At 73.1% G+C, this 44,334-nt stretch carries 33 protein-coding genes and 1 pseudogene; 17 read left to right on the forward strand and 17 right to left on the reverse strand.

The features are described 5' to 3' along the window. Window positions 1-35: 35 nt before the first annotated feature. The 7 genes from ACG2DA_RS06460 to ACG2DA_RS06490 all read right to left on the reverse strand — a co-directional run bounded on the left by ACG2DA_RS06460 (window position 36) and on the right by ACG2DA_RS06490 (window position 9,362). Window positions 36-1,580 carry a S10 family peptidase gene (locus ACG2DA_RS06460; protein ID WP_395254669.1) on the reverse strand — a complete coding sequence of 515 codons (1,545 nt, stop codon included), beginning with the start codon at window positions 1,578-1,580 and terminating at the stop codon, window positions 36-38. A gap of 86 nt (window positions 1,581-1,666) precedes the next feature. Continuing rightward, on the reverse strand, window positions 1,667-2,032 hold the full coding sequence (locus ACG2DA_RS06465) for a PilZ domain-containing protein (protein WP_395254670.1): 366 nt from the start codon (window positions 2,030-2,032) through the stop codon (window positions 1,667-1,669). A 91-nt stretch (window positions 2,033-2,123) separates the two neighbouring features. After that, a complete protein-coding gene (locus tag ACG2DA_RS06470; protein ID WP_395254671.1) occupies window positions 2,124-4,559 on the reverse strand; it encodes a DUF3488 and DUF4129 domain-containing transglutaminase family protein in 2,436 nt (811 codons plus the stop codon). Beyond that, window positions 4,556-6,226 carry a DUF58 domain-containing protein gene (locus ACG2DA_RS06475; protein WP_395254672.1) on the reverse strand — a complete coding sequence of 557 codons (1,671 nt, stop codon included), beginning with the start codon at window positions 6,224-6,226 and terminating at the stop codon, window positions 4,556-4,558. The genes ACG2DA_RS06470 and ACG2DA_RS06475 overlap by 4 nt, the downstream gene beginning before the upstream one ends. 58 nt (window positions 6,227-6,284) lie before the next feature. Continuing rightward, a complete protein-coding gene (locus ACG2DA_RS06480; protein ID WP_395254674.1) occupies window positions 6,285-6,827 on the reverse strand; it encodes a peptide chain release factor family protein in 543 nt (180 codons plus the stop codon). Then, window positions 6,824-8,248 (reverse strand): sulfatase, encoded by a 1,425-nt coding sequence (locus ACG2DA_RS06485; protein ID WP_395254675.1) that lies wholly within the window; start codon window positions 8,246-8,248, stop codon window positions 6,824-6,826. Before ACG2DA_RS06485 ends, ACG2DA_RS06480 begins: the two co-directional genes overlap by 4 nt. A 133-nt stretch (window positions 8,249-8,381) precedes the next feature. Beyond that, window positions 8,382-9,362 carry a hydroxypyruvate isomerase family protein gene (locus ACG2DA_RS06490; RefSeq protein WP_395254676.1) on the reverse strand — a complete coding sequence of 327 codons (981 nt, stop codon included), beginning with the start codon at window positions 9,360-9,362 and terminating at the stop codon, window positions 8,382-8,384. 143 nt (window positions 9,363-9,505) lie between these two features. Here ACG2DA_RS06490 and ACG2DA_RS06495 point away from each other — a divergent pair, with 143 nt between their 5' ends. Together ACG2DA_RS06495 and ACG2DA_RS06500 are read left to right on the forward strand one after the other, a co-directional pair. Continuing rightward, window positions 9,506-10,918, forward strand: a complete 1,413-nt coding sequence (locus tag ACG2DA_RS06495) for a TIGR01777 family oxidoreductase (RefSeq protein ID WP_395254677.1) — start codon at window positions 9,506-9,508, stop codon at window positions 10,916-10,918. 58 nt (window positions 10,919-10,976) lie between these two features. Continuing rightward, window positions 10,977-11,447: a hypothetical protein gene (locus ACG2DA_RS06500; RefSeq protein WP_395254678.1), complete on the forward strand. Its 471-nt coding sequence runs from the start codon at window positions 10,977-10,979 to the stop codon at window positions 11,445-11,447. Between the two features lie 76 nt (window positions 11,448-11,523). Here ACG2DA_RS06500 and ACG2DA_RS06505 read toward each other — a convergent pair whose 3' ends face one another. Further along, window positions 11,524-12,318, reverse strand: a complete 795-nt coding sequence (locus tag ACG2DA_RS06505; protein WP_395254679.1) for a DUF1080 domain-containing protein — start codon at window positions 12,316-12,318, stop codon at window positions 11,524-11,526. A 172-nt stretch (window positions 12,319-12,490) separates the two neighbouring features. Here ACG2DA_RS06505 and ACG2DA_RS06510 point away from each other — a divergent pair, with 172 nt between their 5' ends. The 10 genes from ACG2DA_RS06510 to ACG2DA_RS06555 all read left to right on the forward strand — a co-directional run bounded on the left by ACG2DA_RS06510 (window position 12,491) and on the right by ACG2DA_RS06555 (window position 27,606). Then, window positions 12,491-14,098, forward strand: a complete 1,608-nt coding sequence (locus tag ACG2DA_RS06510; RefSeq protein WP_395254680.1) for a diguanylate cyclase domain-containing protein — start codon at window positions 12,491-12,493, stop codon at window positions 14,096-14,098. 137 nt (window positions 14,099-14,235) lie between these two features. Further along, on the forward strand, window positions 14,236-14,499 hold the full coding sequence (locus ACG2DA_RS06515) for a MazG nucleotide pyrophosphohydrolase domain-containing protein (protein WP_395254706.1): 264 nt from the start codon (window positions 14,236-14,238) through the stop codon (window positions 14,497-14,499). A gap of 209 nt (window positions 14,500-14,708) precedes the next feature. Next, the gene (locus tag ACG2DA_RS06520; protein WP_395254681.1) at window positions 14,709-16,556 is read left to right on the forward strand and encodes a HEAT repeat domain-containing protein; all 1,848 of its coding nucleotides are present in this window, start codon (window positions 14,709-14,711) and stop codon (window positions 16,554-16,556) included. Further along, on the forward strand, window positions 16,553-17,482 hold the full coding sequence (locus ACG2DA_RS06525) for a hypothetical protein (protein ID WP_395254683.1): 930 nt from the start codon (window positions 16,553-16,555) through the stop codon (window positions 17,480-17,482). Before ACG2DA_RS06520 ends, ACG2DA_RS06525 begins: the two co-directional genes overlap by 4 nt. A 67-nt stretch (window positions 17,483-17,549) precedes the next feature. Further along, complete coding sequence (locus ACG2DA_RS06530) at window positions 17,550-18,200, forward strand: MotA/TolQ/ExbB proton channel family protein (RefSeq protein WP_395254684.1); 651 nt, start codon at window positions 17,550-17,552, stop codon at window positions 18,198-18,200. Further along, window positions 18,197-18,697 carry an ExbD/TolR family protein gene (locus ACG2DA_RS06535; RefSeq protein WP_395254685.1) on the forward strand — a complete coding sequence of 167 codons (501 nt, stop codon included), beginning with the start codon at window positions 18,197-18,199 and terminating at the stop codon, window positions 18,695-18,697. The genes ACG2DA_RS06530 and ACG2DA_RS06535 overlap by 4 nt, the downstream gene beginning before the upstream one ends. A 3-nt stretch (window positions 18,698-18,700) precedes the next feature. Next, window positions 18,701-19,342: a biopolymer transporter ExbD gene (locus tag ACG2DA_RS06540; RefSeq protein ID WP_395254686.1), complete on the forward strand. Its 642-nt coding sequence runs from the start codon at window positions 18,701-18,703 to the stop codon at window positions 19,340-19,342. Window positions 19,343-19,406: 64 nt separating this feature from the next. Continuing rightward, window positions 19,407-23,183, forward strand: a complete 3,777-nt coding sequence (locus tag ACG2DA_RS06545) for a PQQ-binding-like beta-propeller repeat protein (RefSeq protein WP_395254687.1) — start codon at window positions 19,407-19,409, stop codon at window positions 23,181-23,183. Continuing rightward, entirely contained in the window at window positions 23,180-25,927 is a 2,748-nt protein-coding gene (locus tag ACG2DA_RS06550; RefSeq protein WP_395254688.1) for an ABC transporter substrate-binding protein, read from the forward strand. The genes ACG2DA_RS06545 and ACG2DA_RS06550 overlap by 4 nt, the downstream gene beginning before the upstream one ends. Beyond that, a complete protein-coding gene (locus tag ACG2DA_RS06555; protein WP_395254689.1) occupies window positions 25,924-27,606 on the forward strand; it encodes a hypothetical protein in 1,683 nt (560 codons plus the stop codon). Before ACG2DA_RS06550 ends, ACG2DA_RS06555 begins: the two co-directional genes overlap by 4 nt. Window positions 27,607-27,695: 89 nt before the next feature. Here ACG2DA_RS06555 and ACG2DA_RS06560 read toward each other — a convergent pair whose 3' ends face one another. From ACG2DA_RS06560 to ACG2DA_RS06570, 3 genes are all read right to left on the reverse strand, one after another. Then, window positions 27,696-28,367 carry a phosphoribosylanthranilate isomerase gene (locus tag ACG2DA_RS06560; protein WP_395254691.1) on the reverse strand — a complete coding sequence of 224 codons (672 nt, stop codon included), beginning with the start codon at window positions 28,365-28,367 and terminating at the stop codon, window positions 27,696-27,698. A 96-nt stretch (window positions 28,368-28,463) separates the two neighbouring features. Continuing rightward, window positions 28,464-29,264, reverse strand: coding sequence for a zinc-dependent peptidase (locus ACG2DA_RS06565; RefSeq protein ID WP_395254693.1), 801 nt, complete (start codon window positions 29,262-29,264; stop codon window positions 28,464-28,466). Between the two features lie 3 nt (window positions 29,265-29,267). Continuing rightward, window positions 29,268-30,935, reverse strand: a complete 1,668-nt coding sequence (locus ACG2DA_RS06570) for a sulfatase (protein WP_395254694.1) — start codon at window positions 30,933-30,935, stop codon at window positions 29,268-29,270. Between the two features lie 162 nt (window positions 30,936-31,097). Here ACG2DA_RS06570 and ACG2DA_RS06575 point away from each other — a divergent pair, with 162 nt between their 5' ends. Then, window positions 31,098-32,366 carry a hypothetical protein gene (locus tag ACG2DA_RS06575; protein ID WP_395254695.1) on the forward strand — a complete coding sequence of 423 codons (1,269 nt, stop codon included), beginning with the start codon at window positions 31,098-31,100 and terminating at the stop codon, window positions 32,364-32,366. 70 nt (window positions 32,367-32,436) lie between these two features. On the opposite strand, the gene ACG2DA_RS06580 is transcribed toward ACG2DA_RS06575, so the two are convergent. Genes ACG2DA_RS06580 through ACG2DA_RS06590 form a run of 3 tightly spaced genes read right to left on the reverse strand, consistent with a single transcriptional unit; the run spans window position 32,437 to window position 35,223 of the window. After that, entirely contained in the window at window positions 32,437-33,627 is a 1,191-nt protein-coding gene (locus ACG2DA_RS06580; RefSeq protein ID WP_395254696.1) for a hypothetical protein, read from the reverse strand. Between the two features lie 49 nt (window positions 33,628-33,676). Then, the gene (locus ACG2DA_RS06585; RefSeq protein WP_395254697.1) at window positions 33,677-34,513 is read right to left on the reverse strand and encodes a hypothetical protein; all 837 of its coding nucleotides are present in this window, start codon (window positions 34,511-34,513) and stop codon (window positions 33,677-33,679) included. Beyond that, window positions 34,510-35,223 (reverse strand): hypothetical protein, encoded by a 714-nt coding sequence (locus ACG2DA_RS06590; protein ID WP_395254699.1) that lies wholly within the window; start codon window positions 35,221-35,223, stop codon window positions 34,510-34,512. Before ACG2DA_RS06590 ends, ACG2DA_RS06585 begins: the two co-directional genes overlap by 4 nt. Before the next feature lie 223 nt (window positions 35,224-35,446). On the opposite strand from ACG2DA_RS06590, the gene recJ reads away from it, so the two are divergent. The 3 genes from recJ to ACG2DA_RS06605 all read left to right on the forward strand — a co-directional run bounded on the left by recJ (window position 35,447) and on the right by ACG2DA_RS06605 (window position 40,366). Next, on the forward strand, window positions 35,447-37,183 hold the full coding sequence (gene recJ, locus ACG2DA_RS06595; RefSeq protein WP_395254700.1) for a single-stranded-DNA-specific exonuclease RecJ: 1,737 nt from the start codon (window positions 35,447-35,449) through the stop codon (window positions 37,181-37,183). A gap of 132 nt (window positions 37,184-37,315) precedes the next feature. After that, window positions 37,316-39,211, forward strand: a complete 1,896-nt coding sequence (locus tag ACG2DA_RS06600) for a mechanosensitive ion channel domain-containing protein (protein WP_395254701.1) — start codon at window positions 37,316-37,318, stop codon at window positions 39,209-39,211. Between the two features lie 75 nt (window positions 39,212-39,286). After that, window positions 39,287-40,366 carry an undecaprenyl phosphate translocase family protein gene (locus ACG2DA_RS06605; protein WP_395254702.1) on the forward strand — a complete coding sequence of 360 codons (1,080 nt, stop codon included), beginning with the start codon at window positions 39,287-39,289 and terminating at the stop codon, window positions 40,364-40,366. Between the two features lie 10 nt (window positions 40,367-40,376). Here ACG2DA_RS06605 and ACG2DA_RS06610 read toward each other — a convergent pair whose 3' ends face one another. From ACG2DA_RS06610 to clpX, 3 genes are all read right to left on the reverse strand, one after another. Beyond that, window positions 40,377-40,736, reverse strand: a complete 360-nt coding sequence (locus tag ACG2DA_RS06610; RefSeq protein WP_395254703.1) for a hypothetical protein — start codon at window positions 40,734-40,736, stop codon at window positions 40,377-40,379. Continuing rightward, window positions 40,733-41,662 (reverse strand): FHA domain-containing protein, encoded by a 930-nt coding sequence (locus ACG2DA_RS06615; RefSeq protein ID WP_395254704.1) that lies wholly within the window; start codon window positions 41,660-41,662, stop codon window positions 40,733-40,735. Before ACG2DA_RS06615 ends, ACG2DA_RS06610 begins: the two co-directional genes overlap by 4 nt. A 183-nt stretch (window positions 41,663-41,845) precedes the next feature. Further along, window positions 41,846-43,129: an ATP-dependent Clp protease ATP-binding subunit ClpX gene (gene clpX, locus ACG2DA_RS06620; RefSeq protein ID WP_395254705.1), complete on the reverse strand. Its 1,284-nt coding sequence runs from the start codon at window positions 43,127-43,129 to the stop codon at window positions 41,846-41,848. 701 nt (window positions 43,130-43,830) lie between these two features. On the opposite strand from clpX, the pseudogene ACG2DA_RS06625 reads away from it, so the two are divergent. Next, a pseudogene (locus tag ACG2DA_RS06625) lies at window positions 43,831-44,334 on the forward strand (hypothetical protein); the annotation flags it as partial.

The following is a 44,334-nucleotide window of genomic DNA, read 5'->3' on the forward strand; positions in this document are numbered from 1 at the left end:
GGACCCTCCGAGGGTCCGGGACGCTGCGTCGTCGACTACTTCCCGAGGGCGTCCTCGTAGAACGCCACGAGGTCTTTACGGAGCTGTTCCAGGCTCGGCCCGTGGACGTACATCATGTGACCGCCGGGGTAGAACTTGGCGGTGATCCGCTCGTCGGCGCCGCCGGTGAGGGTCAGGCGGTTCACGGTGTACTCCGCGGCCGCCGGCGGGGTGGCGAGGTCGTAGTGGCCCAGGGCGAAGAACAGGTGCAGGGCGGGGTTCGTCAGCAGCGCCTCGGCGAGCGTGTCGTCGCTGCGGACGTAGGCGTTGGTGAAGTTTCCGTAGTCCCAGGGGTGCACCTTGCCGGTGAGAATTTCGTACGGCGTGCCGCGTTCGACCTTCAGGTTCTCCCGCAGGTGCCGGTAGAGGGCGCTGGTGAAGGGGGCGAACAGGGCGGCGCCGCTGGCGTCGAAGTCGCCGCGATCGCCGGCGGCCTCGCGGGCCGGGGCGGTGTAGCGGCTGTCGAACCGGCCGACCGTTTTGTTCTCCTCCCGCAGCAGTTCCTTACCGAACCGTTGCATGCCGACGCGGAGGTTGCTGTCCACGACGAACTCCGCGCTCAGCCCGGTGAGTTCGGCGAACCGCGCCGCGATCGCCCGGCCTTCTTCGGACTCCGGCTTCACCCCCTTCAGCAGGGCGGTGGCGTAGTCGCCGAGGGCGAACTGCTTGGCGGCGTCGTAGACGGCCTGCACGTCCTGGTTCTGCCACTCCTCGGAGAGTTGCCCGTGGTAGTGGGCCGTGGCGGCGAGGGTCGGCAGGAACAGGACGTAGGGCAGATCGTTGTTGCTGTCCTCCAGCAGCGTGGCGAAGTCCAGTACGCTGCTGACGAACACGATCCCGTTCAGGGCCATGTTGTAGCGGTCCATCAGCCGCCCGGCCAAACCGGCGGCTCGCAGCGTGCCGTAGCTTTCGCCCAGCAGGAACTTCGGCGAGCCCCAGCGGCCGTTCTCGGTGACGTAGCGGTGGATGAACTCCGCGACGGAGTTCAGGTCCTTCTCGTACCCGCTGAATTCCGACTGCCGGCTCCGCTCGTCGTCGTCCTTCGCCGGCCGGCTGTAGCCGGTGCCGACCGGATCGATGAACACGAGGTCGGTCACGTCCAGCAGGCTGTTCGCATTGTCCTCCAGACCGTAGGGCGGAGCGGGGAAGGAGGCGTCGTCCGGGATCGGCACGATCTTCGGCCCCAGCATCCCCATGTGCAGCCAGACGCTGCTGCTGCCCGGCCCGCCGTTAAAGCAGAACGTCAGCGGCCGGACCTCGCCCTCCTTCGGCTTGACGGTGTAGGCCACGTAGAAGACCTGGGCGTCGGCCTCCGGGTCTTCGTCCTCGCCGACCAGCGGCAGGGTGCCGGCGGTCGCGGTGTAGGCGACCTCCGCCCCGGCGATCGTGACGGCGTGCTCCGTCGTGACCGGGGCGATGGCCGTGGGGGAGGTCTTCTCCTCCCCGCCCTTTTTCGCCGCGTCGTCGTCCTGAGCGAACAGGGACGAACCGGCCGACGACGGGCCGAGCAGCAGCAGGGACAGGAGGAACGCGGTCTTCAACGACGCAATCGATCGCACGGGGAGCTCCGGGAAAGGACGAAAGGTTTCCCCAGACTACCCACGCGACGGCGGCCGAACAGGCGCCGTTACGCGCCGGCGTCCGGCAGCACGTCCGTGACGAAGCGTCCGCCGGAGAGCCACAGGCCGGTCTCGGTGGGGCGGCACCATTCGATCTCGACCCGGTAATCGAACTCCCGCGTCTCGCTGGACATCTTCACGCGGCAGTAGCCGACGTTCAGTCGCCCGCTGGTCAGCAGCCCCAGCCCGCCGCGGCTGATCTCGCGGGTCATCGCCGGCACGGTGTTGCCGCGGAGCGTCTTCACCTCCGCGGGCACGCACAGTTCCAACCGGGGTACCGCCCGCTGATCGGCGGCGGGCGGGTCTTTTTCGATGCTCTCGAGCACTTCGTGCAGGTCAGAGAGCGTCGGGCGGCTCCAAACGTCGGCGGGCATCGCGGCGGCTTCGCGGAACAGGGGCGGGAGCCGAAGCCTAGGTCACGAATCGCGGGGGCGCGGCGTCTCGGCGCCGGCCGGGGGCGGGCCGTCACTCGCGGGTTCGCGATCGTTCCTCCAACCGATCCAGCGCCGCGGCGAGCTGGGCGACGCGGTCCGCCGGAAGGGCCGCGGCGCCGAAGCGGACGGCGTAAAAGTCCGCGGCGGCGGAGGCGGGCAGCCCGGCGAGGTCGCCGTCCAGCCACTCGGCCCACGCGGCGGTCGCCCGGGCGGCGAACTCCGAGGGCGTCTCCGCCCGGTCCTGCACCACGCCTCGCCGGGCCGCCAACCGCACGAACCGACGCCAGAACCGCACGGCGCTCTCCCGGGCCCGCCGCTCCCGTCGCACCCGCCAGCGGCGGGCGAACAGACCGCGGCCCGCCCAGCCCAGTCCGGCGAGCGCCAGCAGAACCGCCGCGGCGACCGCCCCCGCCCGGCCGTCGAACCGCGGCCCGCCCCCCTCGTCGGAGCCCCCCAGGATCCACCCCTCCGCGGCCTTTCGGAATCGGTTCCAGGCGTTTGCGAGCGGCTGGCCGAACGCCGTCCGCTGGCGGTCCAGGCTCATCCGGACGACGTACTCCGCCCAGACCGCCTCCACGCCGTTGACCACCGCCGCCAGCCGCGCGAAGCGGGGGCCGCTGGCGGCGACGCTCTCCTGCCGGGCGGCCGCCGGCGTGGGATCGAACGTGGTCCAGCGGCCGTCCACGTAGCCTTCCACCCAGGCGTGGGCGTGCCGCTGTTGCACTTCGAACCGCCGCGTGGCGCCGTTGAGGTCGCCCCCTTTGAAGCCGGTCACGATTCGGCTGGGGATGCCGCGGTCGCGGAGCATCAGGGCCAGGGCGGTGGCGAAGTACTCGCAGTGGCCGACCCGCTTGTTGGCGAGGAAGTCCTCCACCGCGTCGATCGTTGGGTCCTGCACCGAGAGGTCCAGCGAGTACCCGAACCGGCCGGAGTCCCGCAGGAAGCTCGTCAGGCGTTCGGCGGTCCGCAGGCGGTTCAAATCGTCGGCGTCGGCGCCGGCGAGCGCGGCCTCCGCGGCGGCGGTGACGGCCGGCAGGTCCCCCGGCCTCTGCAGGTAGGCCTCGCGGAACGGCCCCCGCAGCCGCGTCTGCGGCCCGGACCGCTCCGCCCGTCGCACCTCCGCCGGGGGCGGCGGCGCGTCCCGGGTCCCCCGGCGGGGCCGCACGTTCCGCCCGCGACCCTGGCGTCGCGTCGCCTCCGTCCGATCCGGCGACGGCTCCGCCGCAAAGACCACGTACTCCACTTCGGCAGAGTTCGACAGCGACCGCGGGCGGAGCAGCAGACCGTCGAGCGACCGCCGCTGCGCCCGATCCTCCAGGCGCTCCGGGAAGACCACCGCCGCGGCCGCGCCGACGTGGATCAGCACCTCGTCGCCGAGCGGTCGCAGTCGGTACCGCTCGACGGCGGTCACCGTCGCCGACGCCGGCGGCTGCCGCGGGACCGGCTCCCAGTTCGTCCGGGCGCCGAGGCTGTCGGACCACCGGCCGTTGACGTAGCGGTCCAGCGCCCGCCCGCGAAACAGCGGCTCCTCGGCGCCGAATACCGCCTCCACGTCGTTCGTCTCCAGCGAAAGACCCTTCCGCGGACGTTCGACCTCCACCTCGAAGGCCAGTTCGCGACTTTCGAGGATCTCCCCGAGCGCTCCCAGCCGCACCTCCCCGGAGAAGCCGGTGTAGGCCGCGGAGATCCCCGCGCTGCGGGAGGGATCCATTGGGGGGCGACGGCTCAGCCACATCCGGGGCATCAGCAGGAACGCCGCCAGCCCCACGGCCAGCGCAACGGCGCCCACCGCCGCCACCGTCCGCCCGGACCCGCCGACGGAGTCGGCGCCGACGCGGCCCGCCCGCACCACCGACGCCGTCCGCGGACGCGGCGGGGTGCGGCCGGAGGCCCTCAGCCGGTCGGCGTCCGGCCAGCGGGCGGAAAGGTTCGCCAACGCCCACAGCGTCAGGGCGAGGAAGACGACGAGGCCGAGCCCAAACTGCACCCCCGCCGTCAGCACGGACGCCACCGCGACCTGCAACACGGCCAGCGCCACCAGTGACCAGCAGACCTTAAACGTCTTCCTCTGCAGCGAGATGATCCAGGTGAGATAGACCAGCAGGTGCGCCCCGAACAGCAGGCGGGCTTCGATCTCCCCGCTCGTCAGCTCGGTCACCGCAAGCGCCGCGGCGGCGAGGCCGAGCAGGTTGGCGATCAGCCCCGGCAGGTGGAACGCCCGGACGCGGTCCACGAGCACGTGGGCGGCCAGCACGAACGGCGGGGTGAGGGCCGCCGGCCACAGGCTCCCCTCGCCCAACGCCAGCATCATCCCCGCGGCGGCCGCGACCGCCACCGGCCCGATCGCCGCCGCCGCGGGCGCCACCGGCGTCCGCTGCCCGGCGCCCAGCAACCAGACCCGCCAACGGGCCGGCGGAGCCGCGGGCGCGGCGGCGGAGGACGGAATCGCGGCGGCGGGCGCGCTCATCGGCGCTCTCCCTCGAACGGGGCGCCGTCGGCGGACGCGTTCTCGAACCGCGGCGGGGTGAAGAACGGCTCGTACTGGCCCGGCCGGGCGCTGACGATCTCCCAACCGCCGGCCGGCCCGCGGCGGGCGCCGAGGCCGGCGGCGACGAACGCCGGATCGTCAACGGCCCGAGTGGTCACCAGCGCCCGCCGCGCCGCCGGACCCGCCGCCGCCGCCGCCGCGGCCGCCGCCCGCCCGAGATCGACCGCCGAACCCGCCTCCGCCAGCGCCAACTCCGACAGCGGCCCGGTCAGGTCCCCGCCGGCCCGGCCGAGGTACATCCGCTGCGTCGCCCCCGCGGTCCGCAGGCTCAACGTGGCCCCGCCGTGCCGCCGCAGGTGCTCCGCGACGATCGTCGCGGCGAGGCTCGCCGCCCGCTCCTCGGTGTTCTCCGTTTCCAGCCCCGGCGGGCCGTCGGCGTAGAGGTCGAGCAGCACGACGAGGTCGCGGTCGCGGCTCTCGTGGTGCTCCCGCACCATCAACTCCCCCGCCTTCGCGCTGCTCCGCCAGTGGATCGCCCGCGACCCGTCGCCGGGTCGGTACTCGCGGAGCTGGTAGAACTCGTCCTCGAACAGCCCCTTCCGCGGCCGGGCGTGGTGGGCCAGTTCGTCCGCGTGGGCGCCGCGGCGGTCCCAGGCCGGCGTCATCGTCCCCAGCGGGGGGAGGACCAGCATTTCCGCCTCGTCCCGCTCCAAAATCTCCCGCCGCACCAGGCCTATCGGGAAGGCGGTGGAGAGGGTGATCGGCCCCAGGGCGTGCGGGCCGCGAACGCGGGGTTCGAGTCGGTACACGCCGGTCTGCCGCTCGCCGGGCGGCGCCTGCGCGAAAGAGACGGCGGCGGCGAGGTCCTCCCGACGGTTGCGGACGCGGTCCTCCGCGGTGACCTGCACCGCGGGCAGCCAGCGGCCGCGGTAGTGCAGGGCCAGTTCGATCAGCGCGACCTCCCCCGCCGCGGCGACCGCCGGGGCGGTGCGTCGCACCTCGCAGCGGCGGAGACAACCGGCGGCGAACCAGGCGTCCGCCGCCACCGGACCGACGACCAGGCAGCAGACCAACAGCAGCATGTTGCTCGGCCCGAGGAACGCCCCAAGCAGCAGCACCCCGGCGATGCCCAGCGAGATCCACCCCGGCAGGGTCAGCCGGGTGCGCTCCTCCCGCCGCCTCGACCGGGCCGCGCCCGGCCGGGCGAGCCACGCCCGCCAGGCGGCGCCGGAGAGGCACCACACGCCGACCGCCGCGGCTCCCAACGGCAGGAACCCGTACAACCCCGTCCAGGGCGTGAGCCGTGCGAGGACCGTCGCGAGCAGCAGGCTCCCCGCGCCGATCCACCCCCGCCGGCGCACCGGCCGCGGGTGCCCGAACCGGTCCGGCCGCAGCCGGGCGTCGGCCCGGGCGAGCAAGTCCGCCGCGACCCAGATCAGCAGCGCGCCCGTCGCCGCGGACAGCAGCAGCGGAACCGCGGGATCGATCCGGTCCAGCAGATCCCAGGACAGGAAGAGCCCCAGCGCCACGGCCGCGGACCCGAGCAGGGCGGCCGCCCGGGTCAGCAGGAACGACGCCGGCATGCCGCGTTCGGCCGGGGGGGGACCGGCGGGCGCCGCGTCGGAGAGCGTCGGCGCCTCGGTCATGCGGCGGGCGGGGGCGTCGTGGAGGAACCCGGCGGGGGAACCGACCGGCCGGGGGCCGTCAGCGTAACGGACGGAGGCCGCGGTCGGCCCGCTCGCGGTTGAGCAGTGTGTGGGCGCGGGGCTCGGTCTTCAAGACCCGCACCACGCGGCTGGGCGAGACGCCCAACCGCTGGGCCGCCGCCTTCACGTCCCACCGCTCCAGGGCGCACTCGTCCAGCACCGCCGCCAGGACGGCGGGCCAGTCGACGTGCTGATCGCTGACCTTCAACCCGTTCCCGGCCCGGGCTTCGATCAGTTCTCGGGCCCGCGGGTCGGCGAGTCCGTCGCCGCGGAGGCTCAGCGCCAGGTTGACCCGCAACCGCTGCACGGCGGCGGCGTGGTTCCGCTTCTGGCTGCGGCTCTCCGAACCCTCGCCGATCGCCCCGGTCGGCGTGTGCGTGATCACCACGCGGGTCTCCACTTTGTTGCGGTGCTGCCCGCCCGGTCCGCCGGCCCGCCCGGTCGTGACTTCGCACTGTTCGAGCAGAACCTCCGGCCACAGCGTCGCCGGGTGCCGGCGGAAGGGCTCCGGCTCGCCGAGGGGGATCGTCGGCTCGCTCATTCGCCGGAGGGGCTCTCAGCGTCCGCCTCGGGGAACGGCCCGGCCGGCGGGGCGGTGAAGGGCACGGCCCCGTCGCGGCGGCGGCGGTCCTGCAACAGCTTCGCGAGTTCCCGGGCCTTGTCTTTCCGCTCCTCAAAAAGGTCGCGCTCCTCGTACGGGTCTTCCGCGAGGTGGAAGAGCTGGAGCGGGTCGTACGGCCGGTTCTGCACGAGCTTCCAACCGTCCTTCACCACCGCGTCGCCGGCCTTGCCGCCCCAGATCAGCGGGCGGCCCTCCAACCGCGTCCAGTGCATGACCTCCCGCAACGGCGGTTGGTCCTCGCCCCGCAGCGTGGGGACCAGCGAGACGGCGTCCACCCCCTCCGGCGGCTCGGCTCCGGCGACGTCCAACAGCGTGGCGAACCAGTCCATCGTCATGGCCGTCACGTCGGTCTGCGAACCCGGTTCAATCACGCCGGGCCAGCGGGCGCCGCAGGCGACGCGGTGGCCGCCCTCGTACAGGTCTTCCTTCCCGCCGCGCCAGGGACCGTTGTTCGCCCCGGGGCCGAGGTGTCCGCCGTTGTCGGAGGTGAACACAACCAGCGTGTTCTCCGCCTGGCCGCTCTCTTCCAACGCCGCCAGCACGCGGCCGACGCCGGCGTCCATGTGCTCGATCAGAGCGACGAGGTTCGCCCGCCGGTCCGAGATCCCGGGCTCGCGGTCCTTCACCTTCTCGACCCACTCCGCCGGCGGCTGGATCGGCGTGTGCGGGGCGTTGTAGGCGAGGTACAGGAAGAAGGGCGTGTCCCGCGAAGCCGGGTCCTGAATGCCGGCGGCGGCCCAGTCGCTGAACAGGTCGGTCGCGTGGCCCTTCGGGTCGATGACCATTTCGCCCCGCCGCATCATGTTGCGGTCGGACCCGTCCGGATAGCGGCGGGTGTGGGCGACGTAGTCGGAGAGCATGCCGCCGAGGAAGCCCTCGAAGGTGTCGAAGCCCCGTTTGAGCGGGTGGTTGCCGACGCCGTTGTGCGGCTCGCCGCCGAGGTGCCACTTGCCGATCAGGTGGGTGGAGTAGCCGGCCGGCTTGAGCAGTTCCGGCAGGGTGGGGGCGTGGGGGGAGAGGTAGCCCCAGTTGTCCTCCGGCCAGGGCCGAATCACGCCGGGCACGCCCACCGACGACGGGAACCGCCCGGTCATCAGCGCCGCCCGGGTGGGACTGCACACGGTGCAGTTGGCGTAGAAGTTCCGGAACGTCAGGCCCTGCTCGAAGATCGAATCAATGTGCGGCGTCCGCACGTCCTCGGCCCCGCCGAACGGCCGCTGGATCGACAGATCGCCGAAGCCCAGATCGTCCGCGAGGATGAACACCACGTTCGGCCGCGGGGCGTCCGCCGCGTCGGCGGGCGGGGCGGCGAGCAGCGTGAGGGCGAGGGCGGCGAGCATGGCGGGCGGAGTGCGGACAGCGGGCGGAGGGGCTCAGACGGGGAAATGACGAATGAGGAATGTCGAATGACAAAGCGGCGTGTCCAGCCGCAGCTCGTTCACTCGTCATTCCTCATTCGACATTCTCCATTCCTCAGGCCGGATCGACGCTGCGGTACGCCCGGATCACCTTCTTCTCGCCTTCGGCGCCGCCCTCGGAGTTGCCGTGCTCCATGCCCAGGACGCCCTCGTAGCCCTTTTTCTTCACGAACTCGAACACATTGGCGTAGTTGATCTCGCCCGTGGTCGGCTCCTTGCGGCCGGGGTTGTCGCCGATCTGCAGGTAGGCGATCTCGTCCCAGGCCCGGTCCATGTTGGGGATCAGGTTCCCCTCGGTGATCTGCTGGTGGTAGATGTCGTAGAGGATCTTGCAGGAGGGCGAATCGACCGCTTTGCAGAGGGCGTACGCCTGATCGGTCCGCTGCAGGAAGGTGCCGCCGTGGTTGGCGTACCAGTTGAGCGGCTCGAGGACCATCACGAGGTCGTGCGGCTCCAGCTCCGCGGCGCAGCGCTTGAGCAGCTCGATGACGTTCGCCGTCTGGTAACCCTCGGCCAACCGGGCGCCGCCGTAGCGGGTCCACTGGCCGGTGGATTCGTCCTTGGACTGCTGATCGACGCTGCCGGGCACCACGGTGACCCACTTCGCCCCGACTCGCTTGGCGATCGCCACGGAGTCCTTCACCTGCTTGACGATGGCGTCCCAGGTCGCGTCGTCGCGGCGGGCGAAGGTGGGGGAGGCGAAATTGGCGTAGGCCACGAACACGCCCATCCGCATGCCGAGGTCGGACAGTTTCTGCCCGATCTTCTCCTGCGTCTGAACGCTGCGGCCCGGCATGCCGTTGTCTTCGAGGCTGCGGAAGCCGGCGGCGTGCATGAACTCCAGTTCCGCCATCAGCCCGTCGTCGCCGTTCCCGCCGCCGGCCAGGTTGCGGAACATGCCGAAGTGCGGGGCGTAATCCAGGGCGAACGGCGGGCCTTTCGTCACGTCGTCTTCCCCTTCGTGGTGATCCGCCCGGGCCAGAGCCGGGGCGGCGGCGAGGGCGGCGGAGGCGGCGAGCAGGTCGCGACGGTGCATCGGGGGAACGGTCCGGAAGGAAGGGCGAGCCCCCGCAGTGTGGGGCGGCGGCGGCGGCGTCCGCAACGAACGGCCGCACGCTCTCCCGCCGGTCCGCCCGCGGAAGCCCCCGTCCGCGGGGCGAAACCGTTTAGGCTATCGACGTGACCGCCGCCGCCCCCGAACCGTCCCGCCCGCCGCTGACCTTCGAGCGGTCCTCCCCGTTGCCGGTCTCCGCCGCGGAGGCCTTCGCCTGGCACGAACGGCCCGGCGCCCTCGTTCGGCTGATTCCGCCCTGGGAGGACGTTTCCGTCGAATCCGCCCGTGGCGGCATTCGCGAGGGGGCGGAGGTCGTGTTGAAGCTGAAGTTCGGCCGGGCGTTCGTCCGCTGGTACGCGCTCCACACGGCTTACGAGAACCGCGGGGCGGACGGCGGAATGTTTCGCGACGTGCAGATCAAAGGCCCGTTCGCCTTCTGGGAGCACACCCACCACGTCGAGCCCGGCCCCGACGGCGGGAGCCTGCTGCGGGACGTCGTCCGCTACCTGCCGCCCGGCGGCCCGCTGGGGCGGGCGGTGGGGAAGGGGTTCGCGGAACGCCGGTTGGCCGCGATGTTCGACCTCCGCCACGCCGTCACGGCCGCGGACCTTGCCGCCCACCACCGGTTCCGCGACCGGCCGCGGCTGAACGTGCTCATCTCCGGCGCCGGCGGGCTGATCGGCCGGCAACTCTCGGCGTTCCTCGCCGGCGGGGGGCACTCGGTCACGGCGCTGTCCCGCTCCGACGGGCCGAACAGGATTCCGTGGGACCCCGACGGCGGCGAGATCCCGACGGAGCGACTGGCCGGGTTCGACGCCGTGGTGCACCTCGCCGGGGAGCCGGTGCAGGGGCGGTGGACCGAGGAGAAAAAGCGCCGCATCCGCAACAGCCGGGTGAAGGGCACGCGGTTGCTGGCGGAGGCCCTCGCCGCGCTGGAAACGCCGCCGCGGGTCCTCGTCTGCGCCAGCGCGACCGGCTACTACGGCGACCGCGGCGACGAGCCCCTGACGGAAGCCAGTCCCCCCGGCGAGGGTTTCCTGGCCGAGGTCTGTCAGGAATGGGAGGCCGCCGCGGACCCGGCCCGGGCGGCGGGGATTCGCGTGGTGCACGCCCGGTTCGGGATCGTGCTGAGCCCCGACGGCGGCGCCCTGGGCAAACAGCTGCCGATCTTCAAAGCCGGCGGCGGCGGGCCGGTCGGCGGGGGGGAGCAGTGGTGGAGCTGGGTCGGTCGGGACGACGCCGTCGGCGCCCTGCACCACGCCCTGATGACTGAGGACCTCTCCGGCCCGGTCAACGTGACGGCTCCCGGCACGACGACCAACGCCGCCTTCACCCAGACGCTGGCGGAGACGCTCCGCCGGCCGGCGATCGTGCCCGTGCCGGAACTCGCCGTGCGGCTGGCGTTCGGGGAGATGGGCGAGGAACTGCTGCTCGCCAGCGCCCGGGTGAAGCCGACGGCGCTGCTCGGTTCCGGCTACACCTTCCGCCAGACCGGTCTGAAGGCGGCGTTGCGGCGGCTGCTCGGCCGCACCGCCTGAGCCGCCGCGCCGAGGATGCCGTGGCGGCGGGGCTCATTTTCGTCACAATCCCTCCGACATGGCCCGCTCCCCCGCCCGCCGCCGTCGCCTGCTGGTCCACAAGGCCGCCGGCCGCGGCGACCGCCCCACCGACTACCCCCGCTCCGGTCCCGCCTACGACTCGGAGCGGCGGGAACCCGAAGCGTCCGACGCGGAGGACGAACTCGCCGAAGACGGGGCCGCGCCGGCCGACGATGCGCCGGACGCGGATGACGAGCAGGCCGCCGGGGGTGAGCCCGAGGCCGACGAGCCGGACCTGCTGCCGGCTCCGGCCCCAGCGCCGACCGCGAACCGCCGGCCGCGGGCCCTGCCGGCGGTGCGGTCGAACCCCGATCCGCTGCCGGAGCCGCTGCCGCCGCGGTTGGACGAGGTCGTCCGGCGTTTGCGGGAGGACCTGCTGACGCTCGGCGGCCCCGCGGCCGCCCTCGCCGACGAGATCTGCGCCCGCCACCGCGACCGCCTCCGCGAGGCGCTGGGACTGTCCGAGTAGGGCGGTTTCCCTGCGTTCGGAGCGTCCCGGACCCTCGAAGGGTCCGGGACGCTGGCGCCGCACTCCACGGGGGCGGTCAGTTCTTCTCGCCGAACTCGTTGACCGGCGGTTCGCCGCCGAGGGCGTTGAAGGGTTCGCAGGCGGCGTTGACGGCCTTCACCTCCGCCTCGGTCAGCGGGCGGAGGCGGACGCCGCGGATCGCCGCGGTGGTTGCGTAGCTGGCGACGCCGAGCGGCTTGGACAGGTTCATCTCGCTGCGGGTGGAGACGATCCGGTCTTCGATGTTCGCGGCGAACAACTCCTCCCCGTCCAGCAGGGCCCGGACGCCGGCCTTCGTGACCTCCAGCCGCACCTTGTACCACCGGCCGTTCTCGAAGGCGTGGTAGGTGGTCGTCTCGTTCTCGCTGGCGTCGAAGCGGTCGATGGAGCTGAGCCCGACCAGCCCGCCGCCCCACCCGCCGAGAATCAGCGTGGCGTGCGAGGGCTGCTTCTCCGCGGGGCTCCAGACCGGGACGGTCAGCCCGCAGAAGAAGTCGGTGCCGGTCACCCGCTTCGCCTCCAGCTCGATCACGTAGTCCGTGGTCGGGAGCGTTTTGGCGACCTCCTGCGACACGGTCACGCCGGTCAGGTTGTTGCCGAACGGCAGCCGGATCGCCCCGTCCACGACCGCGACGTCGCCCTCGCCGCCGAACTTCGTCACCTCCCAGCCGGTCAGCGTTTTGCCGTCGAACAGCGACCGCCATGTCTTCTCGTCGCCCGTCTTCTCGTCGCCCGTCGCACGCTGTTGCGGCGCGGCCGGGGCGTTCTCGGGCGGGGGCTCGGCGGCCGGCGGCGCCCACAGGGCGACGGCGAGGAGCGGGGCGACGACCATCGGCGGGCGGCGGGACGGGGGGATGCGGACGCAGTCAAAGCCGGCGCGAGCCGGCGGACCGGCGCCACCGGACGGGCGACGCGGCGGCGGGGGCGCGGGCGAGCGGACCGGCCGTCGCGGCCCCCGCGGCGACCTAGTGTAGCGGGATCGCCCGCTTCACCGAGTCCGTCCGTTGTCCGCCGCCGATTCCCGCCCCGACCTTTCGTCCCCCGAGCCGGCCGTCGACGCGGCGGACGGGCCGGCGGGCGCCGCGCCGTCGCACGGGGAGGCGAAATCGCCCTCCCCGGCCGACGCAATCGCGGCGTTGCAGAAGGAAAACGATCTGCTGCGGGCGATCGCCGAGAACATGGGGCACCAGCGGCTCGTGAGGACGTTGCACGAGATCGCCGCCGGCGAGGACGGCCCAAGCTGCACGGCCTTGCTGGAACGCTCGTCCGGCGGGGCCTCCTGGCTCGAACGCGGCGCCGGCGGGCGGGAGATGGCCCGGGCGGTGGTGCGGACGCTGCCGGACCCCGCGAAGCTGCCGAAGCGGCCGGAGCCGCTGCCGTCGCCCCCGCCCTCGCTGGCCGGGGCCTGGGCGGTGCCGCTGTCGGGCGGGGGGCGGACCGGCCTGTGGATCGCCCCCACCCCGCCGACCGACGGGGACGAGGGCCGCGGCCGGCGGCTGTGGGAATTGGTCGGGGACGCGTTGTGGACCCGATTCGTCACCTCTGAAGCCCTGTCGGCGGCACGCGGGGCGCTGGCGCTGCGGGACGCTCAGGTGGCCCTGTACGCCGCCGCCGCGAAGGACGGCGAACCGCAGGCGGTGCTCACCCGGCTGCTGACCGCCCTGGCATCCGCCTGCGGGGCGGAGCGGGCGGCGCTGTACACCTCCGGACGGGACGGGCGCCGGATCGCCGCCGCCGGGGCCGAACTGCCCCGCCCGGTGGCGGCCGTCGCCGCGGAGCAGGAGGCGAAGCTCGCCGCCGCCGCGCCCGTGCGGTTGGCCGCGGGCGAGGGGGAAAACGGCGTGATCGCGTTCGACCAGGCGGCGTTGGCCCGCATCGGCGTCCGCTCGCTCATCGGCCGGGCGGCGGGGGTGTCGATCGGCGGCGGGGCGTCGGCGGCGTCGTTGCTGGTCATGAAGGCGGACGCCGCCCCGCTGCCGCCCCACGCGGAACGCACGCTGGCATGGGCCGGCGGGTTCTTCGCGGACGTGCTGCCCCGCTGCACCAAGGCCGCCGCCGCCAACCGCCTCGCCCGCCGCGACGGCCTGACCGGTTTGGCGAACCGCCGCACCTTCGACGAACGCCTCACGGCGCTGTTCGCCAGCGCCGCCGCGACCCACGGCGACCTCGCGGTGCTGATGTGCGACCTGGACCACTTCAAATCGGTCAACGACACCCACGGCCACGCCGTCGGCGACCGGGTGTTGAAGGAGGCCGCCGCGGCGATCCAGGAGGCGTTGGCCCACAGCCGCAGCGGCGACGCGGCCGTCGCGGCCCGCTACGGCGGGGAGGAGTTGGTCGTGTTGCTGCCGGATTTCGGTCCCGGCGGCGCCGCCCGCATCGCCGAACGCATCCGGGAGTCGATCGCACGGATCGAGCTGCCCGCCGGCGGCCCCCGGACGCACGTCACGACGAGCCTCGGCCTCGCCCTGTACCCCCACGACGCGGAGGACGCGGAATCCCTGATGCACGCCGCCGACGCCGCCCTCTACGCGGCGAAGACCGGCGGCCGGAACCGCATCGTCCGGGCCGGGGAGGGAAGCGCCGCGGTCGTTCCCGCGGCGCCGCGGTAGAGTGGGGGGCCCGCCCGCCCCGCAGCCGCAACCGTGGAGTTCGCCCGACCGTGACGTCCGCCGCCCCGTCGACCGTCCCCCTTCCGCCGCCGGGCGAGGACGTCTCCCTGAGGGACGTGCAGGCCCTGATCCGCCGCATGTTCGGCGACAAGGACGCCGCCCGCGGGCCCGAGGCGACCTTCCTATGGTTCACCGAAGAGGTGGGCGAGTTGGCCGGCGCCCTCCGCGGCGGGCCGAAGGAGGAACTGGCGCTGGAGTTCGCGGACGTGCTCGCCTGGCTGGCGACGCTGGCCAATATCGCCGGCGTGGATCTGGAGGACGCCGTCCGGGCGAAGTACGGCGGCGGCTGTCCCCGCTGCGGCGCCGCGGTCTGCGTCTGCGATCCCGCGAAAAAGCGGTGAATCTCGCCGGCCGGTTCGCCGCCGGAGCGTCTGGACGGTCGGCGAACAGGGCGGGGGGAACGGCTTCGCCCCGTCCGTGCAGGCGTTCGGCGGTCCTCAGCGCCGAAGCGGCGGGAAATCGACCGGGGGTTTGACCCGCGCACGCGACCCCCCGTAGCATCCCCCGCGGTCGCGCTCCCGACCCCTATTCCGTCCGTTCGGCCGGTTCCATGGTGCACAATCCGCCGCTCCGCATCGCCGCGTTGCTGGCGATCTGCGCCGGCGCCTTGATCGCCGTGCCGGCCCCCGCCGCCGATCCGAACGGCCCGGAGGTGAAGGCGGCGATCGAGAAGGGCGTGGCCTACCTCGCCCAGAACAAGCGGAGCGGCAACGGCGACGGGCGGCACATCCTCGCGGCCCTCGCCATGGCCAAGGGCGGGGCGGACAAGAACCACCCGGTGATCGTCTCCGCCCTGGCGGCGATCGACAAACGCACCGAGGGCGGGACCTACCGCCCGGAGCGGGACCACCTCTACACCGCCGGGCTCGAGCTGATGTTGCTCGAAGCGGCCGGCGATCCCGCGACCAACGCGGAGAAGATGCGGCCGATCCTCGGCTACGTGCTCGCCCAGCAGCAGTCCTACGGCGCCTGGTACTACCCGACCCAGGCGGCGAGAAACCCCGGCAGCTACTTCGGCGACACCAGCATCACCCAGTACAGCGTGCTCGGCCTGTGGACCGCCGAGCGGGCCGGGCTGGATCTGGAGACGCGCGTCTGGAACCGCCTGGCCGAGTGGCAGGTCGCCACGAAGCAGAAGGGCGGAACCTTCGCCTATCACCCGCGGCGCGACGGGACCGGGGAGATCAAGGACACGATGACCGCCGCCGGCGCCTGCAACCTGCTGCTCAGCGCCCGGTATCTGCACGGGGCCTCGGCGCTGGATGAGGCCCGGGCCGAGGCGGAGGCCGCGGAGCGGGCCGCCCGCGACGCCAAGAACGCCCTGATGAAGAAGTACGCCGCCCTCGACCGCCGCCTCGACTCCGCCGCCGCCGAAAAGGAACGGCAGGCGCAGGCCGGCGGACCGGTCGTGCCGCTCTCCACGATCCTCAAAACCGCCGACGGGGCGATCGACGCCCTCGCCCGGGGCATGCAGTTCGTCGACGGCCCCCACCGGCTCTATCTGATGTACACCGTGGAGCGACTCGGCGCCCTCTCCGGCCGGCGGACGATCGGCGACGTCGACTGGTACGAAGTCGGTTCCGAGCGGTTGCTCCGCACCCAGAAGCCCAACGGCTCCTGGGACGGCGAGGGACAGGCGGAGGTCGGCACCGCCTTCGCCGTGATGTTCCTCGCCCGGGCCACCGCCAAGGCGCTGGGCGAACGCAGCCTCTACGGCGGCGGCATGCTCAAGGGCGGCCGCGGTTTGCCGGACGACCTCACCCAAGCCCGCTTCACCGGCGACGAGATCACGTTCGACCGACCCACCGGGGAGTTGGCCGACCTGCTCTCCCAGTTGGAAGACTCCCGGGCCGCGGACGTGCCCGCCGCCCGGGAGGCGGTACTGGAAACCGTCCGGCTGGGCGACCGCGAAGCCCTGATCGGTCAGACGGCCCGGCTGCGTCGGCTCGTGGACGACCCGCGGCCGGAGGTGCGGGCGGTCGTCGCCTGGGCGCTCGCCCGCGGCGGCGGGGCGGAGGACGTGGCGGCGATCTTCGAAATGCTCGCGGAGGATCCCGACGCCGGCGTCGTGCAGGAGGCCCACAACGCCCTCTGCGTGCTCAGTCGGCTCCCCCGCGGCCCCGGCATCCCGCTGGCGATGACGCCGGAGCGGGAAGCGGCCCTGCGACGCCTCGAGGAACGCGACCTGCCCCCGACCTACGTCACCAACGACCGCCTCCGCATTCTGCCGGGCGGCCCGTTCGAAGGGCTGCCGCCGGGGCTCGAAGAGGAGGAACGGGCGAAGGCGTTCCACGACTGGCGGGCCGTCGCCACCGCGGCGTGGTCCGACTGGCGGGACGCCGTACGGCCCTACGAGCAGCGCGACTTCACGCCCGCTCCGAAACGGGTCGGCCGATGAGCGTCGCCTCCCCCACGAAAGCCCCCGCCGCGAAGGGGGCCGAGTCCCGGCCCGCGGCCGAACCGGTGATGGGCGTGACCGGCTACGACCGCGTCAGCGCCGGCGTGATCGCCGCCGTGCTGGGGCTGATCGTCGCCGTCGCCTACCTGTTCGTGCAGTGGTACATGCAGCACGAGTTCGCCGTCGATACTCTCCCGCCGATGGAGGTGATCCAGGTCGGCGGCGGCGATCCGGACGGCGCCCCGGACGACAGCCCGCTGCTGGAGAGCCTCGCCGAGCAGATCCCCGACCCCAGCCTGTCGGAGCTCCGCGAGGACGAGATGCAGGTCGAGGAGCTGATGGAGACGGTCGTGGACGTTTCCGACCGGGCCGCGAACCCCTCCCCGACGGCGGTCAGTTCCGACGCCGCCGGCGGGAAGGTCGGCAGCGCCAGCGGGATGGGCGGCCGCCCGCTGGGCTTCGGCCCCGGCGACGGCGGCGTTCCGGCCGAGCAGCGTTGGTTCATCTCCTTCAACGAGCAGGGCGGGCTGGAGGAGTACGCCCGGCAGCTGGAGTTCTTCGGAATCGAACTGGGCGCCCTCGACATCCGCGGCGGCACGCTGACGCTCCTGTCGAACCTCACGGCGGCCCAGCCGACCGTCACCCGCAAGGAGAGCGGCGGGAGCGACGAGCAGCGGCTCTACATGATCTGGCAGGGCGGCGGCCGGAAGCAGGCGGACGTCAAGCTGTTCGCCAAAGCCGGGATCGACGCCTCGGAGCTGCCCATCCTCCACTTCTACCCGGCCCGCACGGAGCAGATGTTGCTCCGGCTCGAACAGCAGCACGCGGGGCGCCCGCTGGCCGACGTCCGCCGCACCTACTTCGAAGTGAAGCCCGGCGGCGACGGGTACGTCTTCAGCGTCGCCCAGCAGTCTTACATCCGCTGACGATTTCTCTCCGCTGACGCGTCCGCCGCGTCCCTCCCCCGACGAACCGCCCAAACCCCCTCCCGCGATGCCGATTCTCGATTTTGCCGGTCTGGCGATTTACGTCGCGTTGGGCCTCACCGCGTTGGTGGGGCTGTTCATCACCGTGCTGCTGGTCCGCCGGGTCGCCCAAAAGCGGTTCCGCAGCGCCAAGGCGGCGGACGAGTTCGTCGACGAATGCCTCGCCCTGGTGGAACGCCGCGACTACGCCGCGGTGACGGAGCTGTGCGACTCCCCGCCGTATTGGAGCAAGGCGACGCCGCAGCTGATTCAGACCGCCACCGAGAACCGCCACCTGCTCCCCGGCCGCCTGCGGCGGACCGTGGCGGAGCGCTTCGAGCGGCACGTGCTGGCCGACCTGGAGTACCGCTCCAGCTGGGTGGCGACGATCGTGAAAACCGCCCCGATGCTCGGCCTGCTGGGCACGGTCGTGGGCATGATCTCCGCGTTCGCCAAGATCGCCGCCTCGGACCAGACCGGGACCGACCCCTCGCTGTTGGCGAACGACATCGCCGTCGCCCTGAACACCACCGCCAGCGGGCTGGCGATCGCGATCCCGATGGTGATCGCCGGCAACCTGCTCCAGAACAAGATCAGCAAGCTGCAGGACGGCGTCGAGGAGCGGCTCGGCCGGTACCTCGACGGGCTGATCGAGGCCGAATCCGGGGCCGCCGGATGAGCGAATCGCTCGAAACGCCCCGCGCCACCCACCGCCCGCCCCCGGCGGAGGACGATGACTACGTGCCCCCGCCGCGTGAGAAGCGGAAGGAGCTGGACTTCGACATCACGCCGATGATCGACGTGGTGTTCCTCCTGCTGATTTTTTTCATGGTGAGTAGCACGATGCAGGAGCCGGCCAAGTCCGACGCCCCCCCCGCGGTGCACGGGCAGGGAATCGACGCCGCCGGCACGATCAAGGTGATCCTGCTGCCGGAACGCGGCGGGGAGTACGAGGTGGAGCTGCCCGACGGCGAGATCGTCCCGCTGGAGGAGGCCCTGGAGACCGACCGCATCACCGCGGCGGTCGCCGCCGCCAGGGCGGCGAACCCGAGCAAGAACGAGGTCGTGCTGCTAGCCGACCGCGACGCCACCGCGGAGCAGACGTTCCCGATCCTCCGCCAGATCGGTGAGGTGGAGGGCGTGTCGGTTCACAACGAAGTGCAGGACCCCCGCTGACCCGTGCGGATCTCCTTTCCCTGCCCGCACTGCGCCGCCCCGTTGGGGATTTCCGCGTCCCGCGCGGGGGCCGTCGTCCGCTGCCCGGCCTGCCGGGACGTGCTGACGGTTCCCGAGGAGGACCAGCCGCTGCCCGAGCCGGATCCGACCGCCGCGGTCGCCCCGGGTCAGGCGCCGCTGAGCACGCAGTACGAGGAGGAGCCGTTCAAGTTCTCGCCGAAGCGGCGGGAGCAGGACGAGATGGACCTCACGCCGATGGTCGACGTGACCTTCCTCCTGCTGATTTTCTTCATGATTACAGCGAGCTTCAGCATCCAGAAGACGCTTCCCACCCCGGTGCCGGAGCCGGACGAGGAGGGCGTTTCGCAGCAGCTCGTCACGATGGACGAACTGGAGCAGGAGGCCGTCGTCGTGCGGCTGGAGGCCGAGGACGCGATCTACCTCGACGACAAGCCGGTCGCCTCGCTGGAGGACCTGCCGGACGCCCTCCGCGACGCCATGAACGCCCCCGGAGCGGCCGGCCGGGGCGAACTGGTGATCCAGGCCGCCGACGAGGCCCGGCACGAGGCGATCGTCGCCGCCTACGACGCCGCCGCCGGGCTGGGCGTGGAACGCGTCCGCCTCGCCGTGGCCGCCGAAGACTGACCGCCCGTCCGCCGCTCCGTTTCGTTTTCCCCCCGCTCCCGCAATCCCCCGCCATATGGCCCGTTTGGAGATCACAAGCCCGTCCGGCAAGGTGCGGGAGACCCCGCTGCCGGAGGCCGCGGGCCTGACGGTGGGTCGGCACGCCTCCTGCGACGTGCGGATCAACGCCGACGGCGTGCGGTCCGTGCACTGCCGGTTCCTGCCAGACGGCGACGGCTACCGCGTCTCCGCCGGCCCGGACGGCGGTCTGCGAGTGAACGGCTCCGAGGTGACGGAGAAGCGGCTGGCGGAGGGCGACAGGATCGCCGTCGGCCCGGCGAAGCTGACCTTCCGCGCCGACCGGCCCGCCGCGTCGACGGAGGAGAGCGAGGAACTGGCCCTCGTCGCGGCCTCCTCGGACACGCTGCCTGCCTGGGCGGACCCCGCCCGAGCCAAGGCCGCCGAAAACGACCGCAAACGCCGTGACGCCCCCCCGGCCTCCGCAGCGACGCCGGACGCAATGCCGAAGTCCAAGAACGTGTCGCGCCGCAACAGCGCTGCGGCGGACGACGACGCGGGCCTCGTCAGCGCCGCGGCCCAGTCGGCGATCTTTGAGGAGGTGGACGACGCGGACGATCCGTTCGACGACGGGGGCGACGACCCGAACCCCTTTGCCGCGGCGGCGGAGGACGCCGATGCCGGCGCAGAGGAAGACGACGACAACGGGCTCGGGGCCTTGGCCGCCCTCGCCGCCGACGAAACCGGCGAGACGCCCGCCGCCGAGGGGGAGGAGGGATCTGCCGACCCCGCCCCCGCGGCCGCCGACCCGGACAGCGGCGAACAACCCGTGCTGCTCCCCCCCGGCGGGAAGCTCGCCCCGCTGACGAAGCTCGCCGGCCCGCCGGCCCGGCCGGGGGAGCAGTCGATCTTTAAGAGCCCGCTGGTCCTCGGTCTGACGGCCCTCGCGGCGACGCTCACGCTGGCCGCCTTCGCCTTCGCGTTCCTCACCGCCCGGGAGCAGGCCCAACGGCTCTACGACGCCGCCGTCGAAGCTCGCGCGGCCGAGAAATACTCCGCGGCGTTGGAGACCTACGACCAATTCCTGCGGGACTATCCCGCCGACGCCCTCGTCCCCACCGTGCGGCGGGAGCGGGGCCTGACGACCATCGAGCGGGCCGTCGAGGGCTCCGGCGGCAAGTGGGCGGAGGGCGTGGAGGCGATCGAGACTTTCGTGCGGGAGAACCGCGACCGGGACGACTTCGCCGACAGCCACCCCGAACTGGCCGCTCTCTCCCGCCGGGCCGCCCTCGGAGCCGCCCGACAGGCGACCGCCGGCGGCCCCCGGGAACTGTTGGCCACGGTGGAGGAGGCCCAGACGCTCCACCGCCGCTACGCCGACCCCGAGGCCGCCAGCACGATTGATCAGTCCCGGGAGGTCGCCGCCGCCCTCCGCACGGCCGAGGCCGCGGTGGTGAAGCGGGAAACGTTCGGCGCGGCTCGGGCTGAGGTGACGGCCGCCCTGGATCGGGGCGATTTCGCCGCCGCCCACCGGGCCCGGGAGGATTTAATCGCCCGCTACCGCGATCTGGCGAACGACCGGGACGTGCGGCGATTGAAGGCCGACACGCTCTCCGCGGAGCGGGAGGCCGTCGCCCCGATTCCCGCCGCCGACGGCCCCCCGCCGGCGCCGCCCGCGACCCCGGCGGTTCTCGCCCCGGCGGTCGTCTCCCGGGCGGCCACGGGCGAGGCCTCGGACGGGCGTTCGCTGCTCACCCGGGCCGGTTCGAGCCTGTTCGCCGTGGACGCCGTCACGGCCGAGCCGCTGTGGCGGGCGCCGGTCGGCGGGGCCGGCGGGCTGGCCCCCTTCCTGCCGGTGAACGCCGACGCCGCCGGAGCCGCCGTGCTGATCTGCGACGCCGTTCGGCCGGCGCTGCTGTCGGTCGATCGGGCGAACGGTTCGGTCAACTGGCGGCTCCCCCTGCCGGCGCCGGCGACCGGTCCGCCCCGCAGCGCGGGCGGACAGGCCTTAATCGGCTGTGCGGACGGGTCGCTGCTGTCGGTCGATCCCGGCAGCGGGGCGATCACCGGCGGGCTGAAGTTCCCCCGCGGCGTGCTTTCCCCGCCGGTAGCGATCGGCGGAACCGACGACGCAAACCCCGGCCGCCTGCTGCTCGCCGCGGAGTGGGACGTGGTTTACACGCTCGTCGGCAACCCGCCGACGGTGGAGGCCGTCAGCTACGTCGGGCAGGGCGCCGGGGCCGTGGCGGCGCCGCTCCAGCCGATCGGCCGCTACGTGCTGATGTGCGACAACGACCGGGCCGACTCGGCCCTCCTGCGGGCGCTGGCGGTCGACCGGGAGGACGGCGGGGCGACGGAGGTCGGTCGCGCCCGGGTGCAGGGGCGGATCGACGTGCCGCCGGAACTGCGGGCCGACGTGCTGTTCGTCTCCTCCTCGCCGGAGCGGATGACGGCCTTCGCCGTCACGGACGAGGCGGATAAGGACGTGTTCTCCCGGCTGGCCGCCGCCCAACTGCCCGACCCGCGGCCGGTGCCGACCTACCTCGCCGCCGGCCCGGACGGGGCGCTGTGGGCGGCGGGCAGCGCCCTCCGCAAGCTGGAGCTGACCGGCGACGGGTTGCAGGTCACCCCCGCGGTGCTGGCGGTCGGCCGGCACGTCGCCCCGCCGCAGACGAACGTCGACCGGCTGTTCACGACCCGGCTGACCCCCGCCGGCGACGCCACCGTCTTCGCCGCCGCCGAGGCCGACGAGATGATCGGACTCAGCCGGACCGTGCTCGCCCCGGCCCTGCTGGCGGTGACCGGCGGCGCCCGGCCGGCGGCGCTGTCGGCCACCGGCGTGCTCACCCCGCTGGGCGACGGCTTCCCCCAGGCGGGAGCCGCCGGGGGAACTGACGGGGAGGGCGGGAACACGACCTTCCTCACCAACGGTCGCGACCTGCCCGGCCTGGGCGGCGACGGCCGCGACCCGCTGCTGGCCCGCCGGCTGCCGGACGGCGGCGTGGTCGTCGGCGTGGGCGGCGACCGCCCGCGGGCCTGGGAGATCGACGCCGACGGCCGGGCCGGCCGGCCGATCGACCTGCCGGCCGCCCCGCAACTCGCCCCGCTGCCGCTGGGGCCGGGCCTGCTGATCGCCGTGGCCCCCCGGCTGGAGTTGGCGATCGGACGGAGCGGGGCGAAGGTCACCGCGTACACCGCCCCGATCTCCGGCGACGAGGCGCCGGCGTGGACGGCCGCGGTCCGGCTGAGCGACACGAAGGCCGTCGTCACCGACGCCGCCGGGGCGATCCGCGTGATCCAATACGCCGACGGTTCCCCGGCGAGCCTCACCGAGTCGGCGGCGATCACGCCGGAGTGGTTCGCCGACCTGCCGCCCGTCCCCGCCGGGGACGGGCTGATCGTCGTCGGGTCCGACGGGCAGCTCCGCCGGCTCAACGGCGCCACCCTGGGCGAGACGGCCTCCGTCGCCCTGCCGGCCAAGCCCCTGTTCGCACCGGCGGTCGTCGGCGACCGGGTGCTCGTGGCGCTGGAGAACGGCACGGTGGCGGGCTTCGCGGCGGCGGATCTGACCGCACAGACCTCCACCCCCCTGCCGGAACCCGCGGCCGGCCCGCCGGGGGGGCTGGGCAATGAGGGGGCGGCGATCGTGACCGCCGGCGGCGTCGCGGTGCGGTTCGACCCGGTCGGCGGCGGGGAGACCGGCCGCGTCGAAACCGGGCAGCCGCTGGTCGGGGCGCCGTTCCTCGTGGGCGATCAACCGGCCGCCGCCGCCGCGGACGGGGCGGTCGTTCGACTGGACTTCGCCCCGGCCGGGGAGACCGTGGCGGACAGGAGCGAACCGTGAACGACCCGCTATTCCCCCCCGCGATCCGGCTTGGTCGGGCGCTGGCGGCCTGCGCGCTGCTGGTTCTGTGCGGGGTCGCGCCGGCCCGCGCTCAAAACGGGCTGCCCACGCTGGAGGACCTGCCGCTGCCGAGCGCCGCGGAGCTGCTGGCCCGGCGACCGACCGACCGGTTGGTGCTGCGGACCGGCGGGGTGATCGAGGTCGCCGCCGTTTCGCCGCGACCGGACACCCTTGCCAAGCTGGCCCGCCGTCACGACTACGTGCAGCGGATGGCCGGCCGCGACGCCGAGGCCCGCAAGGCGGAGATCGCCCGCTATCTGCGGGGGGACCCGGCCGAACCGAAGGTCTCGCTCCGGCCGCAGGCGGTTCGCCGCCTCGCCGAGGAGTTCGACGCCCTGCCCGACGAGACGATCCGCCGGGCGGTCGAGGAACTGGGCGGTCGCGAGGCCGCGGAGAAGGTCGCCGATCTCGAGGGCGCCCGGCTGCGGGCGGAGGCGGTCGTGGGCAGCCGGGACGAGTATCTGGCGACGGCCGAGCGTCTCGAACGGCTGGACGTGTTCCTGCTCGACGAGGAACTGGAGGACCCGGAGTTCAGCGTCGACACGTTCAAGGTGGATCGGATCATCCACCACGAAGACCTGATGCTGGAGCGGGCGGACGCGCTGCTGGCCGAAGGGGACATGCGGACCGCCTACGAGCTGCTGTTCGCCCTCGCCCGGATGCGGAGCAGCGAGGTCCTCCCCGACGGCTGGCCGGGCCTGCGGGAGCGGCTGGACCGGGCGGCGTTCATCGACGCCGGGGAGTTGCTCGAACTGGGCCAGCTCGAGGGGGCGCTGGGCCGGATGGAGGTGCTGCTCGACCGAGCCCCGGAGTTCCCCGGCGGGCTGGATCGACTGGCGGCGGCGGCGGACGGCCTGATCGAGACGGCGGTCGCCGCGGACGACCAGCGGAAGGCCCGGTTCTTCCTTGCCCGGCTCCGCAGCCGCGGCCCGCAGCACCCGGTCACGCGGAAGTGGGACGACCAGTTCTCGCAGCGGGCGCTCGCCCTGATGGCGGACGCGAACGCCGCGGCCGGCGACGACCCGGCCCGCGCCGCGGACCTCATCCGCGAGGCGGCCCGCGTGGATCCGACCGCCCCCGGCGTGGAGCGGGCCTTCACGCGGCTCACGCGGCGCTACCAGGTGTTGCGGGCCGGCGTGCTGGACCTGCCGCCGCCCGATTCTCGGGAGGACTCGGCTCTCGGCGACGCCCCGCCGCCGTTCCCCCCGACCGACGCCGCCGACCGCGGGCGGTTCCTCGTGGCCAGCCGGCTCTTCGAGATCGACCGCGTGGACGAGGCGCCGCACTACCGCAGCAACCTGCTGGAGGGCTGGGAGCCGACCGACCTGGGCCGCCGCGCGACGTTCTCCCTGCGGCCGGGATTCCCGGGTTGGCTGCCCCAGCCGCCGCTGGACGCCGCGGACGTGCTCGCCGGGTTGCAGGACCGGCTCGACCAGAACTCGCCGCTGTTCGAGGAACGGCTGGCGGAGGAGATCGCCGGTGTGCGACAGCTTTCGCCGCGGGAGTTCGAGGTGATTTTCAACCGCGTTCCGCTGCGGACGGAGGCGACGCTCGCCGCTCCGGTGCGGGTCCTGCCGCGGGAACCGGGCGCCGCCGACGGCTCCCCCGCTCCGGTTCTGAAGACGCCGTTCTTCCCGCGGGAGCCGGACTCCGCGGACCGGCCGGGCGTGGCCGTCTACCGCCGGGCGGTGCCGGAGCCGGCGGACTCCCCCCAGTTCCATGTCGCGGAGGTGCGGGAGACGGCCTACCCGGACGGACCCTCGCTGATGCAGGCCTTCCGCCGCGGAGAGTTCGACCTGCTCGTCCATCCCCGACCCTGGGACGTACCGGCGCTGCTGCGGGACGAAAGCGTCTTGAGCTTCCGCTCCAGCGTGCCGGCGGCCCACGTGCTGCAGGTCAATCCGCGGTCGGAGACGATGAAGAACGCCGAGTTGCGCAAGGCGTTGCTGCTCGCTCCGGACCGGGAGGCGATTATGAACGCCGCGGTGTTCCGGACCGCGGAGGCCCAGGCCGCGGGGCTGGGGCGGGTGATCTCCGCCCCGTTCCCCAGCTTCAGCGAGGCGACGAACCCGCTGCTGGAACCCCGGCGGCAGAACCTCACCCTCGCCTTCGCCCTCGCTCTGGCGGCCGGCAAGGCGCTGGGGGCCGACGACGGCGGGCAGGTGCCCGAACTGACGATTCTCGCCCCCGACGACGCCGTGGTCGCCGGCGTGCTGGACGAACTGGCGGCGACCTGGGAGCGCATCGGGCTGACGATCCGGGTGGTCAGCGGCTCCGACGCCGCCCGGCTGGCCGCGGACGACCCGGACGGCTGGGACCTCGCCTACCGCACCCTGCGGATGCGGGAGCCGGCCCGGGAGATCGCCCCGCTGCTGACCAACAGCGACGACGTGACCCTCGAAAGCCTGCTGACGCTGTCCGACTGGCTGCGGCGGGACCTGATCGCCCTGGAGCGGGTCGGCAACCGCAACGACGCCGTCGCCCTGCTGCACGACCTTCACCGCCACATGCGGAGCGAGGTGCGGGTGATCCCGCTGTTCGAGATCGACGAGTACGTTTTCGCCCGCACCACGCTGCGCAACGTCGAGGGGCCGCTGGTGCACCCGTACCAGGGCGTGGAACGCTGGCAGGTCGACGCGACCCCGCCCGCGGACGATTTCGAACTGCCGGAGGTGGGACAGTGAACCGTATTTGCACGCCCCGCCTCGGTACGCTGCGGACGGCGTGGGCGCTGGCGGCGTTCGCTTGCGGTTTCGCGGGGACGAACCCCCTGAGCGCGCAGGACGAGAACCTGCCGGAGTGGGAGCGCCGGCCGTATCAGGTGCGGGTGAGCCTCGCCGCCGACGCCGCCGTCCCGCCGGGCCGCGTCGATGCGGTGCGGGCCGAGTTGGGCGACCTGCTGTGGCGGACCTTCGGGGAGCACTGGGAGGTGTCGTTCGCCCCGCCGCCCGCCGCGCTGACCCGGGCGGACGCCGCCGGTCTGGGCCGCTTGCGGCCGGAGGACTTTCCGCCGCCGGCCGACCCGCCGACGGAGGAGGAGCCGAACCCGCCCCGGCCGCCGGACCGCTGGTTCGTGGTCGCGATCGCCCCCGCGGCCTCGCCGGGACACGGCGCCGGCGACCCGCAGGCCCGCACGGTCGCGGCTCGGGAATGGGACGGCACGCGGCGGGTTCTCGGCCCGGTGCGGACCGCCGACGCCACCGGCCTGCCCGCCGCCGTGCAGGCCGCGGGGCGGCTGGTGCGGGATCTGTTTCACCCGGAGTACCGCGTCGCTCCCGTGCCAGACGCCCCGGTCGGCTCGACGGAGGTGCGGCTGACCGCTCGGGCCGCCGCGCTGCCGGTCCGCGACCCGGCCGCCGACCCGCTGGCGCCGGGACGCTGGCTGAGCGTGTTCCTGCGGCTCTACCAGCGGGACGGGGCGTTGCGGGAGATCCGCGAGACGCCGTACACCTTCCTCCGCGTCGGTCCCGTGCTGGACAAGGAGGACCCGGCCCGCACGCAGTCCGGCGAGGTCGTCAGCGCCCTGCGGAGCGGCGTCGGTCGCACCCGGGGCCGCACGCAAACGCTGGCCCGGCCGATTCATCAGCAGGAAGACGGCACCTCCCTGCGGCTGATCGCCCGCGGCAGCGCCGCCGACGCCGGCGCCGGGCGGCCGCTGGTGGGGTATCGGGTGAAGCTGGCCGACCGCCGCACGCTGCCGTCGGATCTCCCGCCGCCCGAGGAGGGCGAGGAGCGGCCGGAGCCGGTCCCCGAACCGTTCGAGGAGGTCAGCGACCGCGGCGGCCGGATCACGGTCCCCGTCGCCCCGCCGACGCTGCCGGACGAGGAGCCGGCGCCGGGGCTCGTCTGGCTGCACGTCTACAGCGGCAAGGCGAAGCTCGGGGCGCTGCCGTACGTCGCCGGAGCGGCGCCGACCGACGTGCTGGAACTGGACGACGACGCACTGCGGCTGGGCCTGGAGGGCGAGTACGCCCTGCTGTCCGGGGAGATGTTGGAGGTGGTCGCGAACCGGGCGGTGCTGACGGCCCGGGCGAAGAAGAGCGCCAAGGAGCAGAACTACGAGGCGGCGGAGGCCCGGCTGGAGGAACTCGCCGACCTTCCGCGGGGCGAGACCTTCAAGCGCCGGATCGACGCCCTCGCCGCCGGGGTGCGGGCCGAGGCGCTGGAGTCCGGCGACCGCCTGACCGCCGCCCGGGCGGCGAAGCTGGCGGAGAAGATGCGGGAGCTGGCCGACGCGTACCTCTCCGCGGACCCGCTGGCCGCCGCGAAGGCGCAGGTGGCCGAGTTGAAGGAATTGGCGGAGGAGATCGAGGAACGCGAACGCCGCGCCGCCGGCCGCCGCCGGGCCCGGGACAGCCGCTAAAACAGGAGTCCCGCAGGCGGAGCCTCCCGGACCCTTCAAGGGTCCGGGACGCTGGCGTTGCCGGTCGCGACGGCAAACGAAGATGCGTTCTACAGAGCCCCGCGGGCGGCGTCGCAGAAGGCGGCGACCTTCGCCGGGTCCTTAATCCCGGGGGCGTTCTCGACGCCGCCGGCGACGTCCACGCCCCACGGTCGCACGATCCGCACCGCTTCGGCGACGTTCTCCGGCGTCAGCCCCCCGGCGAGGATCACCGGCGGGAGCTTGTCGCCGACCCGGTCCAGTTCGTCCCGCAGCGCGTGCCAGTCCAGCTTCGCCCCGGTCCCGCCGTAGGCGCCGGGCACGGCGGCGTCGAGCAGGACGTGACTCGGTATGAGCTCCGCCGCGGCGGCGAGGTGGTCGAGCAACGGACCGAGCGACCCGCCGACCCGCCAGGCCCGCACCCGGGCGACGCCGTCCGGCAGATGGACGACCAAACCGAACCGCGTCGGCGGTTCGTCCCCGTGCAGTTGAACGCCGGCCAAGTCGTACGTCTCCGGGGCCTCCATCAGATCCGGCCCGTCCGCGTTGACGAAGACGCCCCACGGCTGGACCGCGGCCGCCCGCGCCGCCGCCGCCAGCGGACCGGCGCCCGCTCCGCCCGCTCGGACGAATCGCTTTGATCCGCTCCAGAAGTTGAGGCCGACCGCGTCCGGCGCGGCGTCAGACCCGCAAACGGCCGCCAGATTCGCCGGGTCGGTGAAGCCGCAGATTTTGACGAACATGGCGCCTTCTGAGCGAGCGGGGGACGTCAGCCCGCCGAGTTTTCTTCGAGGCAGGAGCACACGGCGGGCTGACGCCCCCCGCTCGCCTTGGCGATGCTACGCCAGGCTCCATTCGCCCGGGTCCAGATTATAAAAGTCCCGCAGGATGCCGAACAGGTCCGGGAGCTTCATCCGCAGGGTGCGGGGCTTTTCGAAGAAGCACTCCGTGGCAACGGCGAAGAACTCCGCCGGGTCGGTGGCGCCGTAGGCGTCCAGCAGGCCGGGCAGGCCGCGGTCCACCTCGTCGGCGTGCTTCTGGAACGCCGCCTCGGCGACGGCCTCCCAGCGGTGGCGGGCGGCGCCGGTCAGGCCGGGGACGCCGTCGGCGAAGCGGTCGGCCAGGTCCAGCACGTGGGCGAACTCGTGGAACACCAGGTTGCGGCCGTCGTCCGGGTTCTCCGCCCCGGCCAGCACGTCCGGCCAACTGAGCACCACGGCCCCGCCCATGTGGGCCTCGCCCAGTCGGCCCTCCGCCCCGCTGATCGTCGGCCCCCCGCCGAAGGACGCATCGCCCAGCAGTCGGCTGGCGGTCACGCGGTAGGCGGTCGGGTAGACGAGGACGCTGGTCAGCGGGCCGAACCAGTCGGCCTTCTCCGGCGGCGCCGGATCGCCGGCGAGCAGCAACGCGGCCTGGGCGGCGATCACGGCCCGCATCTCGTCCGTTAGGTCCAGGCCGTTGCAGCCCTCCCAGTTCTTCTCCGCCAGCAGGATGCGGACCCCGGCCCGCACCCGCTCCGCGACGGGGCGGGGGAACCGCTCGAAGGCGGCGAACTGATCGCGAATCGCCCGCTCCCACAGTTCGGGCAGCGGGTCGTCCAACAGCGCGCGACGCCGGCGGGTGCGGAAAAAGCCGAACACCGGCTACCGCGTTTGCGTGTCGCGGCGTTCCCGGCCCTCGGGCAGCGGCACGGAGTCGTCCACGTCGGAGGTGTCCACCGGTCCGGTCGGCGGTGGACCGTCGGTCGAATTCAGCGCCGGCTTGGGCTGGTTGCGCATCGAGGCCGAACGGGACCACCACTCCTCGGAGCGTTCCGCGTCGTAGGCGGGGTTGGGACGGGGCAGCAGGGCGCCGGTGTCCGCCCGGTAAGCGGCCAGAAGCGACCGCAGTTCCGCCGTGCGCTCCGGCAAGGCGGCGGCGAGGTTGTTCGTCTCGCCCAGGTCCTCGCGGAGGTCGTACAGCTCCGGCTCCGTCGTGCCGTCCGCCGTGAAGAACTCGATCAGCTTGTGGTGCCCCACCCGCACGGCGCTGGCCGGTCGGCTGTGGTGGTAGTGCGGGTAGTGCCAGAACACGGCGTCGCGGGCGGCGTCGCACTCCCCGCGGAGCACCGGCACGAGGCTCACCCCGTCCATCACCACGCCCGCCGGCGGTTCGGAACCGGCCAGGTGCAGGATCGTCGGGGTCAGGTCGCTGGTCGTCACCGCCGCGTCGCAGGCCCGGCCGCCGTCGGTCACGCCGGGCCAGTGGACCAGCAGCGGCACGCGGATGCCGCCCTCGTACAGGGAGCCCTTCTCGCCCCGCAGCGGAGCGTTGCTGCTCACCGGGGAGCCGCTCTGCCCGTGAATCGACGACGGGTCGCCGTGGTAGACGGAGTGCAGGCCGCCGTTGTCGGAGGTGAACAGGATCACCGTCTCCTCCGCCTGTCCGGTCTCCTCCAACACCTCCCGCAGGCGGCCGACGGAGTGGTCCACCATCTCCAGCATCGCCGCGAACGCCGGATCGCTGGGGTGATCCTCGGCCTTCGGCTTCGCCTCGTATTTGGCGATCAGGTCCGGCCGGGCGTGCACCGGGATGTGCACGGCGAAGTGCGACAGCAGGCAGACCCAGGGCGTCTCGTCGTCGGCGTGGTCGCGGATGAAGGTTTCGGTCCGCTCGGTGAGCACCTCGGTGGTGTATTCGCCCTCGCGCTTCTCGAAGCCGTCCGGGGTGGTGAGGCTCGGGGAGACGTTGCGGCCGGTGACGAGCCATTCGTCGAAGCCGCGGGCGCCGGGGCCCTCCACGTCGTTCGTCCCGCCGAGGTGCCACTTGCCGAAGCTGGCCGTGGTCGCGGCGTCGCCGAGCACCGTGGCGAAGGTGACTTCGTCCAGCGGCAGCCGATTCGGGATCGGCGGCTCCAGCAGGGGGGCGAACGGGCGGAAGTGCCCGGGGATGAAGTTCGTCAGGCCGGTGCGGGCCGGGTCGCGGCCGGTCATCAGCGAGGCCCGGCTGGGGCTGCACACCGGGCAACTGGCGTAGGCCGCGGTGAACTTCAGCCCGTCCGTGGCGAGCTGGTCGATGTGCGGGGTCTCGTGGAACGAGTTGCCGTAGCAGCCCAGGTCCGCCCAACCGAGGTCGTCCACGAAGACGATCAGCACGTTCCGCGGCGGTTCCACGGCGCTGGCGGAGGGGGCGTCGGCCGGGACCGGTTGCAGGGCCGGCCGGCCGGGGACGACCGTCGGTCCGGCCTGGGCGAACAGGGCGGCGGGACACGCCAGCAGCGCGACCCACAGCGCCGCCACGGGCGCGGCCGGTCGGACAACGGTACGGATCATCAACTCTCTCCGGACGGGAGCCGCCATTGTGACGGGCTTCGGGGATGGAAGGAAATGTATGCGGATCAGGAAGACGGCGCCGAGCGGCCGCGGTTCGAAACGACGCCGGCGGGCTCCGGGTAACCGCTACGTCCCCACCCCGCTCGTCCGCAGGCGCCCCCGATGTCCTCGCCGTTGCTGCTCTGTCTCGCGCTCCCGCTGGCCGCCGGCCCGCAGGCGGCCCCGCCCCCGGCCGACCACGGTCTCTCGCCCGTCGCGGCGTTCCTCGCCGGGGGCGATCTCGCCGGGGCCGAAGCGGCCCTGAACGAAACGCTGGAGAAGTCCCCCGGCGACGACGACGCCCTGTTCTCATTGGGGGTGGTAAAGTTCCTCGGCGGGATCGAGGAGTTCGTCCAGTTCCTCTCCGCCCACGGCAGCACGGACCGGCTCGGCGGTCTGCTGCCGTTCGCCCGGCTGCCGGCCCCGCCGAACGCCGACCCGCAACCGGTCAGCTACGAACAGTGGCGGCAGGCCCGCGTGGAGTTGATCGCCGCCTTCGACGAGGCCGACGCCGTGCTGGCGAAGATCGACGGCCCGGTCGACGTGCGGCTGGCGCTCGCCGAGCTGCGGCTCGATCTGAACGGCGACGGCTCCGCCGGGGAGGGGGAGCGGGTGTTGAGCCTGCTGGGCCGCGGCGGCCTGCAACTGGAGGGGCGCCGCGGCGTCCGCGGCGACGAACCGCCGGCGGGGGACGGGTTGGTCACCCACTTCGACCGGGCGGACGCCGAGTGGCTCCGCGGGTACTGCGACCTGCTCTCCGCGATCCTGGAGACGATGCTGGCCCACGACGCGGAGAACTGGTGGAACCACTGCGCCCACCTCCTGTTCGCCGAACCGGAGGGCGTGCCCGCCTACCTGCTGACCGATCTGGGCGAGGGCTTCAGCGTGGGACGGATCGCCGACGCCGTCGCCGCGATTCACCACGTCAACTTCCCCGTCCGCGAGCCGGAGCGGATGAGCCGGGCCCGGCAGCGCCTGCTGGGCATGATCGGCCACAGCCGGGCGATGTGGGAGCTGATCCTCGCCGAGACTGACGGCGACCGCGAATGGATCCCCGGCCCCGGGCAGAGTTCCTCCACTGGCGTGACGATGTCGCGGGAGCGCGTCGACGGCTGGCTGACGTTCCTCGACGAAGCCGAGGCGCTGCTCAACGGCGAGAAGCTCGTCCCCTTCTGGCGGCCCCAGCCGGCCGACCGGGCCGACGCCCCGAACGGCGTGAACCTGCGGCGGGTCTTTGAGGAGCCGCGGCGATTCGATCTGGTCGAGTGGGTGCAGGGCCCGGGGGCCGAGCCCTATCTGGAACGGGGCGAGGCGACCGACCCGGCCGTCTGGCGGCGACTCCAGCGCCTGTTCAACGGGAACTTCTTCGGCTTCGCGGTACTGATTAACTGACGCCGCGCAAGAAAGCGTCCCGGACGCTCGAAGCGTCCGGGACGCTGCGCTTTCGCACCCATCGCCCGGTTCAGAACACCGAATACAGCACATCGCGGGCGCGTTCGACCAGCTCCGGGTCTTTCGCTTCGATCTTCTTGAGGTGTTTGCGGGCCTCGACGACGTGCGGCGGGGGCGACGCGTCGGCGTCGGCGGTCTCCGGCACGTCCCGCTCGGCTTCCAGCAGGTACTGGATGATCGCCCGCTTCACGGCCGGTACGTCGTAGGCCTCCTCGTCGTAGAGCCCGGCGATGCGGTCCATCGCCGCCCAGTCCTTCCAGCGGGCCAGGTCGGCGATGACGACCTCGGCCAGGTCGGAGTAGGCCAACTGGAGCCGCAGGGCCTCCTTGAGGCGTTCCTTCGGGATCCGATCGTCGCCGTACTGCCACATGAACCGCACGGCCTGCATCGCGGCGTACACCTCGCTGAAGGGCACCGGGATCGGCTCGCCGGCGTCGTCCTTCAGCGGCTGACCGTCGGGGCCGAGCACGTACTTCGGCCGCAGCTTGGCGTCCTCCAGCTCCTTCAGGCCCTGCTCGCCCGTGAGGAGCAACAAGCCGCTCATCAGCCCGTCGATGCCGATGCGGAACTCGTCGGTGCCGGCGAAGATCCGCTTCCGCAGCACGTCGGCGTCCGCCTCGGTGCCGCACAGGCCCAGCAGCATGCCGTAGAAGGCGAGGCGGGACGGGTCGGTATCCGGGTCGGCGACCCACTTCGCCAGTTTCGCCCGGGGCAGTTCGTCGGCGATCGCCTCCACCTCCTCGAACGGCACGTTGCCGAACTCGCCGTAGGCGTCGGAGGCGACCAAGTCGTCCGGGTGTTCCAGGTGCGCCAGGTAGTACCGCAGGCGGTCGGCCGTCGGGGCGTCGGGGCCGGGGTTGTTCTGCAGGTACTCAAAGCCGGCCTCGCTGATCGGCACGGGCAGGTCCCACTCGAGGATCTCCCCGCCGCCGGCCGTCAGCAGCAGCGTTTCGCCGGTCTGGCCGGACTGGTAGCCCCGCAACTTCAGCTTCTTGCCCTCGGCGTACGGTCCCTTCAACGACTTCTTGACGAGAAACCGGGTGTAGGCCGGATTGTCCCGGGCGTCGCCGCCGCGGTCGGCTTCGAGCCACTCGGCCAGGACCACCACGTCGCTTTCGGCCAACTGGTCCGAGAGCGTCAGCCCGGGCGCCTCGCAGAACGGACAGGCCAACGCGACGGAGAGGAGCAGGGCGGCGGTCATGCGGAAGGTCCTCCGGGGCGGCGATCAATGGGCGAATACAACGTCAGTCCTACTCCACGACCCGCGCCCCGTCGATGCGGTAGAGCCGCAGCCAGTCGTCGCCGTCCCGCTGCGGGTCGAGGTGAAACGTCCCCACCACGTCGAACGGCCGGTTCTGGATGTAGCGGCTCTCCTCCCCCTCGGCGAGCTTCACCGTGACGAGGTCGTAGGGCTTCGGGTTGCGGCCGAAACAGCAGATCTGATTATCCCGGGCCAGGATGAAGGCCCGCACCGGGTCGGCGTAGGTCGGGTACATGAACCCCCGCAGCGTGACCTGCTGCCCGTCGAGGTCGCGGAGCCAGTCCGGGAAATGCTCCACCACGTCGGCGGGGACCGGCTCGGCGTTGAGGACCCTGAGCAGGTCCAGATCGTCGAACGACACCCGCAGCGTGCCGTTCCCGGCGGGGGAGAAGCTGTTGATCGGCACGAGCAGCTTGAGCTCCCGCGCCTCGGCGGGCTCCTCCGCGGCGGCCTCCTCCATCGCGGCAAGCGCCGCCGGGGAGCCGGGCGGCGGGGCGGCCAGCGTCGGCTCCTCCGCCGAGGCCATCGCGCCGTCGAAGCCCCCGTCGAACCCGCCGTCGAAGCCGTCGTCCTGCTCCGCCGCGGCGAGCGCGATCGCCGGTCGTTCGTCGGTCGGTTCGCCCGCCTCCTCCGGGGCGCCGTCGCTGCGGGGCGGGGCGTCCCCGGCGCCGTCCGCGACCGACTCCGTCGCGACGCCTCGGCCGGCTTCGTCGTCGGCCCCGGCGATTTCGCTGTAGGTCGCGCCCTCCTCGGCGGGGCCGCACCCGGCGAGCAGCGCGAGCCCCAGCGCCGCGGCGGGGGCGGGGGTCAGCAGCGCGCGCTTCAAAACGACGTCCTCGCCGGCCCGCTCTGGGTGGCCTTGATGCGGAAGATCGGGTCCACCTCCGTCTGATTGCCCTCGGGCCGCAGCTCGAAGGTGCCGGCGACGCTGACCAGTCCGGCGGTGAAATCCGTGGTGGTTCCGGTCATATCGACTCGAATCATGTCCGTCACCTTCGGTTTGCCGCCGAAGCAGCACTCGCCGCTGTCCTTGACGAAGATGAAGGAGGTGATGTCCTCGGTCTTCGCCTCGGGATACATGTAGCCCTTCAGAAAGACCTTTTCGCCGTCCAGCCGCTTGATCGCCTCGCTGTAGCGGCCGGTCGGGGCGAGGGCCCGCTGGGCGATGTCGGCGGTGAAGTCCAGCCGGGTGTGGCCCGGAGGCAACTCGTTGGCGTAGGCGATCGAGTGGTACGTCGCCCCGCCGGCCAGCCCGGTCAGGGAGAGCAGTCCGCCCAGCGCGACCATCCACAGGCCGGCGCCGTCGTGCCGGCGGATCGTCCGCCAGGCCGTGAAGGCCGTGACGAGCCCCGCCGCGGCGATCAGGAAGCCGATCACCCCCACCGTCGGCAGGAAGGCCGTCAGCGAACACAGCCCCAGCACTGCCGAGACCGGCGCCGAGACCGGGATCGGTTTGTAGTCGAAGTCCACGCGCTCCGTTTGCGGCAGCGAGGCGGCCTGTGGAACGGCGACGGTGTCGAGGGCGGCGGCGCTCATGGGCGGAGGGGCGAAAACGGGGACGGCGCGCGGCATCCTATCACGGCGCAGGGGGCGATCTATCAGATTGTACGTCCGCGGGGCCGCGGGCGTGGGACGGATTCGCTGCCCGCGGCCGACGAAGGCATGGCCACGCCGCCGCCCCGGGACGTACTGTCACGACCCGGAACCTCCCCGCCGTCCGGCGTTCCCCCTTTCTGCTTCCCCCGCAAGATCCCGTGCCATGTCGTTGCCGTGGCGGTTCGCCCCGCTGGACCCGACCCGCGTTCGCCGGCTGTCCGAGGCCCTGTCGATCGGTCCGCTGACGGCCCAGGTGCTCATCGCCCGCGGCCTGGACGAACCGGCGACCGCCAAGGCGTTCCTCACGCCCTCCCCCAACGACCTGCACGACCCGGACACGCTGCCCGGCGTCTCCGAGGCCGCCGACCGCATCGTCGCCGCGGTGCGGGACGGGCGGCGGATCACGATTTTCGGCGACTACGACGTCGACGGCATCACCTCGACCGCCCTGCTGGTCGACTGCCTGCGGCTGGCCGGGGCGAATGCGGACTACGTCATCCCGAACCGCAACGACGGCTACGGCCTGAACGTCGCCGCCATCGAGAAGCTGCACGCCGAGGACCCGCGGCGGCTGGTCGTCACCGTGGACTGCGGGATCACCTCCGTGGCGGAGGCCCGGCGGGCGAACGAACTCGGGCTCGAACTGATCGTCACCGACCACCACACCCCCGGCGAAACGCTGCCGCCGGCCGCCGTCGTGGTGCACCCCCGCCGGCCGGACGCCGCAACCGCCTACGCCTACGGGGAACTCTGCGGGGCCGGCGTGGCCTTCAAGCTGGCATGGGCGGTGGCGAAACGGCTGGGGGACGGCAGCCGCGTCAACGAACGGTTCAAGGCCTGGTTGATCCGGGCGCTCGGCCTGACGGCCCTCGCCACGGTCGCGGACATGGTCCCGCTGACTGGCGAGAACCGGACCTTCGTCCACTGCGGGCTGCGGAGCCTCTACCACCACGCCCCGCCGGGGTTGCGGGCGCTGCTGAACGTCTGCGGCATCGAGGAGGGCCGGCCGATCACCGCGGAGGACGTGGGCTACAAGGTCGGCCCCCGCATCAACGCCGCCGGCCGGTTGGAGCAGGCCAGCCTCGCCGTCGACCTGCTGCTCTCGCACGACGAGAACCGCTGCGGCCAACTGGCGGATTACCTCGACACCCTGAACGAGACCCGCAAGAAGACCGAGGCCGACGTGGTGAAGGCCGCCAAGAAACAGGCCGTCGACCGCGGCTGGGCGGAGCGGCCCGGGCTGACGCTGGCCGGCGACGACTGGCACGCCGGGGTGGTGGGCATCGCCGCGGGGCGGGTCGCGGAGAAGTTCGACTGCCCCGCAATCGTGATCGCCTTCGGCCACAACGGCGACCCGGACCTCGGCGCCGGCTCCGCCCGCTCCCGGCCGGGGTTCGACCTGCACGCCAGCCTCGCCCGCTGCGCCGAGCACCTGGAGACCTTCGGCGGGCACACGATGGCCGCGGGGCTGAAGGTCCGGCGCGAGAACCTCGACGCCTTCCGCGAAGCGTTCGCCGCCGACGTCGCGGAGCATTTCCGTCCCGAGGCCGCCGACGCCCGGGTCGACGCGGAGGTCCGGCTGGCCGACTGCACCCTGCCGGCCGTCAAAGAGTTGGACGAGAAACTCGGCCCGTTCGGCAAATCGAACCGGCGGCCGGTGTTCGTCGCCACGAACGTCACGCTCGAGGGCGAACCGCGGACGATGGGCCGGGACGGCTCGCACCTGTCGGCCCGGCTGGCCCAGACGGGGCGGGTGATGAAGGCCGTCGCCTGGGGCCGGGCCGCCGACGCCCACACGCTGGCCGTCGGCCCGCTGGCGGTGTCGTTCACCGCGGAGGTGAACCGCTGGAAGAACGGCGAATCGGTGCAACTCCAACTCCGCCAGTGGCAGCCCTGCTGAGGGCGGCCCTGCGGGGGGGCGGACTGAAGACCGGGGTCGGCCGGAGGGGCCGGCCGGGAGGAGCGGGTTGCGGCCCGGGGCCGTCGGTCCGATCCTCGCCCCGCCGCATCCCCCCGCGCCGCCCGTTCCCCGATGTCCCGCGTCGTCCGTTCCGTTCTCCTCCTGACGGTCTGGACCCTGGGCGCCGGCACCGCCGCGGGACAACTGACCGGCTCGAACAGCCCGGCGCCGGCCGGGGAGCGGCCGGATTCGACGCGGGTGGGGCCGATGGAACTGCTCCGCGGGGCCGGGGAGGCGTTCACCGGCCTGTTCCGCACCGACCGGGCGGCGACCGGGGAGCCGGAGTGGGATTCGCTGGAGGGCCCCCGGGCCGCGGTGATGACGTTCGTCACCGCGATGGATCGGGTCGCCCTCGGAGACGAGGCCGCCCTGCCGCGGGCGCTGAAGGTTCTGCCGGACGCCGCCGACGCGGAACGGGACGGGGCCGAAGAGCGAGAGGGGGCCGACCGGGACGAGGTCGACCAAGATGCAGTCGACCGGGCCGAGGCCGCCCGGGATCTGTGGGACGTGTTCACCCGGTTGCCGGAGGTCGTCCCCGCCACCCTGCCGGACGCCGCCCGCTGCCGGGAGGAGGGAATCACGCGGTGGGAACTGTTTCCCCGCGGGATCGACAGCGAATGGGCCTACGCCGCTCTGCAGGACGGCGCCCCGGCGGGGACGATCGTGTTGGAGAAAACGTCCGCCGGCTGGCGGTTCACCCCCGCGACCGTCGCCGGGGCGGGGGACCTCGCCGACAATCTGGCGCCGATCCCCCCGCGGCCGCGGAAGGCCGTGCGGGGGGAGGCGTTCGTCCGTGCGGTGACGCCCGTATTCACGGATTCGCCCTGGTGGGCTTGGCTGACGACGGCGCTGGGCCTGGCGGCGGGGTGCGTCGTCGCGTGGTTCATCGCCCGGGGGCTGAACGCCGCGGCGGGCTGGGCCGCGGGGGGCGAGGGCGGGGCGCTGCACCGGTTGGCCGGCGGCGTGATCGGGCCGTTGTTGCGCAGTCTGGCGGTGCCGCTGGGGTTGGCGGCGGTGGTCGCGGGGCTGCTGGCCGGCACCGCCCCGCTGGCCCTCACCCCCACCCTGGAGGACGGCCGCTGGGCGATTTCGGAGCTGTTGCTGGTCGTCGCCGGCGGCTGGTTGGCGGTGGGCCTGCTGGAGTTGGCGATCCTCGGCGTTCGCCGGGCCGCCTTCGACGACGACGACCACTACGCCCGCATGAGCGCCTCCGTCGCCCGGCGAACCCTGCGGCTGATCGCCGGGGTGATCCTGGGACTGTTCGTCGTGCAGAACCTGTTCGACTGGAACGTGACCGCCGTGCTGGGCGGCGTGGGGCTCGTCGCGCTGGCGCTGAGCCTCGCGGCGAAGGACGCCGTCGCCAACCTGTTCGGCGGGGCGATGATCTTCGGCACCCGGCCGTTCCTGGTGGGCGACTGGATCAGCTTCGAGGGGAGATGGGGCGAGGTGGCGGACGTCAGCTTGCAGATCACGAAGATCCGTCTGCTGACCGGCGAAATGTGGGCCGTTCCGAACAGCAACTTCGTCGACAAGCCGGTCGAAAACCTCAGCGAGCGCAAGTACCTGCGGCGGGTGTTCGACGTGCGACTGCCCCTCGACACCCCGCCGGAGAAGATCGCGGAGGCGAAGTCGATCCTGCAGGACGTGCTGACCAGCGACGCGGTCGTCGGCGACGGGCAGGGCGACCTGGAGGAGCGTCCGCCGAAGGTGAACTTCGAATCCGTCGGCGAGTACTTCTTCAATCTGCGGGCGGACTACTGGTACCTCATGCACCCCCGGGAGGCGGCGCCGCAGCGGGACACCGAACGCGGCTGGTTCTCCTATCTGGCCCACTGCGACCTGGTGAATAAGGCCGTGGTGGAACGCTTCCGGGGGGCCGACATCGCCTTCGCCCTGCCGGCCAACGTCGTCTACGAGGCCGGCGAGGTCGCCGCCCTGACCGGCGCCGCCGCGGCCGTCGCCGAGTGACGCGAACGCCGGTCCCGCCGCCCGGCTCGGGGAACCCCGGTGGCGAGGGCCGAACCGGCCGGGCAGGGTGACGCGATGGCCGCCGCCCCCGAAGCTCCGCGCGATTCCGACCCGCCGCCGGACCCGCCGCTGGTCTCCGACGAGCAACTGGAACGGGATTTCGACGCCGCCCCGCCGCTGCGGGAGCCGGGCTCGGCCCCCGTCGGCCGCACCGTGCTGGCGGGGGGCCTGATGGGCACGGCGAACCTCGTCCCGGGCGTCTCCGGCGGGACGATGGTGCTGGTCTGCGGGCTCTACGCCCACTTCGTCGACGCGATGGCGACCGTCTCGCAGGGGAGGCTGATCGGGTCGGCGGGGCGGTTCCTCGCGTTGCTGTTCGCGGCGAAGTTCGCGGCGATGGGGCTGCTGGGCGGGCCGGTCGCGGAGGCGGTCGATTCTCATCAGGCCCACGCCTACGCCCTGTTCATCGGGATGACCCTCGCCGGTACGCCGGTGGTGTGGGACATCTTCCGCGAAGCCCCCGCGGGGCCGGAGCCCAAAGCCGCCGACTGGCTCCTCATCCCGATCGGCGCGGCGCTCATGGCCTCGCTGGCGCTGCTCCCCCCGCCGGAGCAGCACGCGCGGGCCGGCCGGGACTACCGCCCGCCGCACGACATCCCCATGGACGCGGCCGCCGGGGCCGCGGCGTTCGGAGCGATGGCCCTGCCGGGCGTCTCCGGCGGGACGGTCAAGCTGGCGATGGGCCGATACGAACCGACCGTCTGGTCGCTCGGTCAGCCGTTGCCGTGGCTCGGATCGCTGCTCGGCTGGAACGAGGCGGCGCCGGTCTCCGCCTGGGGGCCGATCCTGCTGCCGTACGCGCTGGGGGCGATCGTCGGCCTGGTGGCCGTTTCGAACCTGCTGAAATGGTTGCTGCAACGCTACGAACGGGCGATGGCGGCCCTGTTGCTGGGCGTGCTGTGGGGCAGCGTCGTGCCGGTGATCCGCGTCGGCTGGTTCGGCGGGGCGAGCCCGCTGCCGGACGCCGGGTCGGGCGACTGGTTCGCGTGGGCGGTCGCCTGCGTCGTCGGGTTCGCCGCCGTCTACGCCCTGACCGTCTGGCAGAAGCGGGCCGAACGCCGGGCCCACGCACAGGCGGCTCAGCGTGCGGATTGAGCCGTCGGCCTCAGAGCGTCGCCAGCCACGCCGGCAGGCCCTCGGCGAGTTGGCTGCGGGTCAGCACCGGGCCGCGGTCGGCGGCGCGGGCCGCCTTCAACAACGCCGCGTGCACGTGCGGACCGAACGACAGCACCGGCGGGCCGTCCGCCGGGCGCTCCTCGAGCCAGGCCAACGCACCGGGCAGGGAGAGGTCCAGCACGACGCCCGCCGCGTCGCCCGGTTCGGCCTTCGCGGCGCTGAGGGCCCGCGTCGGGGTGAGGCCGGCGTTGCGGACGGCCTGCACCAGCGGACCGCCGGTCAGCAGGTCGGCGCAGACGATGAGAACGCCGCGGGGAGCGGGCGCCGGGTCGGCGGGGGGGGCCGTCACTTGGTGTCGTTCAGGAAACCGAGCAGCGAACTGTCCACGTCCTCCTCGTCGTCGGCGTCGCCGAAACCGGCGAAGGAGGACTGGTCCTGAGCGTCGGCGCCGGGCAGGGCCTTCAGGGCGGAGGAGTCGGCGTCGGCCTCTTCCTCGCCGTCGTTCAGGAAATCGAAGGCGGCGTCCTCGTCAGCGATCGTCTCGCTGCCGTCGCCGCCGCTCCCCGGCGTACCGTTCTCCCCGTTGGGGTCGCCCGGGTCGAAACGGAGGGTTTCGACGGTTTCGGCGTCGTCTGCGTCGGTCGGCGCTTCGTCGGTCGGCGCTTCGTCGGTCGGCGCTTCGTCAGTCGGGTCCGCGACCACGACCGGATCCGGCTCCGCGACGGGAACGGCGGCCTTGGCGGGGGAGGTCGGGGAGGGCAGGTCCGGTTTGTCCCGCGCCTCGTCGTCGCCGACCGCCTCGAGGTTCGTGCCGCTGTCGGTGACCAGCACGGAGTCGTCGCTGAGTTCTTCAGGCGGCTCCTGCCCGACGAGCGTGCCGCTGGGGGAGTCCTGCAGGTCGTCCTCGGAGAGGCCGCCCTCGGCGACGTGGGATTCGACCTCCGCCAGCATCGCGGCGCCGTCCGGGCGGTAGGAGCGGTCGCCGGCCCGCACCAGCTTCATGGTCACGCCGCCGATCGACAGCGTGCCGCCCAGCGGGACGTCCAGCTCGCGGTCGCCGACCCCCTCGCCGTTGACGAAGGTGCCGTTGCGGCTGCCGAGGTCCCGCACCCGTACCACGGAGCCGTCCACGGTCAGCCGGCAGTGCGACCGGCTGACCCGGCGGGAGGAGATCCGCAACCCCGCGTCGGCGCCGCGGCCGACGACGGCGTCCCGCTCCAAGCGTACGGTCAGGGGGCGACCTTCGCTGCGGGGGAGCAGGAACTCGGCGGCCACGGGAGAAGGCCTCTCGGGGGAAGTGCGGAACCGCTCCACCTTAACTGCGGCCGCGTCGGCGATCACGCATCTAACGACTCGATTGCGAAAAGCCCCCCGCGGAACGCCGGCACAGACCGTGCCGTCGACATTCCCGGGGGGCTCAGTTCGCCGGTTGGTGGGGGGCGCCGCGGCGTTCGGCGATCAGGCCGCGGCTTTCCGCAGAGGGGCGCCGCCGCCGGTCTTGTTGGCGCCGCCGCGGACCATCTCCTCGGTGATGACGTAGGTCTGGCCCTTGCCGTTCTCGGGAAGGTCGTACATCAGGTCGAACATGCCGCCCTCGACGACGCTCCGCAGGCCGCGGGCGCCGGTGTCGTTCTCCCGGGCGACGCGGGCGATCTCCCGCAGGGCCCCGTCGGTGAACTGGAGGTCGGCGCCTTCCATTTCGAAGAACTTCTTGTACTGCCGCACCAGGGCGTTCTTCGGCTCGGTGAGGATGTTCACCAGGTCCGCCTCGCCCAACGGGGAGAGGGCCGAGAGCACCGGCAGACGGCCGACCAACTCGGGGATCAGGCCGAACTCCAGCACGTCGTCCACCGTCACGTGGGCGAGCAGGTCCTTGCTGCGTTCGACGCTGTCCTCGCTGCCGAACCGGTTGAAGCCGATCGCCCGGCGGCCCAGGCGCTGGGCGATGATCTCCTCCAGCCCGACGAACGTCCCGCCGCAGATGAACAGGATGTTGCGGGTGTCCAGCTGGATGTACTGCTGCTCCGGGTGCTTCCGGCCGCCCTGCGGGGGGACGTTGGCGACGGTGCCCTCGAGCATCTTCAGAAGGGCCTGCTGCACGCCCTCGCCGGAGACGTCCCGGGTGATGGAGACGTTCTGGGACGTCTTGCCGATCTTGTCGATTTCGTCCAGGAAAATGATCCCCCGCTGGGCGGCTTCGACGTCGAAGTCGGCGGCGTGGAGCAGTTTCAGGAGCAGGTTCTCCACGTCCTCGCCGACGTAGCCCGCCTCGGTGAGGGTCGTGGCGTCGCCGATGGCGAACGGCACGTCGAGGATGCGGGCCAGCGTTTTGGCCATCAACGTCTTGCCGCAGCCGGTCGGGCCGACGAGCAGCACGTTGGACTTCTCGATTTCGACGTCGTCCCCGTCCTCCGCCTGGTGCATCAGGCGCTTGTAGTGGTTGTGGAGGGCGACGGCGAGGCAGCGCTTCGTGCTGTCCTGGCCGATGACGTACTCGTCCAGGTGGGCGACGATCTCCCGCGGGGTCGGCACCTTGCTGAACAGCGTGGCGCCGCCGCGGCGCTTGCGTTCCTGGTCGAGGATCGACTCGCAGAGGTCGATGCAGTTCCCGCAGATGTAGCAGTCGTCGGGGCCCTCGACGAGCGGGCCGACGTCCCGGTAGGACTTCCGACAGAACGAACAGTTGGCGTCTTTTTTCTTCACGGAATCGCGTCGGCCGGAGAAGTTTTTGGAGGCGGGCATCGGGCGGGGCGGTTCCGGGGGACGAGCCCGGGGGAGTTGACCCTCCCGCAGGAGATAGTCAATCCCGCCGGGGGGTGCGAAGGGCGAAGGAAACGGGCGCCGCGGGCCTCCTGCTCGCCGTGCCGCCCGCCCGACCGCCGGCGTCGCTGCCGGCGCCTCCGCGGGGCCGCCGAGGCGGTCCGCGGGTGGGCGAACGATCCCGCTGGGGGTGATCGGGGCCGCCCCGGCCTCCGCCGCCCCGGGGGGGACGTCGGCAGGTGCGGTCCCGTAGGGTGTCGGCGCTCCGCCCCGTGCCGCCCAACTGTTGCCAGTCCGCACCGAGCGAACAGCGCCAGCCGAACGACCCGCCGCGGGGACGGCCGGGACGGGGTCATTTTACCCCGATCCGGCCGAACCGGGTCGACACTTCCGAAAGACTGTTGCACGCCCCGTGCCAACGCGAGGTTCCGCCGGGGGCGAACGCCGCTCGGTCTACGTCCGCAGGGGCGACGAACGAACGGACGATCCCGGCGGCCGGCGGGGCGGTCCCGACGGCGTCCGCCGGGGTGTAAGAGCGACAGGACGATTCCCGAAAAATCCGCAAACAGGTTCGCCCGCGGACGACTTGCCGGCCGATACCACCGACACGACCGCTCCGGTTTGCGCTCCCGGCCCGTCCGGGCGCGGCCGCAGCGCCCCCCCGCTCCGGCTCCCCGGGTGTGATGACGCGTCCGACTTTTCGCCGACTCCCACTGGCCGCCGCGACGGCGCTCTGTTCCCTCGCCGCCGCCGCGGCGCCGGCGGCGGGGCAGGAGGCGGAGTTCGCCCCGACGGCCGAGGCCCGCTTGGTGCACAGCAACCGGGAGACGTTCCGCATCCCGTTCGCGGCCAGCGCCGCCGACCTCGCCGCGGCCGGCGCCACCGAGGCCCGGTTGCTCGTCAGCCGGGACGGGGGGCGGCGGTGGGAGGAAGCCGGCAGCGCCGCCCCGGGGGCGGGCGGGTTTCAGTTCTCCCCGCCCGAGGACGGCGACTACTGGTTCAGCGTTTTGACGGTGGACGACCGGGGCATGCCGGCCCCGGCGAACGTGGCGATCGTCCCGCAACTGCATGTGCGGCGGGACCGCGTCGCCCCGACGGTGCAGGTCGCCGCGGCCCCCGCCGGCGACGGCACCGTCGCGGTCCGGTGGACCGTGACCGACCCCGACGCCGACCCCGCCGCCCTGCGG

It is taken from the genome of Alienimonas sp. DA493, from assembly GCF_043951915.1.
GTDB lineage: Bacteria > Planctomycetota > Planctomycetia > Planctomycetales > Planctomycetaceae > Alienimonas.

What these genes read in the sequence shown, in the direction of transcription:
- ACG2DA_RS06465 (WP_395254670.1), bottom strand. Translation starts at nt 2,032, where the DNA reads ATGCCCGCCGACGTTTGGAGCCGCCCGACGCTCTCTGACCTGCACGAA.
- ACG2DA_RS06470 (WP_395254671.1), bottom strand. Translation starts at nt 4,559, where the DNA reads ATGAGCGCGCCCGCCGCCGCGATTCCGTCCTCCGCCGCCGCGCCCGCG.
- ACG2DA_RS06475 (WP_395254672.1), bottom strand. Translation starts at nt 6,226, where the DNA reads ATGACCGAGGCGCCGACGCTCTCCGACGCGGCGCCCGCCGGTCCCCCC.
- ACG2DA_RS06480 (WP_395254674.1), bottom strand. Translation starts at nt 6,827, where the DNA reads ATGAGCGAGCCGACGATCCCCCTCGGCGAGCCGGAGCCCTTCCGCCGG.
- ACG2DA_RS06485 (WP_395254675.1), bottom strand. Translation starts at nt 8,248, where the DNA reads ATGCTCGCCGCCCTCGCCCTCACGCTGCTCGCCGCCCCGCCCGCCGAC.
- ACG2DA_RS06490 (WP_395254676.1), bottom strand. Translation starts at nt 9,362, where the DNA reads ATGCACCGTCGCGACCTGCTCGCCGCCTCCGCCGCCCTCGCCGCCGCC.
- ACG2DA_RS06500 (WP_395254678.1), top strand. Translation starts at nt 10,977, where the DNA reads ATGGCCCGCTCCCCCGCCCGCCGCCGTCGCCTGCTGGTCCACAAGGCC.
- ACG2DA_RS06505 (WP_395254679.1), bottom strand. Translation starts at nt 12,318, where the DNA reads ATGGTCGTCGCCCCGCTCCTCGCCGTCGCCCTGTGGGCGCCGCCGGCC.
- ACG2DA_RS06515 (WP_395254706.1), top strand. Translation starts at nt 14,236, where the DNA reads ATGTTCGGCGACAAGGACGCCGCCCGCGGGCCCGAGGCGACCTTCCTA.
- ACG2DA_RS06520 (WP_395254681.1), top strand. Translation starts at nt 14,709, where the DNA reads ATGGTGCACAATCCGCCGCTCCGCATCGCCGCGTTGCTGGCGATCTGC.
- ACG2DA_RS06525 (WP_395254683.1), top strand. Translation starts at nt 16,553, where the DNA reads ATGAGCGTCGCCTCCCCCACGAAAGCCCCCGCCGCGAAGGGGGCCGAG.
- ACG2DA_RS06530 (WP_395254684.1), top strand. Translation starts at nt 17,550, where the DNA reads ATGCCGATTCTCGATTTTGCCGGTCTGGCGATTTACGTCGCGTTGGGC.
- ACG2DA_RS06535 (WP_395254685.1), top strand. Translation starts at nt 18,197, where the DNA reads ATGAGCGAATCGCTCGAAACGCCCCGCGCCACCCACCGCCCGCCCCCG.
- ACG2DA_RS06560 (WP_395254691.1), bottom strand. Translation starts at nt 28,367, where the DNA reads ATGTTCGTCAAAATCTGCGGCTTCACCGACCCGGCGAATCTGGCGGCC.
- ACG2DA_RS06570 (WP_395254694.1), bottom strand. Translation starts at nt 30,935, where the DNA reads ATGATCCGTACCGTTGTCCGACCGGCCGCGCCCGTGGCGGCGCTGTGG.
- ACG2DA_RS06575 (WP_395254695.1), top strand. Translation starts at nt 31,098, where the DNA reads ATGTCCTCGCCGTTGCTGCTCTGTCTCGCGCTCCCGCTGGCCGCCGGC.
- ACG2DA_RS06580 (WP_395254696.1), bottom strand. Translation starts at nt 33,627, where the DNA reads ATGACCGCCGCCCTGCTCCTCTCCGTCGCGTTGGCCTGTCCGTTCTGC.
- ACG2DA_RS06590 (WP_395254699.1), bottom strand. Translation starts at nt 35,223, where the DNA reads ATGAGCGCCGCCGCCCTCGACACCGTCGCCGTTCCACAGGCCGCCTCG.
- recJ (WP_395254700.1), top strand. Translation starts at nt 35,447, where the DNA reads ATGTCGTTGCCGTGGCGGTTCGCCCCGCTGGACCCGACCCGCGTTCGC.
- ACG2DA_RS06600 (WP_395254701.1), top strand. Translation starts at nt 37,316, where the DNA reads ATGTCCCGCGTCGTCCGTTCCGTTCTCCTCCTGACGGTCTGGACCCTG.
- ACG2DA_RS06605 (WP_395254702.1), top strand. Translation starts at nt 39,287, where the DNA reads ATGGCCGCCGCCCCCGAAGCTCCGCGCGATTCCGACCCGCCGCCGGAC.
- clpX (WP_395254705.1), bottom strand. Translation starts at nt 43,129, where the DNA reads ATGCCCGCCTCCAAAAACTTCTCCGGCCGACGCGATTCCGTGAAGAAA.